Raw genomic sequence first — 57,671 nt, forward strand, 5'->3', positions numbered from 1 at the left:
GCGGTCGCTAAAACTCTGTTCGACGAAGCCCAGGTTATTCTTCGCAAAATGATTGATGAAAAGCGTGTAACTGCCTGTGGTATAGCCGGTTTTTGGCCGGCGAATCGTCGTGGCGACGACGTTGTTGTGTACACCGATGAAAGCCGCACTGAAGAGCTCGCCGTGCTGCACCACCTGCGTCAGCAAGATGAAAAAGCACCCGGAAAGCCGATGATGGCGCTGTCAGACTTCGTGGCTCCTAAAGGCTATGAACACCCTGATTACGTCGGTGGCTTCGCGGTCACCACCGGTATTGGCGCGGAAGAAATGTCTAATGAGTACAGAGACGCCAACGACGACTACAACGCCATTATGGTGAAAGCTCTGGCAGATCGTCTGGCCGAAGCCTTCGCTGAGCGTCTGCATGAGCGTGTGCGCAAAGAATTCTGGGGCTATGCTAATGACGAGAGCATGGACACCGCTGCGCTGATCAAGGAGCGCTACCAGGGCATTCGCCCTGCGCCTGGTTATCCTGCCTGCCCCGATCACATTGAAAAGGCCACGCTGTTTACCCTGCTGGACGCCACCGCCAAAACTGGCATCACCCTAACCGAGCACTTCGCCATGTTCCCGGCCGCTGCGGTCTCTGGTTGGTACTTTTCGCACCCGCAGTCCAAATACTTTGCCGTCGGCCGCATTGGCGTAGACCAAGTTGAAGACTATGCTGATCGTACCGGCCAAACCAAAGCCGAAGCCGAACGCTGGTTACAACCCAGCCTGGCGTACGACCCAGCGGAGTAACACTCTGCATAATGCGTGCTCCCGGTGCACGCCGGGCAGCGCAAACGCTTTGGTGTTGGCGATATTCTGATGTAAACGGTGGAGACCGGTTATGAGCGAAAAAAGCAACGATGAAATAGCTCAGTCTGATAACAAAACGCGGCCACGGATGGGCTTATTGAAAGTAATGCAGAGCATTTTTGCGGGCGCGCTGGGGGTTCAGTCTACTAAGCGCCACGAGGAAGATTTTGCCAACCCAAGCCCTTGGGCTTACATTATTGGCGGGCTTTTATTTACCACCTTTTTTATTGGCGGTTTAATACTTCTGGTAAATGTGGTGCTGGCTAGCGCCTGACCGCCCAAACCCAGCACCCGTTTTATTGGCCAGAAACCCAGATGACCGCTAAAGTGACCGCAAGTGCTATCAACACAACGGCCGCAACGGCGTCTACCAGACCATCACTACGTACAGATTTACTCATACCCGCTTCCTCGTGCTTAATTGAAAACAATTGCGCTTAGTTAAGCACGAATTGCGTAATCTGCCAATTTTCGGGTTAATTCAACCCGTGCTGCAGCACAATCTTACCGCTAGACTTAGCCGCCAAAAACGCTTCCAGTGCGCTGGCAAGATCATTGCGGCCAATTACCCTGGCCGATTTTTCCGTTTGCAGGCAGCGCCAGGGGCCGGCCAGTTTGTCCCAAATGGCTTGTTTGTCCGCCAGCGGAATTTCTACCGAGTCGACACCCAACAGGTTCACGCCGCGCAATATAAACGGCAGCACAGAGGTGGGCAATTCAATACCCGCCACCAGGCCGCAACAACTGACAGATCCTCCAGGTTTTACCTGCTTCAGCAATTCTGCCAACGGCGCGCCGCCTACGGTGTCCACCGCATTGGCAAACACCGGTTTTAACATGGGTTTCTTTTGCGCCTCCAGTGCCTCACGGCCCAAAATTTCAGACGCACCCAGGGTACGTAACGTGTCTTCCTTCTCGGTTTTTCCGCTGATGGCCACCACGTCAAAACCCAGAACCGATAGAATTTCCACCGCCACGCTGCCTACAGCACCGCTGGCGCCCGAAACAGCAACTTTGCCCTGCCCGGGTGAAGCACCCATGGTTAGCAGCTTGTGAACGCTCAGGCCGGCCGTAAGCCCTGCGGTGCCATAGGTCATGGCGGTTTTTGCCATCCAGCCCTCAGGCATGGCAATACACCACGCTGCTGGCACGCGAATGTATTCGCCAAATCCGCCAGAAGTGTTCATGCCCAAATCGTAACCGGTCACCAGCACCTGGCTGCCTACACCCAGTACACCCGCACTAGCGGCTAACTCAACCACTTCACCCGCGGCATCAATACCGGGTGTGTGAGGGAACTGTCGGGTAACGCCTTTATTGCCGGAGGCAGACAACGCGTCTTTGTAGTTAAGTGATGAGTGGCTGACCCGGATCAGCACTTCGCCAGCCGGCAAATCGGCTGTACTCAGCGTCGTTTCGCAGCCGCGATAACCGCCATCCTGCTCGCTGACCTGCCAGGCCTGATAAGTCTGTCCGTTCTGCTGCGGGTTGCTCTTAGATTCACTCATTGACGACTCCTGGTTTTGGGCACTGCAGGGCATTAACGACAGAGCCTTTTTAATGCAAGTTCTGATTGCGAAACACACTTAGCAAGCGCCAAACCGTATGCTCAACGGCGGCACTGGCTGCCAGCCCGAGTTTTTCCGGTAATGTGCGTTTGCGTTGATACGACACCGACACCACCTCTGCGCGTTCTGCCGATTCCAGCAAATACTCGTCTGAGGTTTGTATAACGTCAATCAGCTTTACATCTAACGCACGGCGACCAAACCAGATATCACCGTTGGCAACCGCCGCCATGTCTAACTGGGGCCGGCGCTCGCCAACGTAATCTTTGAACAGCTGATGGATGTCTTCAAGGTCTGCCAGAAATTTCTGACGGCCCTTATCGGTGTTTTCACCAAACATGGTCAATGTGCGTTTGTGCTCACCCGCAGTCAATACTTCAAAGTCTACGTTGTTCTTTTTCAGCAACCGGTGCACGTTGGGCAGTTGCGCCACCACGCCGATGGAACCCAGAATCGCAAACGGTGACGCCACAATGCGGTCAGCTACGCAGGCCATCATATAGCCACCGCTGGCGGCTACTTTGTCTACACACACGGTCAAATTCAGGCCTTTGGCGCGAATGCGGTCCAGCTGTGCCGCCGCCAGGCCGTAGGAATGCACCATGCCGCCGCCACTTTCCAGGCGCACCACCACTTCGTCGTGCTCCGGCTTAGCCACACTGAGTACGGCGGTAATGGCACGGCGCAGGCCCTCGGTGTCACTGGCTTTTATGTCACCATCGAAATCCAGCACAAACACGCGTGTCTTGACTGCGTCGTCCGCGGTCTCGGCGGTGTCGCTTTTTGCGCTTTTTGCGCTTTTAACTTTGGCTTTTACCTTTTCGGCTTTGCGCTCGGCTTTCTCTTCTTTTTTACGCAACTTGGCGAAGGCTTTGCGATCGAGGTCCGTCATCAAACGCGCTTCGATGCCCTCGCGCAATTTGCGGTAGTTGTCATTGAGTTTGCGGATGCGCAGTTCACCGTCTTCGTGTTCACTGCTTTTCTCTCGCTGGGCAGCGGAGATAATCAGGGTAATAATCACCACCAAAGCCAGCACCAAGGTAACGGCTTTAGCAAGGAAAAGACCATAGTCTGCAAGGAATTCCAAAGGGTTTCTCCCGTAGGTTAAAATAAGCAGGCAAGTGTACCCCAGAGCTCATCGGGTGATAACCCGGGCATAAATTAAAACAATCGTTTGAATGCACTTGACAGCTGTCGCCACCGGCCATAAAGTCAGGTACGGAGTCGGGCTGTGTCGCCGCCATCACAACCATTTAAAGGGTCAATTTATGTCCGTAGAACAAATCTTTGAAAAGCTGGAACAGAGTTTTAACGCCGAAGCCGCGCAAGGTCTGGACCTGGTTTTTCAGTTTGATATCGAAGACGACAAAACCTACCACCTGGTGATTAACGACGGCACCTGCAAGCTACACGAAGGTGCCCACGGCGACCCTTCCGTTACCTTGATCATGAACTCCGAAACCCTGGAAGACGTCGTTTCGGGTGAAACTGACGGCATGCAGGCATTCATGGCGGGACAACTGCGCGCCGAAGGCGACATGATGCTGGCCACCAAACTCGGCGACCTGTTTAACATGGGCTGAGTCTGTCCGCGTTTAAAGACGAACTTCGTCCAAAGACGTTTTCGCCAGGCGCAACAGGTCGGCGTTGCCTGGCTCGTGCTTGCCAATGCTACCAATGTAGTACTCGAGGGATGTCAAAGCATCCGCCATGGCTTCCAGCACCTGTTCAGATGGTGGCTCGCTGTTGTCCAAAAGCTGGTGCTGTATGGCACCACCAACACGCTGCAGCACTTCGGCGGCATCGGGGTCGTTAATCATCACCAGTCCACCCCAAATGGTGTGCAGGGTAGCGGGCACGTTAGCCAGGTGCAGTTTGTCGTAATCTGATTCAATGAACGCTGTGATCGCTCGTTTGGCCAGAGTCAGCGCGTTACGGGCTTCATCCGCCACCACCCATACGGCTTCGCGCAGGCACAATGATTCTTCGCGACTATCAAACGGGTTAACGCTTGCCAGATCTGCATCGTTGGTAATGCCATGAGTGGCAATCTGCAACACAACGTCTTCGATACCAAGCACAGAGTCCGCCAGACTGTGCAGTTCGGTTTCGTCTGGCAGACGCGATTCTTGCTCCAGCTGGCGCAGCTTAGTGGCTTCCTTATTAGCGATTGTAGCCAAACGCATCAAATCCAACATCACCAGCGTGTTAGCCAACTTTTCCAGAATTTTGGCAATCAACCCCAGTTCAGCCAAGTCCGGCTCGATACCACGCTCAATGATGTCCAGCTTGTCTTTTAGTTGGTTCAGTTCATCCTGCATTGCTTCTGACAGGGACTTGAGCACGTCACTGCCCGGGCCGTAAAGTTTGCGGGAATGGGCTTCCAGAATGGCGTCCGAAAATTCTGCAGGCGCCAGGCGAAAGGCCTGAAGCACCTGCGCAACTTCGGGATTGGCCGAGCCACTGCAATGCAGCAGGTACACCAGATCGGTAAGCAACTCTTCAGGTATTGGTTTATTCGCCGAATCAGCGCCCATGTAAACTATTTGTCGGGCGTATTTTTCAATCACCATGAACAGGCGTTTGCGAGCCTTGGAAAACATCATGGCCCGGTCAAGCATGGTGTCGGCCACAATTTCCACCAGGCACCACAGTTGCCCCTGGGGCTTGCCGTTGCACAGCCGTGCAAAACCACGAGCAGCGCGGCTGATGAGCTTCTTTGTTACCGCGTCGTTGCGTTCATGCAAAATGCCCAGCAGCGCCACTTGATAGGTCAAGCGCATGCGCCGGGCCATAATGTCGACATCGTTGGTGTCGCCGGCGACGGGCCGCAGCTTCATACCTCTGCAAAAATCCGGGCGTTGCGCAAGGTCAAGCTTGAAATGCCAGGATTCCGGGTATGCAGCTTCGTTGCGCGCTTCGCGCAGTTCGTTGATCACCGGTAACAGCAGATTGGGATGGTCCTGGCGCTGATGGTGGTGATATTCCACATATCGGCGCAGCACAAATAGAGCTTTATTGAGCGTGGTTAACAGAATATTCTTGTCGGTGGTTGCACCAACCGGAACATTATTGCAGGTACTTACCGCCTCCTCACACAGCAAGGTTCCGCCACGCAGTTCCACCAGCGTGAAGATGCCCCGCAGCTGGTTCAGACAGTCCAGGCAGTTTTGCAGATCTTCGTCACTCTCCCGGTTTTCCTGAAAGCGCGCAAGGCTGTGTTCAGCCTGCCGGATGGTTTGCTCGATTTCACCTTTAACGAGATCGAATGACTGCGATTTCGTTGCCAGAGACGATTGCACCATAACTTACGCTTCCCTGTTGACTCTGCGGTGGCACCGCACGCTGTTTCACCGGTTACATCAAAAAATGTCGTAACGCTAGTCAGTTATAACACAATTTTCACGCCACTCAACCAAGGCGTCAGGGTCAGTTAATTTCTTTCTATCCAGTTTGCTACGCAGTTCCTGACGCAGCTCCCGACCCAGTTCTCATTCTGAACCCAGAACCTGACTCCACACAGTCGAGCCGGCTTTCTTTTCCATCATTGCCATAAACTCGCGATGGGCCAGATCTTCATCGGCACTGGCACGAATCACCTGCAGTGCCTCGCGGGCGGCCTGTACCCGGCGGATACCATCGCCGTGGCCACCCTCACCCGAGCCGGCATCCAGCAACAGCGCGGTTTGGCCGCCCGTTAACAGCAAGTACACATCGGCTAGAATTTCCGCATCCAGCAGAGCGCCGTGTAATTCGCGATTGCTGTTGTCTACCCCGTAGCGTTTGCACAGGGCGTTCAGGTTGTTTTTTTGACCGGGGTGGCGCTTGCGGGCAATGGCCAGAGTGTCAACAATTCCGCAGTGTTCGGCGGTTTTCCGGCCGCCGTCAAGACGGCCAAATTCGGCGTCCATAAAGCCGACGTCAAATGCCGCGTTATGAATCACCAACTCCGCGCCACGGATAAACTCGAAAAATTCGTCAGCAACAACTGCAAACGGCGGTTTATCGGCCAGAAAGTCGTTGGTAATGCCGTGTATGGCAATGGCTTCGGCTTCTATTTCGCGGCCAGGATTTACGTATACATGATAGTTACGCCCGGTTAACGCTCGCTCAACCAGCTCTACGCAGCCAATTTCGATAATCCGGTGGCCTTCGTTGGGATCAATACCGGTGGTTTCGGTATCCAGAACAATTTGTCGCATGCAGTTACCCTTTACCCTTTTATGCTAACCGGTTAACCGGTCAGCTCTTCAACGCCTTGATTGGCCAGCTGGTCGGCCAGTTCGTTATCCGGCACGCCAGCGTGCCCTTTCACCCAGTGCCAGTTTACCCGGTGGCGCTCACTTTGTTCATCCAGGGCTTTCCACAGATCGTCATTTTTGACCGGCTTTTTAGCCGCGGTCTTCCAGCCGTTGCGTTTCCAGCCGGCCAGCCACTCGGTGATGCCTTTGCGCACGTACTGAGAGTCGGTATATAACTCTACGTTACAATCACGCTTTAGCGCTTTGAGCCCTTCAATCGCGGCCATCAATTCCATGCGGTTATTAGTGGTGTGCTGCTCGCCACCGTGCAAAGTTTTGCAAACCTCGCCCCAGCGCAGCACCACTCCCCAACCACCGCGCCCCGGGTTGCCCTTGCAGGCGCCGTCGGTGTACATAATCACGTTACCGCTCATTCACTCTCCTATGATTCTGATGGCTCGTATGCGCCACTCCCACCGGGCGGCTACCTGCCAGGCTTATAACCTTGCTTTTACTCCAGGCACGCCGGCCAGGCGTGCGGGCCAGCTCGCGTTTGCGCGCAAGGATACAGTAATAAGCGCCGCCCGGCATGAACCCGCTAGGCTGCCGCTTTACCGGATTGCGTGCACAGCGCTGTAACGGTAAACCGTAAAAGCGGGTCACCGAATGTTCTATTTGAAAGCCCAATAACCGCAACCAGTCTTCCATTCGCCCCGCAGGCATAAAACGCCCGCTCCAGGGGCCGCCCGACGGCCTGCCAAAGCGCCCGGATAAAAGTCGGCGCAGCCCCCAAACACTGAACGGATTAAAACCGGTGATAGCAATGCAGCCCTCCCCCCTTAACACCCTCGCCGACTCCCGCAGAACCTGATGGGGGTAACGGGAAAAATCCGCCGTGTGGGGCAAAATAACCAGATCCATCGAATCACCAGAAAATGGCAGCTCATCCGCGTCGCAAACCGCAACCCCGTCAGGAATATCAGAATGCCATTGAGGCACGGCAATAATTCGTTGCAAAAAGTCGGTGCCGGTTGCCAGTGGCAGACGATGGCTGACGCCGACCTGCAACTGACGGGCGCCGGTGTGGCTGGCCAATTTATGGTCAAGGTACTGGCGTTGGTCTGCCAGCAGAGCCCGGCCAAGCGGAGTCTGAAACCAGTGCTCGAAGCTGTCATGGCGTGCCTGGTAATCAATATCCTCTTCGAGTTTCACGATACTGCTGCTCCTGTTAGCCCTGCTTTTTAACCCCACTTTTTAACTCTAAAGCTAAGCCGACGCATGCCACCCGGGCCTGCAAGTTTTGGGGTAAATCGATGAATGCTTTATCATAGCAGCCACATTGGCTAAGCACATGGGTGAGTTATGTTGACGATTTCTTCAATACCGGCGTTCAATGACAACTATATATGGTGCATCGCTGACCCGCAGCGGCACAACGCCCTGATTATAGACCCGGGCCATGCGCAACCGGTTCTGGACCACTTGGCGCAACAGGGCCTGGCGCTCACCGCCATCTTGATCACCCATCACCACCCTGATCACGTTGGCGGCGTAAAGGCGCTGCGCGAAGCATATCCCGACTGCCGGGTCATTGGCCCAGCCGATAGCCCGTTCAAAGGCAACACAAACCCTATCCATCCTGGCGACACTGCGCTGTGGGAGGGCATTACGTTTACCAGCATGGCGGTCCCGGGCCACACGTTGGACCATATCGCCTTTTTTACCGACGACACAGCCATAACCGGGCGACCGCTGCTGTTCGCCGGCGATACTCTGTTTGTTTCGGGTTGTGGCCGGCTCTTTGAAGGAACACCGGCGCAGATGCGCAAATCCTTGGAAAGCCTGCGTCAGTTGCCTGACAACACGGCCGTCTATTGCGCTCACGAGTACACCCTGGCGAATCTCAGGTTTGCCCGTAGCTGGTTACCGCAATCAAGTGCCCTGGCCGAGTTTGAACAGCAATGCGAGCAGGCACGGGCAAATAACAAAGCAACAGTGCCGTCCACCCTGGCTGAGGAAAAACGTCTGAACCTGTTTCTGCGCTGGGACGATCCCGACGTGATTAATATCGCAAAAAGCTATGCTAGTGATCACAAACTACCGATAGACAGCCCAGACGACGTCTTCGCCGCGATTCGCCACAGTAAGGATCACTTTCGCGGCTAACAGATCAAGATAGGAACAGATTTTAAATCTGTTCCTGGTTCGTGGTTCTTGACTGGCAAGACTCGGGACAGATTTAAAATCTGTCCCTGATTTGTGCGATCCTCTCGCAGCGGTAACAATCAGTTTCTTGACCACTGGTAAACCACACCCATAAACTCCGCATACCTTTTTATTTACAGCCAAAGTCGCCGGGCACAATTTGCCACTGGTTTGGTCAACTATTATCCCGGAACGTGTGTTTATGTCGCCCAACCGATTATTAACTTGCCTGTTTAGCGCGGCTCTTATTGCCGGTTGCGCCAGTGAACGCTCCCTCAGCAGCGCTGATAACCCTCTCGATTCCACTCAGGTAGCCGTCGCCAGCGGTGATAACGACCTTAAAGAGGCGGTCATCAGAGAACAAGCCGATGCCAGCCAAGACGACCCGCTAGACGACGCCATTGCCCCAGAGCTAAAAGTCCAGGCCAGAACCGCCCGAGGCAGGCTAAACACCGCCAATATTGAACAGCCCGAAACGCTGGCCGATAACGCTCTTAAAAGCGGGATCGAAACCGAAAACGACGATTTGTGGCAACGCCTGCGGGATGGATTTGCGCTGGATCACGACGTAGACCAACCGCGCCTGGAACAGCAACTGGCCTGGTTTGCCAGTCACCCTCGCTACATTGAACGAGTGATGGAGCGCGGTAGCCGCTACTTTCACTACATCGTCAGCGAGACCGAACGCCGCGGCCTGCCCACAGAACTGGCCCTGCTGCCCATTGTAGAAAGTGCGTTTGACCCGTTTGCCTACTCCCACGGCCGCGCCGCCGGGCTCTGGCAGTTTGTACCGGCCACCGGAAAATACTTCGGCTTAACCCAAAGCTGGTGGCACGATGACCGCCGCGATATCATCGCTGCTACCGACGCTGCTTTGACCTACCTCGAACGTCTGAGTAAGCGCTTTGACGGCGACTACACCCTTGCGCTGGCTGCGTACAACAGCGGTGGAGGCACGGTTTCCAGCGCCATACGCCGAAATACAAACGCTAACAAACCAACGGATTTCTGGTCGCTGAAACTGCCGAAAGAAACTCGCCACTACGTACCAAAACTGCTGGCCCTGGCGAAAATCTTCGCCGATCCACAAGCTTATGGTATCGATTTGCCAGCATTGGCCAACGAGCCTTACTTCGCCGTGGTCGAAACCGGCTCGCAGTTAGACCTGGCCAAAGCCGCCGAACTGGCCGAGACCGATATAGACGAAATGTACCTGCTAAACCCGTCTTTTAACCGCTGGGCCACCAACCCCGATGGCCCGCACCGGCTGTTGGTGCCCGTGGCCAGCGCGGAACGCTTTCGCAAGGCACTGAAAACTTACCCGGTCAATCAACGTGTGTCCTGGCGCAACTACAGGGTGCGCTCCGGGGATAGCCTAAGCACCATAGCCCAGCGTTTTGAAACCACCACACCGGTCATCCGTAAGCTTAATAAACTCAACGGCGACACAATCCGTGTCGGCCAGCGCCTGATGATTCCATCCGCAACCGGCGACAGCGAAGCCTATGCACTAAGCGCCTCCCAGCGTCTGGAAAAGAAGCAGTCGCGGCCGCGTGATGGCGACAAAGTCACCTACCACGTTCGGCCCGGAGACACCTTCTGGGATATCGCCCAAGAACACCGGGTGAAAGTGCGTGAACTGACTGCTTGGAACAGCATGGCACCGGGCGACCCACTATTCCCGGGAAAGAAGCTCGTGATCTGGTCGCAGAACGCCGAAACCACGGTGGCCAGTTCCGATTCCAGTGCCAGCGCGCGGATCAAAGCCCTGGTGCGCAAAGTCGGCTACAGGGTGCGCAAAGGTGATTCACTGGCGGCCATTGCTGGGCGCTTTTCGGTGAATGTCACCGATATCGCTGGCTGGAATGACCTAAATACCGAGCATTATCTGCAACCTGGACAAAGTCTGGTACTCTACGTGGACATCCGTAATAGCCCGTAACCGGATCACTATGAAAGTGGTTAAAACAACAAAGGTACCCATGATAAAAAAACGCTCGTACACATCATTGGCCCGGCCTTTTAACCACTTACTTTACGTCGCTTCCATTGGTTTGGCCATGCTCGCAACGCCCCTGATGGCGCAAAACAGCGACGCGCCCCCGGCCGCAAACGCCATGCCTTTTAACACCCCCCAACATGGCATCGCCATGCACGGTAAACCAAAATACCCACCGAATTTTCCCCATTTCGACTACGTCAATCCCAGCGCACCGAAAGGCGACACTTTACGCCTTGCGGTAGTCGCCAACGGTTTTGACACCTTCAACCCGTTTCATTTGCGGGGAGTGGCGGCGGCCGGCATCAGTGGTTATCTTTACGACACCCTGATGGAGCCATCCGCCGACGAGCCGTTTTCGGCCTATGGCCTGATTGCCGAATCCATTGAAACACCCGCCGACCGCAGCTACGTGGTGTTCAACTTGCGCCCCGAAGCCCGCTTTCAAGACGGCGAACCAATTACCGCCGAAGACGTCGCATTTTCCTTTAACACGCTGGTTACCGAAGGCCATCCGTTTTTCCGCAACTACTACGCCGATGTCAGCAACGTAACCGTGGAGAGCCCTCGGCGTGTACGATTTGATTTCGACACCACCAAAAACCGCGAATTACCGATGATTCTGGGCCAGCTGCCCATATTGCCGGCACACTACTGGGCCGATCGCGAATTCGGCGACAGCGGCTTGACGCCTCCACTGGGAAGCGGCCCGTATCGGATTGCCGAATTCGATGCCGGGCGGTCAGTGACCTACGAACGAGTGAATGACTACTGGGCGAAAGATTTGGGCGTGCGCAAAGGCCGCTTCAACTTCAACCAGATCCGCTATGACTACTATAACGACGACACCGTCGCCCTGGAGGCATTCAAAGCCGGTAATTTTGATTTCCGCCTGGAGTCTTCAGCCAAAAACTGGGCTACCTCCTACACCGGGCAACACTTCGAAAGCGGTGAAATTATCACCGAAACCATTGGCCACCAGCGGCCAGCCGGCATGCAGGGCTTTGTGTTCAATACCCGCAAGGCCATTTTCAGTGATCCCCGAGTGCGCAAAGCGCTGACCTACGCATTCGATTTTGAATGGGCCAACCGAAACCTGTTTTATGACCAGTACACTCGTAGCAACAGTTATTTCGCCAACAGTGAGCTGGCGTCTTCCGGTTTGCCAGAGGGCCGCGAACTGGAAATTCTGGAACCCTACCGCGATTCATTACCGCCACGAGTGTTCAATCAAATTTATCAGCCTCCGGTGACCGACGGCCAACAAGGTTTGCGTGCCAATCTCAAGATTGCACTGGAGGAACTGCGTGCTGCCGGCTACAGCATCAAAAACGGCAAAATGGTACACAGCGAAACAGGTGAAACCCTGGCCTTTGAAGTGCTGCTGTTTCAGAAAACATTTGAGCGGGTAGTATTGCCGTTCAAAAACAACCTGGCACGCCTGGGAGTAGATGTCACCGTTCGCCTGGTAGACAGCAACCAGTACGTGCAACGGGTGCGTTCGTTTGATTACGACATGACCACCCAGGTATTTGGCCAGTCTGACTCCCCCGGCAACGAGCAGCGCGACTACTGGCATTCGAGCAACGTGGATGTAAATGGCTCACGCAATTACGTTGGCGTGAACAACCCGGTGGTCGATGAACTGGTCGCACAGGTGATTCAAGCGCCCGACCGCGAAGAGCTGGTGTATCGCACCCGCGCCTTAGACCGGGTTTTGTTAAACGAGTATTACGTGGTGCCACACTGGTATCTTGCCAGTGATCGTGTGGCTTACTGGTCATATCTGAAGCACCCCGGACACACTGCCAAGAACGGCATCGACATCAACGATTGGTGGGTCGAACGCTAAATGGGCGTTTACATTCTTCGTCGGCTGGCGCTAATTATTCCCACCTTGATCGGCATTATGCTGCTCAACTTCGCGATTGTTCAGGCGGCCCCGGGCGGTCCGATTGAACAAATGATTTCTCAGATGCAGGGCCACGGTGGCAACACTCTGGCCCGCGCCGGTGGCGGCGACAGCAGCGGCGAAGTGGTTACCAGCAACGATAGCCGCGGCAGTCGCGGTATTCCAGACGAATTACTAAAGGAAATCGAAGTGATGTACGGCTTCGACAAGCCCGCCCACGAGCGCTTTTTCAAAATGCTCAAGGATTACGCCACTCTCGATTTCGGCAACTCGTTTTTTCGTGACAAAAGCGTACTGGAACTGATGCTGGACAAAATGCCGGTGTCCATTTCCCTCGGGCTTTGGTCCACGTTGATTATCTATCTGATTTCTATTCCGCTGGGCATTCGCAAAGCGGTCAGTGACGGTTCACGCTTTGACGTATGGAGCAGTTCGGCGATTGTGATTGGCTATGCCATTCCCGGCTTCCTGTTTGCCATATTGCTGATCGTACTGTTTGCCGGCGGCAGCTACTATGACTGGTTTCCTCTGCGCGGGCTTACTTCCAACAATTTCGACGAAATGACCTGGTATCAGCAGGTGGGCGACTATTTTTGGCACCTGGCGCTGCCGGTGACGGCCAATGTGATTGGCGGTTTTGCCACGCTCACCTTGCTGACCAAAAACTCGTTTATGGATGAAATCGGCAAGCACTACGTGGTCACTGCCCGTGCAAAAGGCCTGGAAGAAAAGCAGGTGCTTTACGGCCACGTTTTCCGCAACGCCATGCTGATTGTGATCGCCAGTCTGCCCGCGGTTCTGGTGTCGTTGTTTTTCACCGGATCCTTGCTAATTGAGGTTATCTTCTCCCTCGACGGTCTTGGGCTACTGGGTTTTGAAGCGGCCCTGAACCGGGATTATCCGGTGATATTTGGTACCCTGTTCATATTCACTCTGATGGGCCTGTTGCTGAAGTTGATCAGCGACATCACCTACGTATTGGTAGACCCGCGGATCGATTTCGAAAGCCGGGAAGGTGCCTGACCCGTGTCAAACTGGACAGCAACCTTGACCGCATTCTTGACAACATTGCTCCCAAAACCAACCCCCATACAGAAGCGCAGGCTCGCTAACTTCCGCGCCAATGGTCGCGGTTTTTGGTCGCTGTGGCTGTTTTTGCTGCTGTTCGGACTGGCTCTGATGGCAGAGGTGATTGCCAACGATTCGCCGCTGCTGGTGTCGTATCAGGGCCAGTTGTACGTCCCGGTTGTTCAGGATGTTCCGGAGGAAACCTTTGGTGGCTTTCTACCTACCACCGCAGATTACCGCGACCCGTTTATCGCTGATGAAATCAACGCTAACGGCTGGATGCTGTGGCCACCCATCCGCTTCAGTTACAACACCATCAATTACAATCTGGACGTGCCTTCGCCGGCGCCGCCCAGCGCCGAAAACTGGCTAGGCACAGACGACCAAGGCCGCGATGTTGCCGCCAGGGTTATTTACGGCTTCCGCATTTCCGTGCTGTTCGGGCTAATTCTGACCCTGGCCAGCTGCGTAGTGGGCGTTACCGTTGGCGCACTGCAAGGTTTTTACGGCGGTAAAGTGGACCTGTTCGGCCAGCGTTTTATCGAAATCTGGTCCGGCCTGCCGGTGCTCTACTTGCTGATTATTCTGTCTGGCATTGTGCAGCCAAACTTCTGGTGGCTGCTGGGCATTATGCTGCTGTTCAGTTGGATGGGGTTGGTGGATGTGGTGCGTGCCGAATTTTTGCGCGCTCGTAATTTTGAATATGTGAAGGCGGCAAGAGCACTGGGGCTGGACAACCGGAAAATCATGTTTCGCCATATTCTGCCTAACGCCATGGTGGCCACCCTCACCTTTTTACCGTTTATATTAACCGGCGCCATTACCGGGTTGACCTCGCTGGATTTTCTGGGCTTTGGTCTGCCTTCTGGTTCGCCGTCACTGGGCGAACTGATTGCCCAAGGCAAAGCCAACCTTCATGCCCCCTGGCTGGGCATCTCGGCGTTTGTGTCCCTGTCGGTGATGCTGACGTTGCTGGTGTTTGTCGGCGAAGCGGTGCGCGATGCTTTTGACCCGAGGAAAAACTGATATGGCGGGTCAAAAAACACAGCCGTTATTATCCATTAATGACCTTGCCATCAGCTTTAACGGCCAGCCGCCGCTGGTGCGAGGCCTGGATATTCAGGTACACGCCGGAGAAACCCTGGCTTTGGTCGGTGAAAGCGGTTCTGGCAAATCCATTTCAGCGTTGTCTGTGCTGCGCCTGTTAGACGCCCGCCACGTTAGTTATCCCAGCGGCCAGATTCTGTTCCACGGTGAAGACCTGCTAAAAGCCCCGGAAAACCGCCTGCGCCAGGTGCGCGGGCGCCAGATCAGCATGATTTTCCAAGAGCCGATGACCTCGCTGAACCCGCTGCACACCGTGGAAAAACAAATTAGCGAAACACTGGCCTTACACAAAGGCCTGCGCGGTGACCAGGCTCGGGCCCGCTGCCTGGAGCTGCTGCAATTGGTCGGTATAGACAATCCGCAAAGCCGCCTGGCCAGCTACCCGCATCAGTTGTCGGGCGGGCAGAAACAGCGGGTAATGATCGCTATGGCGCTGGCCAACGAGCCGGAACTGCTGATCGCTGACGAGCCCACCACCGCGCTGGACGTAACCGTGCAAAAGCAGGTATTGGAGCTGTTGCAACAGTTGCAGAAGAAGCTGGGCATGGCCATTTTGCTAATCACCCACAATTTGACCATTGTGCGCCGCTGCGCCGACCGGGTGGCGGTGATGGAACAAGGCCAACTGGTGGAACAGGCTGAAGTTGAAGCCCTCTTTACCAAGCCACAGCATCCTTATACCAAACGTTTGCTAGACGCCGAACCACCCAAATCACCGCCCGCCAGACCAGACATTGGAAATGCAACGCCGCTGCTGCGGGTTCGTGATTTGAATGTGCGTTTTACCACGGCCAAAACCCTGCTAGGGCGCGTAAAGTCGAGCTTCCATGCGGTACAAGACGTTAATTTTGAGCTGGAACGGGGCCAGACTCTCGGCATTGTAGGCGAAAGCGGCAGCGGCAAAACCACCATCGGCCACGCCCTGCTGAAGCTGACGGCGGCCAGCGGTCACATTGATCTGGATGGCCAGCCCTTAGCGAACCTGAACCAGAAGCAGTTTCGCCCTTTTCGCAAACGCATTCAGATTGTGTTTCAGGATCCGTTCGGCAGCCTTAGCCCGCGTATGTCGATTGCCGAGATTATTCAGGAAGGCCTTGAAATTCATACGCCAGACACCCCTGAAGCCCAAGACGCGCTGGTGGTGCAGGCGCTGACGGACGTGGGTTTAAACCCGCAGGACCGCCACCGCTACCCGCATGAATTTTCCGGCGGTCAGCGCCAACGTGTGGCCATTGCCCGGGCTCTGGTATTGCAGCCGGATTTGATCATTCTGGACGAGCCAACCTCGGCTCTGGACCGAACCGTACAAAAGCAGGTGATTGAGCTGTTACAATCGCTGCAGCGAAAATATGCGCTAAGCTACATTTTTATCAGTCACGACCTGGCGGTGGTTCGGGCGCTAAGCCACAAACTGTTGGTGTTGCAGCATGGCCGAATTGTGGAATATGGCAAAGCCACCGAGATATTTGCCGCACCTGAACAGCCGTACACACGAGAGCTGCTGAATGCAGCCTTCTTTTACCAGAAAACTTTAGACGACTAAAATAAGCCTTACGCCCGGCCATTAAATCGGGATAATGCCCCAAATCTTGAACACAGCGTCATTCATCAATAAAGCGTAACGCATTACTATAAGGAGAACACCCATGGGAATTCTCAGTGGCAAAAGAGCCCTGATCGTTGGCGTTGCCAGCAAATTGTCGATTGCCTACGGCATCGCTGAAGCCTTCGCCCGCGAAGGCGCCGAACTGGCCTTTACCTACCAGAACGAAAAGCTGCAGCCGCGGGTCGAGAAGTTCGCCGCACAATGGGGCAGCACGCTGACCTTTCCTTGCGATGTCGCCAGTGATGACGAAATCAACAACGTGTTCACCGAACTTGGCAAGCACTGGGACAACATCGACATTATCGTTCACGCCGTGGGCTTCGCCCCGGGCCATGAGCTTGACGGCAACTACGTCGACGTGACTACCCGTGAAGGCTTCCGCATTGCCCACGACATCAGCTCCTACAGCTTTGTGGCTCTGGCCAAAGGCGCTCGCGGCATGATGCACGAAGGCAGTTCGCTGCTGACTCTAAGCTACCTGGGCGCAGAGAAAGTGCTACAGAACTACAACGTCATGGGACTGGCAAAGGCCTCGCTGGAAGCCAACGTGCGCTACATGGCCGCCAGTCTGGGCCGCGACGGTATCCGCGTGAACGGTATTTCTGCCGGGCCGATCAGAACTCTGGCTGCGTCTGGCATCAAGAGCTTCCGCAAAATGTTGGCCGAAAACGCAAGACGCGCTCCGCTGCGCCGCAACGTAACCACCGATGAAGTCGGCAACGCCGCCGCTTTCTTGGGGTCCGACATGTCCAGTGGTATCACTGGCGAAATCATGTATGTCGATGCCGGCTTCAACATCACCGGTATGGGTGAACTGGAAGACGCAGAGATTTAGAAAATTGATCGATTGGGATCAGTGATGCAAAACGCCGGCTTATGCCGGCGTTTTGCATCACTTCGTTCCTGACGAGTCTGATAACCTGACGAGCCTAATAGAGAGTGACTAAGGGTTGATGCAGGCTAATAAAGTGCGTTCAGGCTTTCAGCATGGCCATAGCAATCGCCTCCAGCCATTCCACCGCCTCTGTGCCGCCCGATTCAAGCACACGGCAGCCGGCCAGGTAACCGGTGGGCGGCACTGAAGCATCTGCCAAGTCCGCCTGTTCAGGCTTGCACCAGACAATTTCCAACATTAGATGGTAATCTGGCTGGCCTTCCACCAAGTGAATCACAGCCGGTAAAAAAGCCCCCACAGGCAACGAACAAGCGCTCCATAACCGCAGCCCGGATGCGGAAAGGTCCCGCACCGGGCAGGCCCGAACCTGTTGCCGGTCGATGTATTGCACAGACTCTCCGGTTTCAAGATGAATCACCGCTTTGGCCCGGGCGCTAAGGCGATAATCAAAACGATTATCCGGAGCCCGAGCGTTAATCGCCAGGCCGAAGGTATAATCCTTGTCAGCCACTGTAGTGCCCTCCCCGTATGCGACCAACAACGTCGCTCAGCGTGTCGTCAAAATTCACACCGCTGTCCAGCACGCGAATCTGTTCGGCCGCAATGCGCTCAACCAGTTCCTGCTCCTGAAACTCACGCTGATTCAGCCCCAAACGGTCTACAAACACCATCTTGTGGCGGGTACTCAGGCGCATGGCCAGTTTCATGCGTTCAACGCCGGCGTCGCGAATAGCAGAGTCCAGAATCACAATCCAGTGCCCGGGTTTCAGCCCGAAAACTTGTTTTTCAGCCGTCCGCAGCCGTTGCTGCCAAGCCATTTCTTCTTGCGCCTTCGCCTTGGCAAGCCGTTGATTTTCTGCCTGAAGCTGCAAGCGCTCCACTTCTACTTTGCGCACTTCCAATTGTTGCCGATGCTGCTCTTCGCGCTGCTGTCGCTCGCGGCGCAACGCCTCTGCCCGAGCGTTCGCTGCAGCTGCCGCGGTCGCCCGATCGCGTTTCTGTTGCGCTGCTGCCGCCGCCAGAACCGCGATTATCTGCTTTAGTACACAGCTGAACGCCACACTGTCTTGCAAGGGTTTAATCAGGCCGCACTCCCGCTGAGTACAAAACTCGCTGAAATCCTGAAAACCCAACTTCACACCGGTACCGTTGGTCCACAGAATTTCGGCGGTGTCGGGCAGCAAAGCAAAAAAGTAGCGACGTTGCTCGGCGTTGTCTTGATGTATTTCGTACCAGCGCCCGGAGGTTGCGTTTATTTCGGTGGCTGACGGGACTTTCAAGCTTAACCAGCGCAGGTCAGCCGCTATGGCACTAATACATGCATCCGTAGAGTGTAGCTCGCAGTTGCTGTTGTCACGCATACGTTCCATCATCGCCAACTGAATACCGTAAAGGGTGTTGGCTGACAGCGCTAAGTCCATTATTCGCTGCCACACCTCCAACAACCGGTCTGTCATCTGTTCGCCCACCTGGTACAGGCGGTCGCGCTGACCATCAGACAGCGCCGGATCACCAAGCCACACCAGCCATTCCAACAGCTTGCGGCCGTGGCGAAAATCGCTGCCGTCAATACCGCCATCGCGCAGTGCGCGGGTTAACAGCGGCAACCAGTGCTTTTCAATAAAGTCATTGAACGCGGCTGGCAAGCGTCGGCCTTGCAACGCCCGGCTAACCAGCGCCCGTGCGGTCTGGTCGGCATAGCGCTGGCGGGCCGCACCCTGTTCCGTGGTCAGCAGTCGATCATGAAAATGGTTGGTTTGAGCTTTCTGACGCTGGGTCAGTTCGTTCCAGCGCTGAAAAAAATCATCCGCATTGGCACTCTTTTGCTGCGCAAACGCCTCTGTTATGGCGACTGTCATGTCGTCCAGCTGGTCGGCCAGCATTCGCGCCGAGCGCCCGGCGCCGGGACTCCACCCACGCCAATATTGCAAGCCGTCAAACGCAGCCAGTAAGCTGTCACTGAAGGCCGCCGAACCCTTTTCATCCAGCTGCCAGGCTAAATAAAAACGCGTGCGAGCCAGGCGTCGGGCCAGTTCCAGATGAAAACCACTGCTGGTCAGAAAGACATCCATCAACCGATCAGCCAGGTAGGCTGCATTAACCTGCCGTACGCTGAAAACGCCGCTTTCCGCACCGATCAGGTCGTTCACCCTGGCATCGCTTTGCTGCTGCCAGAACTGTGCCATCAACGCGCGCCACACATCGGCCTGAGTGTCGCAGTCGCCACTTACCGGATACGGCAAATCCGGCACTCGAATACTGCTTAGCACCTGTTCCGTTTCACCGTAATCTATAGCCTTGGCCTGACTGGCCGGTGGCTGTGGCGGCTTTAAAGACATGAATCTCCCGCTTGCAAGAGCGTTGAAAAGAACGGGTAAATAACGCAGTATAACGGACTAGGCGAGGCTTTACCGAAAACCTCCGGTGCTCTTTATCAGGGAACAATCATAACTATGTCAGGCACGAAATTAGAGAACCTGAACGTGGCGAGCCAGGAAACACTGATGCCGCCTGAAACACTTAAGCATGATCTGCCGCTTACAGACAAAGCAGCCGCCACCGTGGCGAAAGGTCGCCAGGATATATACAACATTATCGACGGCACTGACCACCGGCTGTTTCTGGTGTTAGGCCCCTGCTCCATTCACGATGTTGATGCCGCCCTGGATTATGCCCGGCGCTTGAAAAAGCTGGCTGACGACGTAAGCGATACACTGTTGATTGTGATGCGGGTCTATTTTGAAAAACCGCGCACCACCGTGGGCTGGAAAGGCCTGATTAACGATCCCCGGCTGGACGACACCTTTGATATTCAGCAGGGCCTTCACATCGGCCGAAAGCTGCTTATTGATATCAGTGAACTGGGCCTGCCCACGGCCACCGAGGCGTTAGACCCTATTTCCCCACAGTATCTGCAAGATGCGATTTCCTGGTCGGCCATTGGCGCTCGCACCACCGAATCGCAAACTCACCGGGAAATGAGCAGTGGCTTGTCCATGGCCATTGGCTTTAAAAACGGCACCGATGGCAATCTCGACGTTGCCGTAAACGCCATGAAATCCGTGTCTCACTCCCACAGTTTTCTGGGTATAAACCAGCAAGGCCAGGTTGCCATTATTCGTACCAAAGGTAACAACTACGGCCACGTGGTTCTGCGCGGCGGTGGTGGCAAACCTAATTATGATTCGGTCAACGTTGCCCTGTGCGAACAGGCTCTAGAGAAGTCTGGCCTGCGAAAATCCATCATGGTGGACTGCAGCCACGCCAACTCCAGCAAAGACCCGGCTATTCAGCCTCTGGTGATGAATGACGTGTGTAACCAGATTCTGGACGGCAACACCTCCATCCAGAGCTTGATGATTGAAAGCAACATCAACTGGGGCAACCAGTCGATTCCGCAGAATTTGGCAGACCTGAAGTACGGCGTATCGGTGACCGATGCCTGTATGGACTGGGAAACCACCGAAAAAGCAGTTCACGACATGCGTAACAAGCTCAAAGATGTGCTGCAGAAACGCGCCAAGGCTTAAAGGTAAGAAGCAAGATAGGGACAGATTTCAAATCTGTCCCTGCTGTGTCCCCGCTTTCGGTTTGAGTCAGCCGATCTTGTCCAAGCCACGCATATACGGCTTCAGAACATCCGGCACTGTAATGCTGCCGTCTTCGCGCTGGTAGTTTTCCATCACCGCAATCAAAGCACGGCCAACGGCCAGGCCTGAGCCGTTGAGGGTGTGCACCGGCTCGGGTTTGCCGGTTTCCGGGTTGCGCCAGCGCGCCTGCATGCGGCGGGCTTGAAAGTCCCGGGTGTTGGAACAGGAAGAAATCTCACGGAACTTTTGCTGCCCCGGAAGCCATACCTCCAGATCGTAAGTGCGAGCAGCGGAAAAGCCCATATCGCCGCCGCACAAAGCCATGGTGCGGTACGGCAGTTCCAGCAGCTGCAATACTTTTTCAGCGTGGCCGGTCAATGCGTCCAGCGCCGCGTCGGAATCTTCAGGCCGCACGACCTGAACCAGCTCTACCTTGTCGAACTGGTGCTGGCGAATCATGCCGCGGGTATCACGGCCGTAAGAGCCCGCTTCGCTGCGAAAGCACGGCGTATGGCACACCATTTTCAACGGCAATTCGGTCGCATCCAGAATGCTGTCGGCGATCAGGTTGGTCACCGGCACTTCCGCGGTGGGAATAAGGTAAAGCGGCTTTTCACTCTCTACACGAAACAGGTCTGCTTCAAATTTTGGCAACTGGCCAGTGCCAAACAGCGCGTCGGCGTTCACCAGATAAGGCACGTAGGCTTCGGTGTAGCCGTGCTCTTCGGTGTGCAAATCCAGCATAAACTGAGCCAGTGCCCGATGCAGGCGAGCTACCTGGCCGCGCATCACCACAAAGCGCGAGTGCGCCAGATTCGTCGCGGTTTCAAAGTCCATACCGTGAAGGGCTTCGCCCAGAGCAACGTGGTCTTGCGGCTCAAACGAAAACTCGCGGGGCGTGCCCCAGGTGCGAAGCTCAACGTTGTCATCGTCGTCTTTACCCACGGGTACGCCTTCATCCGGCACGTTCGGGATAGCGGCAAGAAAGTGATTCAGCTCTTCCTGCAATTCGCGCAACTGGTCTTCAGCTTCCGATTTGCGCGCTTTCAGGTCGTCTACTTCATCCAGCAACGGCTGTATGTCTTCACCCGACGCTTTGGCTTTACCGATGGACTTGGATTTTTTATTCTGTTCGCTTTGCAGGGTTTCGGTCCGCACCTGAAGTCCACGACGACGCTCTTCCAGCTGCTCGAAAGTAGCGGTATCAAAGGTAAAGTTTTTGATGGCCAAACGGCGGGCAATGTCTTCGGTTTGGCTGCGGACGCGTTTTGGGTCGAGCATAATTATCCTGACTGGTCGGTTTAACAATGATTTTATGAATGGCCGCCATTATAGCGTCACTGCGGCGCGTGGCCAGTGCTTCAGCTACAGGCCACTCTTTTAGAAAGCCCAGTGCTTCAGCTGTAGCGTTTGCGTGGGCTGGCGGCGTTCAGTTGGTCCAGGCGCTGGCGTTTTTCAGCGAGTTTGATTTCCAGGCCGCGGGCCACCGGCTGATAATACCGGCGCGCGCTGATGGCTTCAGGCAAGTAAGCTTCACCGGCCGCAAAAGCGTCGGGCTCGTCATGAGCGTAACGATAGGATTCGCCGTGACCCATGGATTTCATCAATTGGGTCGGTGCGTTGCGCAGATGTACCGGTACTTCGAAATCTTTATCGTGGCGAATGTCAGCCATACACTGGTTGAACGCCTTATAGACAGCGTTGCTTTTTGGCGCCATGGCCAGGTATATCACCGCTTGCGCCAGCGCCAGTTCACCTTCGGGCGAACCCAGACGCTCCTGGGTATCCCAGGCTTCCAATGTCAGCTGCAGCGCCCTTGGGTCGGCGTTGCCTATGTCTTCACTGGCGATGCGCACCAGCCGGCGGGCCACGTACAGTGGGTCGCAGCCGCCGTCAAGCATACGGCACATCCAATAAAGCGAGCCGTCCGGATCAGACCCCCTCACCGACTTGTGCAACGCCGAAATCTGGTCATAGAACACATCGCCGCCTTTATCGAAACGGCGCAGACTGGTTTGCATCACCAGCTCAAGCTGGCCTTCGCTGACGCTATCGATACCATCAGCGTCTGGCTCCGCCAGGTCGGCGGCCACTTCCAGAATATTAAGTGCCCTGCGGGCATCGCCGCTGGCGGCGCTGGCAATCATCGCCAGTACGTCCTCGGCTACCCGCAGGCGCCCACCAAAGCCTTCTTCGGCGCTTAGCGCGCGAATAAGCAGGCGCTGAATATCGTCGTCTTCCAGGTTCCTCAGTACGTAAACGCGGGTGCGAGACAGCAGCGCGCTGTTTAACTCGAAAGAGGGGTTTTCGGTGGTGGCACCCACAAAAATAAAGGTGCCGTCTTCAATGTGCGGTAAAAAGGCATCTTGCTGGCTTTTGTTAAAGCGGTGAACTTCATCCACAAACAACAAGGTGTCCTGGCCGCTGCCCTGCTTGCGTGCCCGCGCACGCTCAACGGCCGCGCGTATGTCCTTTACCCCGCTGAGTACCGCAGATACGCTCTCGAAGGCCAGGTCACTCACGTTAGCCAGTAATTGAGCGAAGGTGGTTTTGCCTACCCCGGGCGGACCCCACAAGATCATTGAGTGCAGTTGGCCCTGCTCTACCGCCCGCCGCAGCGGTTTGCCGGGCCCAACCAGGTGGGGCTGACCCACATAGTCTGCCAGCTGGGCTGGCCGCATGCGTGCGGCCAGCGGGCGAAATCCGCCGCTGCTGGCGAACAGGCTATCTTGCATCAGCTACCGTCACGGATAATATCCACACCGGCCGGGTAGTCCGGCTTGAATACCGACGCGGCTATATCCGCGTTCAGCACGATGTCATCAAAGCTCAGAATACTGATTTGTGACAGGGAATCTTCCATTCGCATTTCCTGCAACTGCCCGTCAAAAAACGACATTCGCAACGCAACAAACAGTGAATCCGGGCTTTTCGGCGTTAGCGTAAATTCGCGGATGTTGTCGCCCACCCTGCGGGTAGAGACGTCATAGGTTTGCGCCAGGTTGTCCACCTCACCGCTCAGCAGCAAAGCCGGCGTAGCCTGCACATTACTGTCTAATTTGTGCACGGTAACCTGCTCCAGGTCTGGATCGTACACCGACACTTCATCGCCGTTACTGACGATGTGCTGGGCCATAGGCGCTTTGCTTTCCCAGTAAAACAATCCCGGACGCTTGGCTTTCATAGAGCCGCGGCTTTCCTGAATGCGTTCACCGCCGTTGCCCACCACAATCTGGATGAAGTCAGCCTGGTATGTTTGGTAACCCCTCAACAACGCAGCCAGTTGAGTCGCCGCGTCTTTCTGAAGGGTCGCTTCACTGACAGCCGCCGTTGCCGCGCTGGTCAAAATCATTGCAAACAGCGCTGCAGCCAGCTGTTTCAAAACACCCGTTGTGCTTTTATTCGCCATACTACCTGCTCCTGGACACTAGTTCCGTGGAGGCGGCGGAGCCAATACTTCCCGCGCGCCGTTGTGGCCTGCCGAACTGACAACCCCCGAAGCTTCCATTGCCTCGACCAGGTTGGCGGCACGGTTATAGCCAATCTTTAATTTACGTTGAACCGACGATATCGACACACGGCGGCCTTCTGTCACGAACGCCACGGCTTCATCAAACAAGGTATCCATTTCGCTGTCATCATCGTTCAAGCTGGGTACGCCGGGCAGATTTTCGCCTTCGGCGCCATTAAGAACGTCGTCTATGTATACCGGCACGCCTCGGGCTTTCCACGCACTGACCACCCGGTGCACTTCATCGTCGTCGACAAAGGCGCCGTGTACCCGCACAGGCAAGCCAGATCCCGGTGGCAGATACAGCATATCGCCGTGGCCCAGCAGCTGCTCCGCACCGCCTTGGTCGAGCACGGTACGGGAGTCAATTTTTGACGACACCTGAAACGATATGCGAGTGGGAATATTGGCCTTTATCAAACCGGTGATGACATCCACCGACGGCCGCTGGGTGGCCAGAATCAGATGAATACCGGCGGCGCGAGCTTTCTGGGCAATTCGCGCGATCAGCTCTTCCACTTTTTTGCCAACAATCATGATCATGTCGGCAAATTCGTCAATCACCACCACAATAGAGGGCAATGGTTCCAGTTCCGGCCGTTGCTGCTCGTCGTTGTCCAGATGGTCGTCGGGCTTCCAGAACGGATCCCGCAAAGGCTCGCCGGCGGCTGCAGCTTCTTTTACCTTACGGTTGTAACCGGCCAGGTTACGCACGCCCAAGGTGGCCAGCAGGCGATAACGCCGTTCCATTTCAGCCACACACCAACGCAGCGCATTGGCGGCTTCTTTCATGTCTGTGACCACGGGTGCCAGCAGGTGCGGAATACCGTCGTATATGCTCAGTTCCAGCATCTTCGGGTCTACCATAATAAAACGCACTTCTTCCGGCCCGGCTTTTAGCAGCATACTCAGCAACATGGCATTCACCCCGACCGATTTACCGGAACCGGTGGTACCTGCCACCAGCAGGTGGGGCATTTTCGCAAGGTTGGCCACTATGGGGTTGCCGCCTATGTCGTTGCCCAGCGCCATGGTCAGCGCGGAGGTAGATTCAGCAAACACCCGCGAACTCAATACTTCACTCAACCGCACCATCTGGCGGTATTCGTTGGGAATTTCGATACCCACTACGGATTTCCCGGGAATCACCTCAACTACCCGCACACTCAACACCGCCAGTGAGCGCGCCAGATCTTTCGCCAGGTTGGATATTTTGCTGACCTTAACGCCCGCGGCCGGCTTGATCTCGAAACGGGTTATCACCGGGCCGGGATTCACCTCAACCACCTCGACGGTGACCCCAAAGTCGGCCAGCTTTTCTTCCAGCAACCGCGACATATGTTGCAGAGATTCTTCGGTGTAACCTTTCTCCTGCTGCTGCTCGGGCGGGTCTAACAGCGTGATCGGTGGAATCGGGCTTTCAATATCTTCCAGCAGCGAGGATTGTTTGCCAGCCCCATTGCTGTCGCCGGATTTGCCCTGATCGTCTTTTTTGAACGGGGCGATCTTGAATGAACGGCCGGTGTCTTGAGAATTGCCTTTTGCCGCGCTATCGGCGGAAGTCGATGATGAAGGCGTAGCTTTGCGCGCTGGTGGCCGCGACGCAGGTGCGGGCCTACTGCTTTTGGAATCGCTGTAGTCGCTGCGAGCGCTCTCGTCATGGGCGCTAAAGCTTTCAATGCGCGCCGGCTCATCGTCTGAATCGGCGCTCAGATCAAAGTAGTCGCTTGCGTCATCGCTGTATTCCGTTTCAGATTGGCCACGACGGCCAAACCCCGGAATACGGTGCCACCAGCGCACTCCTTCAAGCGCTCTGTCCGCGCGAATTTCGTCATCAAACTGGCCTAAAGACTTGCCTTCAACCCTATGATTCAAAAGCGGTGGCTGATAGTTTCCAGTGGTTTCTTCGTCGGTTTTTTCAACATAGCCCTTTGCGGAACGGCTGCCTCTTAACCCATTTTGTATCCGTGTGCCAACCGTCAGCGCCAGGCCACCCAACTGGTCCATCAGCCAGAACCAGGAAAGCCCGGTGGTAACCGTTAACGCAAACAACAATATGGCAATCAATACCAAGGTCGTGGCCGGCAGGTTAAAAAACCGCACCATAGCATCGGCCACAGTTACGCCCATCACGCCGCCGGAAGATTCACCCAAACCAAAAAGAGAGTAAAGCGACAACAGACTGGTGGCCGACAGCAGAATCAGCACAAACCCGCCAAAACGCACCATTAACAGGGGCCAGTGGACGTCTTGGGAACGATTGCGAAGGCGAATCAGCAGCAGCGCGTAACCTGCCACCATGGTTGGAAACAACCAGGCCACGTAACCGAAGAAATTGCGTAGCAGGCTGGCCAGCCAGGCACCGCTGCGGCCGGCGTAATTGAGCACTTGGGCGTCATGGCCCACACTGGCCCAGCCGGGGTCATTGGCGTGAAAGCTGAACAGCGCCATGCATAAATAAATCGCCAGCGCAATGAGCGCAATAACGGCACCCTCGCGGGCACCTTGGGCCAGCAGCTTGCGAAAACGCAGCTGTTTATCAGTCAGCGGCTGGGCCGACGTGTCTTTTGCCTTTGCGCTTGCTGCCATGAATGCTCAGATGTTGCCATGACCGGGGTTCTGAAGGGCCTGAAAACCCCGGTCAAGATCGGTTTTCAGGTCGTCAATGGCTTCAATGCCTACCGACAGGCGAATCAGGTTTTCACTGATTCCGGCCTGCTCTTTGTCTTCGGGCGACAATCGCCCGTGAGTCGTTGTTGCAGGGTGGGTGATGGTGGTCTTCACATCACCGAGGTTGGCGGTGATAGACACCATCCGAGTAGCGTCAATAAAGCGCCAGGCCTCTTCCCTGCCCCCTTTTACCCGAAACGACAAAACGCCGCCAAAGGCCTTTTGCTGGCGTTTGGCCAGTTCATAATGCGGATGCTGCGGCAGGCCGGTATAAAAAACCGTTTCCACCGCGCTCTGCTGCTGCAGCCATTGTGCCAACTCTAACGCATTGTCACAGTGGGCTCGCATACGAATTGGTAAGGTTTCCAGGCCCTTCATGAACACCCAGGCGTTGAACGGGCTCATGGTAGGGCCTGTTGCCCGCAAAAACACGAATATTTCTTCCAGCAGCGCGTGGGGGCCTACAACAACGCCACCTATGCAACGGCCCTGGCCGTCCAGATACTTGGTCGCGGAATGGGTGACCAGGTCTGCGCCTAACGCCAGCGGTTGTTGCAGCACCGGGGTGCAAAAACAGTTGTCAACGACCAACAGCGCACCGTGGGCGTGGGCCAGATCTGCCATCTTTCGAATGTCGGCAATTTCGCACAACGGATTAGACGGCGTTTCCAGAAACAACAGGCGGGTATTGGGCCGAATAGCCGCTGCCCAGCCGGCTTCGTCTGTCAATTTTACAAAGGTGGTTTCAACGCCAAATTTGCTCAGATATTTCTGAAACAGCGAATTCACCGTGCCGAATACGTCCCGTGAACACACCACATGGTCACCAGCCTTCAGCAACGCCATACAGGTACTGGTAATGGCCGCCATACCCGAAGCCATTGCCACTGCCCGCTCGCCGCCTTCCATCGCCGCAATGCGATTTTCGAAGGCGGTCACCGTGGGGTTGGTAAATCGCGAATAAATATTACCGGGCTCTTCACCGGCAAAACGCGCGGCCGCTTGCGCCGCGCTGGCGTAAACAAAGCTGGACGTCGGAAATATAGCGTCGCTGTGCTCTAGCTGGCCGGTACGAATCTGCCCCGCGCGCACCGCCAGGGTATCGTCAGACATGCCGTCCAGATCTGATTCTGGTATCAAAACCGATTCTTCGCGGCAAAATGTCATCGTTTTCTCCTGGTCATCGTTTTCTGCTGGTAATGATATTCTGCTGGCAATAGAACTCTTGTGAGACCCAAAGCATCAGTCTTCATCGTTATGCATGTCTATACTGCCGTTTTCGGTATCGTTCTTCACGATGCCGGAGCGGGTTGCATCGTTACGCTGGCCATCCAGGCGATCCAGATAGGCACGATCAATATCGCCAGTTACGTATTCACCGGTAAACACCGAACATTCCCAGCCATCAATGTCACTATTAACATCGCTAACAGAAGTGATCAGGTCTTCCAGGTTCTGATACAGCAACCAGTCGGCGCCGATCAATTCCCGGATTTCTTCCACCGTGCGATCGTGAGCAATCAGTTCTTTAGCAGACGGCATATCAATGCCGTACACGTTGGGATAACGCACCGGGGGCGCGGCCGAGGCGAAATACACTTTGCGGGCGCCGGCATCGCGAGCCATCTGCACAATTTCCTTGCAGGTGGTACCACGCACAATGGAATCGTCAACCAGCATCACGTTCTTGCCGCGGAACTCCAGATCAATGGGGTTTAGCTTCTGGCGTACCGATTTCTTGCGCATGGTCTGGCCGGGCATGATAAAGGTACGGCCGATGTAGCGATTTTTGATAAAGCCTTCGCGGAATTTCACGCCCAGACGGTGAGCCATCTGCATAGCCGAGGTGCGACTGGTGTCTGGTATCGGCATAACCACGTCAATATCGTGATCAGCAAAATCCTTCAGCACTTTATCCGCCAGAGTTTCACCCATGCGCAATCGCGCTTTGTAAACCGAGACTTTGTCCATGATGGAGTCCGGGCGGGCGAAGTACACATGCTCGAAAATACACGGATAGAGCTTTGGCTTTTTGGCGCACTGCTCACTGTGAAAGGTGCCATCGGTTTCAATGTACACCGCTTCACCCGGCGCAATGTCACGCACCAGGGTGAAACCGGAGGCGGCCAGGGCCACGCTTTCAGACGCAATCATATATTCTTTGCGGCCGTCACGGGCTACGCGCACGCCGTAACAGATCGGGCGAATGCCATTGGGGTCGCGAAAACCGACAATGCCATAGCCCGTAACCATCGCGATAACCGCGTAGGCACCGCGGCAGCGTTCGTGTACAGAACGCACAGCGGCAAAAATATCGTCTTTGGTCGGGTCCAGCTTGCCAAGTTTCTGAAGCTCGTGAGCGAACACGTTCAACAGCACTTCCGAATCGGAGTTGGTGTTGATGTGACGCAGATCGGTACGAAACAAGTCGGTGCTGAGCTCGTCAGAATTTGTCAGATTGCCATTGTGGGCCAATGTGATGCCGTAGGGGCTGTTGACGTAAAACGGCTGAGCCTCGGCTGAGCTCGCGCTGCCGGCGGTAGGGTAGCGAACGTGACCAATACCGACGTTGCCCACTAACCGGTGCATGTGGCGGGTATGGAATACATCGCGCACCAGACCGTTGTCTTTACGCAGGTAAAAACGGTCGTCTTCGAAGGTAACAATACCTGCTGCGTCCTGGCCCCGATGCTGAAGAACGGTCAGCGCATCATAAAGTAGCTGGTTCACGTGGGAAGTGCTGACGATACCGACGATGCCACACATGGAATAGAGATTCTCCGAGTGTTAAAACTGAATGAAAGCCACGCCAGGCAGATTGCCTGATATAGCGCCTGGCGTTTGAATAACCAAGTTTACTAGATGCCTTGCCCCTCGCTTTGGGGAGTAAGGAATCCGGAAAGCTCATCACCAAAGGTACGACGGGACCAGTCCTCTAACACCGACAACCGGTCAATCATTAGCGATTCTTGCCACCAGGTATCTTGAGACACCGGTGTGTAACGCAACAAAGCAATGCCCACCACCACCACCACCACCCCTCGCAACAGGCCAAAGCCCATACCCAGCACCCTGTCGGTGCCGGATAAGCCTGTGGCCCGCACCAGCTGTCCGATAATGCCGTTAATGATGGCGCCCACAATAAGCGTACCAATAAACAGAATCGCGAACGCCGCAACCGACCTCACCATGGGCGTTTCCACGGTGCTGGCCAGTAGCGACTGCATCTGGGGGTGAAATGTGCGAGCAACAATGAAGGCCATTACCCACGTAACCAACGACAGGGCTTCGCGAACAAAGCCGCGCCTCAGGCTGATCAGCGTTGATATGGTAATAACCGCAATAATGACCCAGTCAATCCAGATCAACGCATTCATGAACCACCCGGGCGACGCAATTAGAGAGGGCGGATTCTATCAGGAAACCGCCCTCTGCCAAACCACCGTTGCGATAAAACCTGGCTGGGCGGCTTATTAATCAGGGCTGGTGACCAAACTGTTGAGACTGAAAGCCTTGTCAAGGGCCGCTTTGGCCGCTTCGGCTTCGGATTTGCTGGCGAAAGGCCCACTGAACACCCGGGTCAGCCGGGTGTCGCCACGGCTGAGCTCTTGAAGGTGTGAACTGTAGCCCTTTTCGCGTGCGTTATCACGCAAACGCCGAGCATTATCGGCATCGCCAAAGCTGCCCAACTGCACAACCCAAGCGCCTTTCAGCGAGCGGCTGAACTCTTCCTCGGTTTGCCGACTGGGCTCCGGCTGAGCCGATACTGCTGCCGGCTCAACCTCTGCCGGCTGAGAGTCTGCCGTCGGTGGCGGCGTAACAGCGCTGCTCGCTGCAGTCGGCTTTGTCGGCTCAGACGCCTCAGGCGTCACTTCTTCTAATAGCTGAAAGTCCCCAGACCCGCTGGCACGGTCTGCTGCTGCAGTTTCTGGCCCAGAGGCGCTCTGATATTCTGGCATGGCGGTCTGTGGTGGTGGCTCGATGCTCACTTCCGGAAATGGCGGTTCCTCGGGAATGTTTATCGAGGTGGAGTCACGCCCAGAATGGGGCTCGTCAAAGATCATCGGCACAAAAATAACCGCCAGTGAAATCAGCACCAAGGCACCGATGATCCTCTGCTTTAATCCGTCCACAATTATGCTCCCGGGTTGGTAACGGCGGCGTTTGGATACAAAAGGTTGCGGGCTGCCGCCACAGTAAAGAACGAACCAAATACAATCACAATGTCATTAGCACGGGCTTGGCCGCGGGCTTCAGCCAGGGCCTCCGGCACCGAGTGCCAATAACCAGCAGGCTCAATGCCGCACTGCTCAAACTGCGCATTCAGAGCCTCGGCGCTGTAGCCGCGGGGAGCTTCCTTCAGCAGGCCAGCCAGATACCAGCTGTGAACCACGCTGGCCATCGCTTTGGCAACGCCTTGCACGTCTTTGTCCGCAAGCGCACCGTAGACCGCGTGAATGCGGGTTTCCGGGTGCTGTAGCAGGCGCAACCGGCTCGCCAGCCAGCAGGCAGCGTGGGGGTTATGCCCCACATCCAGAATCACCAGCGGCGAAGTGGCTACCTGTTCAAAACGCCCAGGCACCGACACTTCTGCCACGGCCCGTTCGATTTGCTGAACACCCAGATTGGGCGCCAAAATGCGAGAAGCAACGACCGCTGCCGCCAGGCTTTTCACTGGCAAAGCAAAATCTGGCAGGCGAAATTCTTCTTCTCCCAACTCCAGATTCACCATCGACGGTTGGCTTGAACACTGCACCAACTGATAATCACGGCCCAGCAACGCCAAATCGACTTCTTGCGATAAAGCTTGCTGCAATACCGAGCGCGGGGGATCAAAATCGGCGTAAACCGCAGGAATACCGGGGCGCAAAACGCCGGCTTTCTCGAAGCCAATAGACTCTCGATCGTCACCCAAAAAGCTCGTATGATCGATATCGATCGACGTAAGGATCACAAAATCCGCGTCCAGTACGTTCACAGCATCCAGACGACCACCCAGACCAACTTCCAGAATCCAGTCGTCTACATCGGCTTCAGACATGGCAACAAACGCCGCCAGAGTGCCAAATTCGAAATAGCTTAACGACACTTCTGCCCTGGCCTCCTGAACCTGCTCAAAAGCGTGGATCATTTGCGCGTCCGAAATCTGCTCGCCCAGCAGGCGTATCCGCTCGTTATACACCTGAAGATGAGGCGACGTGTAGGCCGCCGTGCGGCGCCCCGCTTCCTGCAACAGCGCTTCCAGAGCTGCAACTGTGCTGCCTTTGCCGTTGGTGCCTGCCACGGTAATAATGCGAGCCTTGGGCTTACCCGGTAACAGTCTCTGCAAAACCACCATTACCCGGTCCAGTCCCAGCTCGATTTCAACCGGGTGAATGGCCTCAAGGTAGCTCAGCCATTGGCCCAGGCTGGCATCGGCGCCGGGGGCCGTTATTTTCGGCGCTTGCTGATCCGGCTTATGCGACTGAGGCATTTTCATCCGGCTTTTCAGTCACTTCAATTTCAATGGGCGCTTCGGTGTCAGGTTTTTCCAAATTGCCGAATTTTGCCAGCAGGTGTGCAATGCGTTCGCGCATCTGGTGACGGTGCAGGATCATATCAATAGCACCATGCTCCAACAAAAACTCGCTGCGCTGAAAACCTTCAGGCAATTTTTCACGGACGGTCTGTTCAATCACCCGCGGCCCGGCAAAGCCGATCAGTGCGTTAGGTTCGGCGACATTCAGGTCACCCAACATGGCCAGGCTGGCCGACACCCCGCCAAATACCGGGTCGGTCATTACCGAAACATACGGCACGCCTTGCTGCCTCATACGCTCAAGAACAGCGGCGGTTTTGGACATCTGCATCAACGAAAGAATGGCCTCCTGCATACGCGCGCCGCCGCTGGCAGAGAAGCACACCAGAGGAATACGTTCTTCCAGCGCCACATTGGCCGCCCGTACAAATTTTTCGCCAACCGTCTGGCCCATCGAGCCACCCAGAAAATTGAACTCGAAGGCGCAAGCCACCAGCGGAAGCCCCAAGGTGGTACCCTTCATGGCCAACAAGGCGTCTTTTTCGCCAGTCGCTTTCTGGGCCTGGGCCAGGCGGTCTTTATAACGTTTGGTGTCTTTGAACTTAAGGCGGTCCCAAGGTTCCAGGTCTGCGCCAATTTCTTCGCGGCCGTCTGGATCCAGAAAAATATCAAGGCGGCGGCGGGAAGCCACTCGCAAGTGGTGATTACACTTCAGGCACACGTCTAGATTTTTTTCCAGCTCCGGCTTGTACAAAAAAGCGCCACATTTCGGGCACTTTTTCCACAAGCCTTCCGGAACACCGGTCCTCGTCTTGGATTCCGAGCGGATCTTGCTCGGCATTATTTTATCTAGCCAACTACTCATGATTTAATCCCGTCTGTAGAACCTGTTTCGATCGTTCTATTGTAAACACCCGCTACCGGCCAACAATAACGCCGTCGGATAGCGTGTTTAATCACCCTATTCTGGCAGCATGCCATGCTGTGTAAACGTCTCATTCAATGAAACATAGTACATATAACGCCGCGCTGGCCCAATTTTTCCAATCGCTTACCCTACCCCGCGCTCTATTTAACGGATCCGTAAGTCTACCAAGATCCAGCGCTTCTGGTCGCGGCCACGAAGTCTGCCATCTTTTTGGCACATTTGATGCCTTTGCTGATTTCAACACCACCACTGACGTCCACCGCCCAGGGGCGTACCTGCTGCACGGCCGCGGCAACGTTATCGGGTTGCAAGCCACCGGCCAGTATCAGTGGCAACGGCCGTTGTTCAGGAATCAGTGACCAGTTAAATCCGTGGCCGGTGCCCCCGTATTGCTCAGGGTGCCAGGCATCGACCAGCAAACCGGCGGAATTCCGGTACTCCTCAAAGGCCTGTTTAATCTGCCCTTGTTGCCGCACCCGTATAGCCTTAATCCAGCGGCGCTGGAACTGCTCACAGAAAGCAGCGGTTTCGTCACCGTGGAATTGCAGCAGGTCCAGAGCCACCTGCTGCAACACCTGCCTTACAAAATCCGCCTGCGGATTCACAAACAATCCCGTTACGCTAACAAACGCCGGTATCCGCGCGGCCAGCTGCCGCGCCAGATCAATACTGACGGCCCGCGGGCTTGGGTCATAAAAAACCAGGCCAATTGCGTCAGCGCCAGCAGCCACTGCGGCGTCAATATCCTCTAGGCGGGTCAGGCCACAGATCTTTACACGGCTAGTCACAGTTGGGCGGCCTTTGTTTACGGTGGATATGGGTGGCCGCAACCGGCCGATTCTGCTCCGCGCTAAACCATGGCTCAGCAAATGCCGGGCCACAGCTGGGCTGGGGTATTCCGAATTCGGCGGGGTAACCCACGTCTACCAGGTACAAACCATCAGGCGGCGCCGTCACGCCAGCTTGCCTGCGATCCTTGGTCGCCAGAATCTGGCCAATCCAATCCGGCGCCTGCTCCTGGCAACCTACGGCCATCAAGGCCCCTGCAATATTGCGCACCATATGGTGCAAAAAAGCATTGGCCTGAACGTCAATCACCAGATAATCGCCTCTACGCGTTACGCTGATGCTCTGCAAAAATCGAATCGGGCTACGAGACTGACAGCCAGCGGCACGAAAAGCACTAAAATCGTGTTCGCCAACCAGCGCCTGGGCTGCCTGATGCATGTTTTCGGCATTCAGAGGCCGAAAGTTCCAACTAACTTGGCCGCGTTGAATACCTGGGCGCACCGGGTTGCTATAGATAATGTAGCGATAGCGACGGTAAACCGCGGAAAACCGGGCGTGAAAGTCACCCTGGCACTGGCCAGCCCAGCGTACGGAAATATCGAAAGGCAAGGCGGTATTGATGCCCATCACCCAAGAACGCATTGTGCGCAGTGACGGCGTATCAAAATGAACCAGCTGATAACTGGCGTGAACGCCGGCATCGGTGCGGCCCGCACACACCAGCTCTACATCGTGATCGGCGACTTTGCTGGCGGCTTTTGCCAACTGTTGCTGCACAGCGCGAATACCGGATTTTTGTTGCTGCCAGCCGTGGAATTCACGGCCATCGTATTCGAAGACCAATGCCACACGGCCGTTGCCAATGGGTGTATCCGTTGTAAGCGCCTGGGGTTCAAGAAACAAAAGTCAGCTCGATGTGTTGTCTGGGTGTTAAAAAACAAAGCCGGCGGTCAGAAGGCTCTGAGCGCCGGCTTTGATTAAAGGATTATAACCAATCAGGACAGATTTTTAAGCAGTTCCTTCGCTTCTGCCTTTTGTTCAGCGGTGCCTTCGAGTTCCACTTCCATCAAAATGTCGCGAGCGCCATCAATATCACCCATCTCAACGTAGGCCTGCGCCAAATCCAGCTTGGTTGCTGCCTCGTCGGTGTCGGACAGGAAGTCGAAATCATCGTCGTCACCCAGATCGCTCTCGTCGATTGATCGAGGCGCGCCAGGAGCCACAATGGGCAGGTCTTCTTCTAAAGGATCCTCTTCCAACAAGTCGAATTCTGGAAGGTCGTCTTCTGACAAGTCGTCCTCAGGAAGGTCATACGCCGGAAGGTCTTCCTCGGGCAACTCCAGCGTCTCCAGATCGTCCAGGCTGATGTCGTCTTCGTCATCTTCGTCGTCTTGGTTCTCGGCCAACTTAACGCCCAATTCTTCCTCGGCTTGCGGATCATCACCCAACTCCAAAGCCAACAGCTCTGCGTCGGTCATTTCCGGCAGCTCTTCGACTTCGGCTTCGGTTTCATCACCATTGGCGTGATTGGTGCTATCTGCGCTATCAGCAAATTCGCCCATTAGCGCCAGGTCGTCGTCCGAAATATCCAGGTTCAATTTCTCCAGATCAGGCTCCAGCTTGCCTAAGTCCGATTCTTCCATGTCAAAAGGCTTGAGTTCGGCCTTGGGATCGTCTTTATCAAGTTCGGCGTCTAACTCGTCCAGGAAGGCCTCATCCAGGCTTAGATCGTCATCGTCAGACGTCTTTCTGGCCGTGTTGACGGGTTCGTCAGCTTTGGCCAAGGGCGCGGCATCTTCATCGGCAAATTCCCGGGCGAAGTCGTCAGACAACACAAAGTCCTCAAAACCCTCAAAATCTTCCGGAGCTTCAGACTCTGGAGGCTCTTCCTTGTCGCCCAGGCCTTCAATAGTGGTCAGATCGTATTCTATAGGATCGTCTGACGTTGGCTTGGTGCTGTCTTTGGCATCTTCTGATTCCTCATCGAAGCTCCCGAAAGAGCCGGAAAAGGAACCGGAGCGCAATTCGGATTCAAGATCATCGATGCTGGGTGCCGCTTCCGCCTGTTCAAGGTCTGTCAGCAAACGATCGGCCTCTGCCATGGCCTCGTCATCATCCAAAGCACTGAGCTCGCCATACTGACGTTCAAAAGCCACTCTATTCTGAACATCCGCGTAGATCGCCAGCAACTTCAGGCGCAGTTCGGTGCGGCTAGGCTCGCGGGAAATCGCAGATTCCAGAGTATTTACCGCCTGCTCGTGCTGACCGTACGCCAAGTAGGAGTCAACCTCTGCCAGAACGTCTGGCCCAGCTTCAGGCGCTGACGGTTCGTGATCGTCCAGGTCCAGATCCAGATCAAACGAGTCGGATCTTGGTGCGGGTTCAACCAGGGGCGTTTGTTCAACGTCGGTATCGTTCTCGGCGACATCCTGATTTTTAGATTTGCGGCGAGACACCAGAAGCAACACAAGTAACAGCAAAAGCAAGCCGCCGCCCAGAACCACCTGATACAGAGGGTTACTCATAATGCTGTTGACCAAACCGTTCAGGGTAAGGCTTTCTTCGACCGGATCAGGCTGTGCCGCCTGTGGTTGTGCATCCTGTTGACGCTGCGCCGCAACCGCAGCAGCCGGTTCGGCTTCGGCCTGGGTTTCGGCGTCACTCTCTGCGGCAACGGCAGGGGCGTCGGTAGAATTCGCTGTATCGGCCGCCTTGGCATCAGCTGCTGGCTCTGACGACACGTTGGCACTAGCGCCATCATCAGCGGCCGCAGGGTCATCGGCTGTCTTTTGGTCCATGCTGGCAACCGCATTCTCACCGTTGATGCCAGCCTGCTGCATGTCGGCCAACTGGCTGTTTTTCAGCTCCATCAAACGCTGCAGGGTTTCTACCTGCTCCTGAAGTGAATCAATACGGCTATTCAACTCGCTGTTTTCACGGCGGGCACTGTCAAGCTCTTCGAGCGCTACCGTGGTGCCGGCATCTGCGCCGTCGGCCTGGTTGCCGTCAGTACCGGCAGATCCGCTCTGCTCAGTGTTATCAGCGGCTTGCGGCGCCTCGGTCTCGGCCACAATCAGTTTCAGTTCCGCATCGCCGCCGTCTATCGCCGCGGGCGCAGAAGGTGCAGCCGCTGCGCTGGCATCAATAGTTGCCCGGGCTGCGATGACGTCCTGATTTTGCGCTCGCACAGCCTGGGTGGCCTGGCCCCGGCCAAGTCGCTCAATCTGCGCCAGCGTAGGTGCGCGCAGAACTTCACCGCGTTTCAGCCGGTTGATATTGCCGCCTATGAAGGCATCAGGATTAAGGTCTTGAATCGCCAGCATAACCTGCTGCACAGATACGCTGTTGTTCGGGCGCATCCTGGTGGCAATACTCCACAGGGTGTCAGACGACGTTGTAGGGCCGTAAACACTGCCTGACGCAAGAGACTGTGCAGAACCAGAACCAGCGCCAGAGCCGGCTGACGCAGAGCGACTTACCGCGCCGCTATTTGCACTGGGCGACGAGTTGCTGCGGCCAGCAGACGATGCCGCTACAAGCGGTTCCCGGGTGCCGGTTTCTGCCGCATACACGGGTGGGTCTACCAACACCGCGTATTCACGCAGCAAGCGGCCGCTAGGCCAGGTTAGTTCCAGCAGAAAATTAAGGTACGGCTCCCGTAACGGTTCACGGGAAGACACACTTATCGCCAGGCTGCCATCGCTGCGGGTAACTACCTGAAATTTCAGCTTACTGGCAAACTGGCCGCGATTAAGACCCACCCGCTGATAAGCGGATTCCGAAGCCACATTGACAAAAACATCACCAGGGCTGACGCCGCGACTCTGGCGCAGCACAATTTGTGCATCCAGAGGCTCATTCAAGTAGGACTGAAGCTCCACCTCCCCCAATCCAAGGGCTTGTGCAACGCCAGAGCCAAGACCTCCAGCCAGTGCCAGAGCAACCGCAAGCTTGCGTACCTTCATGCTTTTTCCTTTCCAGTCTCCGTTATTCGTAACTGCTTCGACGCACGGCGGCGTTAAAGCAGTTTCGGACGAGGTTGGATGACTTCCGTCTGGGTGTTGTATAAGTGTGGCGGAACTTTAATCCTCAACTCGGCAAGTATTGTTGATAAGCATCATTTTATCAATGAATCAACGTTCTTCAGTGCACTGCTGCGCTACTTTGCCAACTTTTCATCGTAGACACACAGCCACTAAAAATACGAAGTCATTGCGGGCGTTGAGGAGGCACCGGCTTTTATGGTGCTAAAAATAACAGGGGCGAAGGCTGAAAGCAGCCTTCGCCCCTTACCGGTTGGTTGAAACCGGACGCAGTTGGCATTAAATCAACGACTCTGAAGAATTCGCAGCATGCGCCTCAGCGGTTCTGCCGCGCCCCACAGCAGTTGGTCACCCACAGTAAACGCAGAAATGTACTCCGGCCCCATGGTCAATTTGCGTATACGGCCCACTGGAATACTCAGGGTGCCGGTTACTTTCGCCGGTGTCAGCTCACGTATGCTGGCCTCGCGCTCGTTGGGAATAACTTTCACCCAATCGTTACCGGCGGCCAAAATCTTCTCGATTTCGGCAACAGGAAGGTCTTTGCGCAGCTTTATGGTCAGCGCCTGGCTGTGTGAGCGCATGGCACCGATTCGAACGCACAAACCGTCAATCGGAATCGGATTGTCGCTGCGACCCAGAATCTTGTTGGTTTCAACACCGGCTTTCCACTCTTCCTTGCTCATACCATTTTCGAGTTGCTTGTCGATAAACGGAATCAAGCTGCCTGCCAGAGGCGCGCCAAAGTGCTCGGTGGGAAAATCGTCACTACGCATGGTGTCGGTCACCCTTCGGTCAATCTCTAGAATCGCCGATGACGGACTGTCCAACTCGGCTTTAACGCTGCCGTTCAGCTCGCCCATTTGGTTCAGCAGCTCGCGCATGTTCTGCGCGCCGGAACCAGAAGCGGCCTGATAGGTCATGGGCGATACCCATTCAATCAAGTCCTGCTCCAGCAAACCGCCCAAGGCCAACATCATCAGGCTTACGGTGCAGTTGCCGCCGATGTAGTCTTTCACGCCTTTGTCGAGCGCAGCGTCAATCACGTTGCGGTTAACCGGGTCTAGCACAATCACAGAATGGTCAACCATGCGCAGGGTTGACGCAGCGTCTATCCAGTAGCCGTTCCAGCCGGCGTCGCGCAGCTTCTGATACACCGCTGAGGTGTAGTCACCGCCCTGGCAGGTCAGAATCACGTCCAGGGTTTTCAGAGTGTCGATATCGAAGGCGTCCTGCAGCGGCAGAATGCCATCACGGCCCACATCCGGCGCCGGTTGCCCGGTTTGCGACGTGGAAAAGAATACCGGTTCGATATCCGCGAAATCGTTTTCTTCACGCATGCGCTGCATGAGGACAGAACCCACCATGCCACGCCAACCTACAAGCCCAACTCGCTTCATGCGGCTTTTGAACCTCTTTTATAGCGGCCTGCCGCCGATGTCTCTGGCACAGACAAAATGAATGTTTCCGCAGCAACAACGTCGCATTACTGCGAATTAGAAGGCTGCCGGACTGGAATGCTGTCGATTTAAAATACGATCGACTTCAGAGCGCTGTCCGATTATAGCTGCGCCAGCACCGCTTCACCCATTTCACGGGTAGAAACCTGATTGCAGCCTTCCGACATTATATCCGCTGTGCGCAAGCCCTGGTCCAGCACCTTGCCAACCGCGTCTTCAATGGCTGCTGCGGCGGCACCTTCATCCAGGCTATAGCGTAACATCATCGCAACGCTAAGAATGGTCGCCAGCGGGTTTGCAATGCCTTTGCCGGCAATATCAGGCGCCGAACCATGACAAGGCTCGTACATGCCCTGCTTCGCCGAGTTCATCGAAGCCGATGGCAGCATGCCGATGGAGCCTGTCAGCATAGCGGCTTCGTCAGAAAGAATGTCACCAAACATATTGCCGGTTACAATCACGTCAAACTGTTTGGGTGCGCGCACCAGCTGCATCGCGGCGTTATCCACGTACATGTGAGACAGCTCTACGTCCGGATACTCGAGTTTTAACTCGTTCATGATCTCACGCCACAGCACGGTCACTTCTAACACGTTGGCCTTGTCGACCGAGCACAGTTTTTTGCCGCGCCGCTGGGCCGTTTCAAATGCGACCCGGCCAATACGGCGAATTTCAGTCTCTGTGTAAGCGTACGTGTTATAACCCTGGCGCTCACCGCTTTCCAATTGCCGCACACCGCGAGGCTGGCCGAAGTAAATACCGCCGGTCAGTTCACGGATAATCATGATATCCAGCCCAGACACCACTTCCGGCTTCAGCGAAGAAGCAGACGCCAGCTGCGGATAAAGAATAGCAGGGCGAAAATTGGCAAACAGCTCAAGGTTGGAACGCAGGCCCAGCAAACCTTTTTCCGGGCGTTTGGCCATCGGCAGGCCGTCCCACTTCGGGCCGCCAACGGCGCCCAGCAGAATCGCGTCGGCCTTGGTGGCCAACTCCAGGGTTTTATCCGGCAGCGGGGTGTCGGAATCGTCCAGCGCAGCGCCGCCAACCAGGCCGTGCTGAAAGATCAAATCAAGCTTGAACGACTCATTCACCCGGCGCAGTATTTTTTCGGCCTCGCCCATGATTTCAGGGCCAATGCCGTCGCCCGGCAGTAGTAATATGGTTCGTGACATATCAGGTTCCTTGATATTGGTTTCGACATTGGTTTAAAAGCCAAATTACTGGCCGGCACCAAACAGCCATGGCGCGGTTTTGCGGCGCGCATCTTCGTAATGCTGAATAACATCGGCGTCTTCCAAAGTCACACCAATATCGTCCAGGCCATTCAGCAGGCAATGGCGACGGAAGCCGTCTACGTCGAAGCTGAAAGATTCGCCAGACGGCGTGATAACGGTGTTGGCTGCAAGATCCACCGTCAGTTCATAGCCTTCGCTGGCCTCAGCTTCAATAAACAGCTGATCAACTATTTTTTCATCAAGAACAATAGGCAACAGCCCATTCTTAAAGCAGTTATTATAAAAAATATCAGCAAAACTGGGGGCAATAATCACCCGAAAGCCGAAATCTTCAAGCGCCCAAGGTGCGTGTTCACGGCTGGAACCGCAACCAAAATTGGTGCGGGCCAGCAGCACGCTGGCGCCGCTGTAGCGTTTTTGGTTCAGCACAAAATCCGTGTTTAACGGGCGTTGAGAATTGTCCTGACCAGGCTGGCCCTCGTCCAGATAACGTAATGGATCAAACAGGTTGGGGCCGAAGCCGGTGCGTTTGATGGACTTCAAAAATTGCTTGGGAATGATCAGGTCCGTGTCCACATTGGAACGGTCCATGGGGGCTACCAGGCCCTGGTGTTGGGTAAATGCGCGCATGGTCAATATCTCCTGTGGCTCAGTTCAGCATTTCACGAACGTCAACAAAATGGCCGGCAATCGCTGCCGCCGCTGCCATGGCCGGGCTAACCAGGTGGGTACGCCCACCAAAACCCTGACGCCCCTCGAAGTTACGGTTAGAGGTAGACGCACAATGCTCGCCCTGCCCCAATTTATCGGCGTTCATGGCCAGGCACATAGAGCAACCGGGATCACGCCATTCCAGGCCCGCTTCCAGGAAAATCTTGTCTAGCCCTTCGGCTTCGGCCTGCAACTTAACCAAACCCGAGCCCGGCACTACCATGGCCTGCTTCAAACTACCCGCCACCTTGTGGCCTTTAACCACCAGCGCCGCCTCGCGCAAGTCTTCAATCCGGCTGTTGGTACAGGAACCAATAAATATCCGGTCCAGCTTGATGTCGGTGATCAACTGATTGGGCAGCAGGCCCATGTATTTCAGCGCACGTTCAAGCCCTTCCCGTTTTATCAAGTCGGTTTCTTTCGCCGGGTCTGGCACCTGGCCGGCCACGTTCGCCACCATTTCCGGGGACGTGCCCCAGCTCACCTGAGGCTGAATATCCGCGCCCTCAAGCTCAACCACTTTGTCGAATACGGCGTTCGGGTCACTGTGCAAGGTGCTCCAATGAGCAACGGCTGCGTTCCAGGCTTCACCCTTGGGTGAAAACGGCCGACCCTTGACGTAATCAATAGTGGTGCCGTCTACCGCCACCATGCCAACGCGGGCGCCGGCTTCAATCGCCATATTGCACACCGTCATCCGGCCTTCCATGCTCAGGCTTTGTATGGCTTCGCCACCAAACTCGATAGCATGGCCGGAGCCGCCAGCGGTACCAATTTTGCCAATAATCGCCAGCACTGCGTCTTTGGCGGTTACGCCTTTACCCAACTGGCCATTCACTTTTACCAGCATGTTTTTTATTTTCTGCTGCACCAGGCACTGGGTAGCCAGCACGTGTTCCACTTCCGAGGTGCCAATACCGTGGGCCAGGCAGCCAAAAGCGCCGTGGGTCGAGGTATGGGAATCACCGCAGACAATGGTCATACCGGGCAAGGTTGCACCCTGCTCGGGCCCGATGACGTGCACTATGCCCTGGCGCTGGTCTTTAATCTTAAATTCAAGAATGCCGAACTCGTCGCAGTTGCTGTCCAGGGTTTCCACCTGAATGCGCGATATCGGGTCTACAATGCCGTCGATGCCCGTGGCGCGGTCAGTGGTCGGCACGTTATGGTCGGGCGTTGCCAGATTGGCATCAATCCGCCAGGGCTTTCGGTTGGCCAGGCGCAGACCTTCAAACGCCTGCGGCGACGTCACTTCGTGCAGCAGGTGGCGGTCAATGTAAATAAGCGCAGAGCCATCATCACGCTGTTTTACCAGATGATCGTCCCACAGTTTGTCGTATAAGGTTTTACCCGCCATGATCGCTCTCTCATCGTTTTGGGGTTTTTAAAAAAGCTCATCACCGTTGATACGGCTGCGCCCTTTGGAGTTCTGATTGTGTGAACAGTTTAAAGTGCCTGGCCAATAACCTCAATTCATGTTTTTTATGCATAGCATTCCTGTCTGGAATACTATCGAATAGAATGAAACGCTTCAGGGTGCTGGAAAAAGCACTTTTATTCGACTTCGGACATGGTAACTATGGATTCCAACACGTTGCGCGCTTTTCTGGCCATTGTTGACCAGGGCTCGTTCTCTGAAGCCGCCGAGCAACTGCACATTACCCAGCCGGCCATCAGCAAGCGGCTGGCCGCTCTGGAAGCCCAGCTCGGCGCCGAGCTGGTTGATCGCAGCCAACGCCAGCTCAAACTGACCGACGCCGGCGCACGGCTGCTGCCCCACGCCAGGCGAATTCTGGATGAAATCCACAACGCCCGCATTGCCCTGTCGCCAAGTACCCGCGAAGTTGCTGGTGAACTACAGATTATTGCCAGCCATCACATTGGCCTGCACCACCTGCCAAGCTGGCTGCGGCGTTTCAAACGCGACCATCCGCAAGTCACCCTTGATCTTCAATTTATGGAATCAGACGCCGCCTACGCCCAGATGCGCAAACGCGGCGCCGAACTTGCCTTTGTTACCCTGAGCGATGGTATCGACCCAAACTTTAAGGTGTACGCCCAATGGCCAGACCCCATGGCGTTTGTGGTCGGGCCGGAGCATCCGCTGGCAGCGCTAGAACAGCCTACTCTGGCGGACTTGTCTGGCCACGCTGCGCTATTGCCAGACACCAGTACGGGAACATATCGGTTGGTCAGCCGGCTATTTATGGAGGCCAACCTGCCGTTAAGCTCGCAGATGCCCACAAACTACCTCGAAACCCTGAAAATGATGACCAGTGTGGGCCTTGGCTGGAGCGTACTGCCGGTGCGCATGCTGGACAGTAGCCTACGGGTTCTGCCCGTAGCACATTCAGTGGCGCGGTTGATGGGGGCTATTGGCCTGTCAGGCAGAGACTTGAGCGGTGCCGCCCAGGCTCTGCTGGCGATTGTGGAGCAACAGGAACCCGAGGCAAAACCGGGACGGATTTGAAATCTGTCCCTATGTGTCTGGTTGCGGCGGTGGTTGCAGGCCGCGCCAGGCGGTGGCAAACGCCAGAGCGGTCACAACTGCGCTGCCCAAAAAAGCTGCAGAGGTGTCAATACCGTCTACCAGGAACCCCGCACCCCAGGCACCCAAAGCCCCACCGGCACCAAACGTTAACCCGCTATAAAGCGCCTGCCCCTGGCCGTGATGATCGCGGCCAAAAAAGCCTTGAATGTACTGCACAGATACAGCGTGTAACGCGCCATAAGATGCCGCGTGTAACAACTGGGCAAATATCAGTACCGGCAACACCGACGCCATTTCCGCAATCAACAACCAGCGCAGCAGGCTCAACAGCAGCGCCCCCAGCACAATGTGGCGCACACTGAAACGCGCGCCCAGGCGATGCATTACCATAAACAGAACAATTTCGGCGATAACCCCCAGTGACCACAACAAACCTATGGCCAGCTTGCCGTAATCGTGCAGCTGGAGGTGAATACTGAAAAACGTGTAGTAAGAGCCGTGGGCCACTTGCAGCAAAAAGTTCATCACAAAGAACGCAATCACCGCCGGATGGGTCAGAATGGCGTTTAGACTGCCCCGCGGAGACTTCTGCCTGCGAACGATTTTTTCGACTGGCAGCAACCAGGCCGACACCGCAATACCGACAAACAAAGGACCCAGCAGCATTGGTAAATAGCGGATATCTACCCATTCCAACAGCACGCCAATCAACGCCACCGCCGCAACAAAGCCCACCGAACCCCACACGCGTATTTTGCCGTATTGGCTCCGCTGCGACCCCAAAACCTGCAGAGTGATGACTTCGTAAAGGGGCAGCACCGCGTTCCAGAAAAAAGTGAACGCCAACATCACCAGTAGCAGGCCGGTAAAGCCCGGCTCTAGAAACACGCCAGCAAAACACAGGGAACCGGTGATCGTTCCGAAGCGGACCAGCCGCACCCTTTGCCCGGTGCGGTCGCCCAAATGGCCCCACACGCTGGGGGCCACAATCTTGGTAAGCTGGATGGTCGCCATCAAACTAGCGATTTGCAGATAGGAAAAACCGCGGCCTTCAAGGTAAAGCGACCAGTAAGGCAGCATTCCGCCCAACAGGGCGAAGAACCAAAAATACAAATTCGACAGACGCCAGTGCGTCACTGCTACCCCTTACCTTTAAATTGCGCCGCTACTTTTCAGTGCCATCTTTAAGCCAGTGGGGACGGATTTGAAATCCGTCCCCGGTGTTTCGCAGCGAGTAGGGACAGATTTGAAATCCGTCCCTGGTCTGTCAAAGCTGAGGCAGCACCGGCGTGGTTACCCGCACATCGGCGTTCTGGCCTCGATGGCGCAAATAGTGGTCCATAAGTACGATGGCCATCATCGCCTCGGCGATGGGCGTCGCGCGAATGCCCACGCAGGGGTCGTGGCGGCCGGTGGTAATAATCTCGACCGGGTTGCCGTCGACATCAATACTCCGGCCCGGCAAGCGCAGGCTAGAGGTGGGCTTGAGTGCGATACTGGCCAGAATGGGCTGACCGGAGGAAATACCCCCCAGAATGCCACCGGCTTGATTCGACAAAAAACCTTCCGGCGTCATTTCATCCCGGTGCCCGGTGCCTTTTTGCTCGATACAGCCAAAACCGGCGCCAATTTCAACGCCTTTCACGGCGTTAATGCTCATTAAAGCATGAGCAAGTTCTGCGTCTAATCGGTCAAACACCGGCTCGCCCAGCCCCGGTGGTACGCCTTCGGCCACCACGTTAATACGAGCGCCAATCGAGTTGCCTTCTTTCACCAACGCTTCCATGTAGGCTTTCATTTCCGGCACTTTGCTAGCGTCCGGGCAGAAAAACGGATTCTGGTGTACCTGCTCCCAATCCAGGGTTTCGGCTTTTATCGGGCCTAATTGGCTAAGGTAGCCACGCACGGTAATGCCCAGGCGCTGCAGCAGGAATTTGCGCGCAACGGCGCCGGCGGCCACCCGCATGGCGGTCTCCCGAGCCGACGAGCGTCCGCCACCGCGATAATCCCGCTCGCCGAATTTGTGGTGGTAGGTGTAATCGGCGTGGGCCGGGCGAAACTGGGTGGCGATTTTTGAATAGTCTTTAGAGCGCTGATCGGTATTTTCAATCAGCAAACCAATAGAAGTGCCGGTGGTGCGACCTTCGAATACGCCGGAAAGAATACGCACTTCATCGGCTTCGCGGCGCTGGGTGGTGTAGCGCGACGTGCCCGGTTTGCGGCGATCAAGGTCGTACTGCATGTCCTCTTCAGACAGCTCAAGCCCCGGCGGACAGCCATCAATCACACACCCCAGAGCGGCCCCGTGGCTTTCACCAAACGTGGTCACCGTGAACAGTTTGCCAAATGTGTTTCCAGACATAATTCAGTATCTTATCCAGTTGTTATAAAAAGGGTATAAAGACCTTATCAGCTATTCGCCAGGTATTTACGCAAGTCTTTAGCCGCAATGGCAAGCACCCCGTCGCCGCCGTTTTCAAACTCCAGCCAGGTCAGAGGCAGCTGAGGATAAGCCGAATCCAGCTCTGGCCAGCTGTTGCCGACTTCCACAATCAGCAGACCGTTGTCGGTCAGCCGATCGGCGGCTCCGGCCAATATGCGATGGGCAATCTCCAGGCCGTCTTCACCGGCCGCCAGGCCCAATACCGGCTCATGACCGAACTCCGCAGGCATGCTGGCCAAGTCCCGTGCATTCACATAGGGCGGATTGCTCAGAATCACATCGTAACGTTCATTCAGATTGCTGAACACATCCGATTGCACGGTGCGCACCCGCTCGCCCAGTTGATGCAAAGCAATATTGGAATCGGCCACCGCCAGCGCGTCGGTGGAAATATCCGCCAGGTCAACCTCGGCGCTTCCAAACACCGTAGCAGCCGCTATACCAATGCAGCCGCTGCCGGTGCACAAATCCAGAATACGCTCCACATACACATCGCCCAGCCAGGGCTGCAAGCCATTTTCCAGCAGTTCTGCCAGCGGTGAACGCGGCACCAGCACCCGTGGGTCTACGTTAAATGGCAGCCCCATAAACCAGGCCTCGCCCAACAGATAGGCCAGCGGAACCTGCTCCTCTACCCGGCGCTCTATGCGCTCAATAATCAGCTCGCGCTCTTCGCGCACCAGGCGCGCATCCAAAAACAGGTTATTGTTTTCCAGCGGCAAATGCAGGCTGCGCATAACCAGCTGTACCGCCTCGTCCCAAACGTTGTCGGTGCCATGGCCAAAGTACAACGGCGACTTGGCAAAACGGGAACAGGCGTAGCGCAAAAAGTCGCGTACGGTGGCCAAATCATCAACGGGGCTGGTCACGGCAAAAGAATCCTGTCTGAACGGAAAATGGGCTAACACTATACGTGTTTTGGCTGTCTTGCGCGCGGCCTAAACCGGCCTAAACCGCCAGCGGGCCTGAGCTGCTGTGGTCTTGCTCGTAGCGGTCCAAAGCGGCTGACATGCGCTCACGCCCCAGCTGAATCAGTTCTGGCGCTTTGTGAAAATCGTAACTGCGGCATACGTTTTTCGGAATATTCACCAACAGGTCAGGCGGGTAGCCGGCAATTTTGTACTGCACCAGCACGCTCTGCATGGTTTCAATGGCCAGGTTCATCACCTCGAACTTGCCAATACCCAGCTTTTCCCAGTTAATGGTCTGACCTTCGTCCTGAGCTTTGCTGGTACTTGTCGGCCCGGGTGATTTCGGGCTTTGTACCGCTTCTTCTCCGGCCTGCTTGCGCTGTTTTTTGGCATTCTGCTTTTGCACTTCGCGGCTGATTTTATCTTCCGCAGGCTCACCGTCGACTTTGCCGCCAGCTAACCCTTTCAACGTGTCCCAGTCAAACCAGCGCGACGCTTTTTCGCGCATGGCGCCCATCCACTCTTCACTGTCGTCATCGTCGTCGAGGCTGGTAAACGCCGCATCCAACAGGCGCTGGCTGCGGTCTTCTTCACCCGCCAGGTTCACCGCAACAATCAGGTCGGCGTGGGCCGAAATGGTCGGAATGATCGGCAGCGGGTTCAGGGTAGCGCCGTCAACCAGCACCCGGCCATTCAGCACCAGCGGCGTCACTACACCGGGAATGGCCACCGACGCGCGTATGGCCTGGTCCAACGGGCCTTCCTGAAACCAGATTTCTTTGTGGCCCAGAAGGTCTGTGGCTACCGACGTAAACGCAATAGGCAGGTCTTCTATGCGCGTATCGCCTAGGATGTCGCTTACGATAGAGAAGATTTTCTCACCGCGAATAGCGCCCACCGCGCTAAAAGTTACGTCAAGCAGCCTGAGCACATCAAACTGCCCTAATCCCGTTACCCAGTCTTTGTATTGCTGCAGCTTTCCCGCGGCGTACATGCCGCCCACCAAGGCTCCCATAGAGCAACCGGATATCGCAATAATTTCATAGCCGCGCTCGTTAAGCACTTCAATGGCGCCAATATGGGCATAACCGCGGGCACCGCCGCTGCCCAGGGCGAGCGCTACGGTAGCGCGCTTTTGCCGAGACGCCGGCTTTTTGTCTTTGCCGGTTTCCGGCGCACCGGCAGAAGCCAGGCCGCCGCTTTCAACCACCATGGAACTGCTGCTCACAGCGGTTTTGGCGGGACCTGCCGCCAGGCTTTTGACAGCAGCCCTTTCATCGACTTTAGATGTCATGACATCACCTTGAAATCACAACAATTTCCACACGATTGCCTTTGCGCTTCGGATCAGACTGCACAATGCTGGGGCCGACCACCAATAATTGCTGGCGCTCCAAAGGAACGCCGGTCTGCGCCAGTATCTGTGACATGGATTCACCCGCCGTGCGTGCACGCGCCATGGAATCTTCCAACGGCTCACTGCCTTCCAGTTCCGAATAAACAATCAGCATGACCGTTGCGCCGTCGGCATTGGCCCAGTCCCGTAACATGCGGCGGTCCCGTGACTGCCAGTCAAAACCGACAGTAAAGCCACTCTGCCAGGCCACGGTTAAAGGCCCGCGAATGCGATTTTCCAGAGACCCCAGGCCCGGCACAACGGCGCCCTGGCCCACTTCAAAATGCTCTACCCATACGTATTCGCTCAAATTACCGCGGGTAACCGTGTACACCAGAGTCAGCCAACGCTGGCCGTCTTCACTGATAGTGCCCGCCACCAGGTAATCCTGTGCAGTGTCGCGGCCAAGCAGCATGGATTTGTTAAAAATCTGATTGGCCCACACGTTGCTTCGACCGCAACGCACACCCGAGCATTCGAACAATATGTTAGCGCCAGAATCCAGCAGCGCCTGGCGATAGTGATTCAGCGCACCCACCCGACTGGCGTCGGTGTTAATGCGATACAGCAGGCTGTTGCCGGATACCGGCAGCCGCGCCATCACATCGGAACGAATTTCACTGTTGATCTCCCGCACCGGGCTGAACAAAACAAGATGCCCGCCCGACTCCAACGGCCGGGTTTCTTCCAGCTCTGACAAGGGAAACGGCTCTGGAGCTGTCTCCGGAAATGCCGCCAGTGCCTGTTTGCTGGCAACAGCTAGCATCGCTCCCAGTGTTAACGCAGCTCCAATAACAAAATTTTTCGCACATCGACCATGCAACACAGCATCACCTATTGATTCAAAAATCGTTTAACAGCCTCGGTCACCGGACGGGTATCGCCATCCAGATGACAGTGGTGGCCGCCGGGAACATTAACCTGCTGAAAATCTTTAATCACTTGGGCGCGGACGTCGGTTGTGTCGGCGTTGTCTGCCAACAACCCGGATTGCGCCCGTACAAATAACGTTGGCGTGCTCAGCGCCGCCAAAGACGCCAGCACCTGTTGTTCTGACAGCGTCAGCGCCGAGGGGTGCCGCAACCGCGCATCGGTGCGCCACAACCAGCCGCTTTCCACTTTTTGCATATTACGAGGTATAAGGGCCAGAGCAGCTTCCGGGCTCAAAGGACTCAGGCCGCCAGCCCGTACCTTCGCCGCTGTTGCCAGGTCCGGATACAACGCCGGCTTGCCAGAGCCCGCAAGGCGTTTGCTAATGGAACGGCGCAACTGGGGAATCACTTCGTGTTCGTGGCGGCTGAGCGCGCCCAGGCTGTCAATCAGCACCAGTTTGCGCACCCGCTCGGGGAATGCCGCAGTGTAAAGCGCCGCAACAATGCCTCCAAGGGAGTGCCCAACCAGGTCCAACGGAGTCTTGTCAGCATCAAAGTGAAGCTCGATCAGTTCGGCAAGATCCGCTACGTAATCCATCAACACATAATGTTGCCCCGGCGGGCGATGGCCGGAATGGCCGTGGCCTGCAAAATCAAACGCGTACACGTCGCCAAGACGGGTCAGCTCCGGTGCCAGATGGGTAAATGTATCGCTGTTATCAAGCCAGCCGTGCAGCAACAACATTGGCCGCAGGTTCGCGGCTTCGGGCTGCGCAGACCAGCTCAAACCCGCCAGCGTGATGTGTTCCAGTGGCCAGAGAGCTTCCCGCCCGGCGGCAAATTCTGTGCCTGTATCCGCCAATGCGGCAGCAACTTCGGTCATCGGATACCTCAGAGTGTATGGGTGGGGCGGTCAGAACTCAGCGAACCCGCCAAATACGACTCGATTTTGGTTCTCGCCAATTCAGCGTCGTCATTAAACTGTACGCCAATACCGGCCGCGCGGTTCCCTTGTGCGCCTTTTGGTGTAATCCAGATAACCTTGCCAGACACCGGCAACTTCTCCGGTTCGTCCATCAGGTTGAGCAGCAAAAACACCTCGTCACCAAGCTGGTACTGCTTTTGGGTGGGAATAAACAGGCCACCCTGGCGGATATAAGGCATATACGCAGCGTAGAGCACTGCTTTGTCTTTAATGGTCAGGGTTAATATGCCACTGCGATTTCCGACTCCGGACCCCATAACAAATACCTTATCTGTGGTGTGTCAATAAATGCATCAATAAACGTTTCGGCAAACGCATCAATAAATATCGGTTAATCATAACAGTAGCGAGACCGATGCGGGTATTTGCCGGCTCTTCAATCAACATTGGCCGGCGCGGCTATCTCAGCCGGCACGCTGGCGTTTTGGCATCAGTTGCTGCCACGCCAGCAGCAGCCGGCTGGCTTCCAGCTCCGGGCTGGCATTGTATACAACGGCTTCACGCCCTTCACGCACCGCGTCCAGCAATTCATGGGCGCGCCAGGGCGGATTGCAGCCGGCCAAGAAGCGCAGCATATCCGCCGCTTCATGGTGCGCCGGCTCACCTCCGGCGCTCAGGCGGGCCAGGTCTGCCGCCCAGCCTTCAAACAGCCACAGGGTTTCATCCAGCCCCAGGGCTTTGAAGGCTTTGGCCGCATCGGCCAGGGTCGTCTGGTTTTTCATAAAGTCGCGAAAACCGCAAAAGGCCGCGTCGTGCAACGCTATAAAGCCGCTGTTCAGATAATCCAAAGCCAGCCTCGGGGCATTGCCAGCCAACATTAACGCTTTCGCCACGGAAGTGCTGTCCGGCTGCTTTTCAGGTGGTAGCAGGGCCAGTTGGCCCACCAGCCAGCGTTCGGCGTCAGCTGCCACGGGTACTGGCAACGTATGAGTCTGGCAGCGCGAGCGAATTGTTGGCAGCAGGGGCCGACCGCTTTCCTGCAACAGCAGCAGCACGGTATCGCCGCTGGGTTCTTCCAGGGTTTTGAGCAAGGCGTTGGCGGCGTTGATATTAAGCTGGTCGGCGCGATCAATAATCGCGATTTTACGATGACCGACCTGAGGTGACGCAGAGGCAAAGTTAATCAATTCCCTGATTTGAACAATGCGCACCACGCGCGATTTTTCAGGGGCGTATATCCGCACATCGGGATGACTGCCGGCACGTTTCAACTCGCACTGTTTGCAGTGGCCACAGGCTTGTGGCATTCCCTGTGGGCCGGTTTGCAGCTGATCACACAGCAACAAACCGGCAACCGCATCGGCCCACGCACGCTTACCAACACCGCGCTCGCCATTAATAATCAGTGCGTGGGGCAGCCGCGACTCCGTCAGCTGTTTCTGCACGCTGTGCCAGGCTTTTGCCAGCCAGGGCATATCGGTCGCAATATCGGTGCCTTGGTGTATCAATCCTTTGCCTCGCTGCTCGCTTAGAATGATTCGCTCGATTGAGCGGGAGACCTGCCTGAACCCGCGCCCGCCTGCCGGCGCTGCCGTTTCATACGGGCCAGCAAGCGCCGCAGAAGGCGGATATCCGACACCGGCTGCGCAACTGCATCAACCGTTTGGCGACTGTATTGGCGACTATAGTAATGAGTATTGACCACACCGGCAAAAACTCTGGCAGAATCCGCCAGCGCCGGTTCCGCCCGTGCCAGCCGTTCAGCCAGTCCCAGGGGCGTTTCACCCCGGCGTACGGGTACACCAACACCCTCGCAAAACCTTTGCCAACGCTGAAGTTGACGCGCCACACCGGTATGGCGACCGCCCTGCCGGCCGCGCCAGGCACTGATCAACCCGGCGAACAGCAGTGCGGCCGCCACAGTGCCGGCGCTAATATAGCCCAGGTCGCGCATGGTAAGGCCACCGGGCAAGCGCGACAGCAGGTCCATCTGGCTCTGGCCCTGATACCCCACCACCCAGCGCTGCCATTGATAATTGACGCGGTCCAGCTGCAGGCTGGCCCAAGTCAACAGTGGCAAGTTGCCGTATTTTTGCGGCGACAACCAGCTGTTTTCCAGAAATGAACCTTCCTCGGCCATCGCCTCACGCAGGCCAGATTCGATGCGCGACGGCGCAATCGCTGCGGTCGGGTCAAGCCGAATCCAACCCGCACCCTCAAACCAGCCCTCTACCCAGGCGTGGGCGTCGTACTGGCGCACAATCAGGTATTCGTCTCCTGCTCCGGATTCGCCGCCCTGATACCCGACAACTATTCGCGCCGGAATACCCGCCGAACGCAGCACAAAGGCCATAGCGCCGGCGTAGTGGGCACAAAACCCCCGCTTCACATCGAACAATAAGGCATCAATGCCGTCATCGGGCATGGCCGGCGGCCGCAGGGTATAAAAATAGGGCTGCTCGCGGAAACGCTGTAGCAGCGCAGCAGCTACCCCACGGTCGTCATAACGGCTGCGCAGTTCGTCCGCTAAAGCCCGGGCCCGAGGGTTGCCGCTGGCAGGTAGCTGCAACAGGTTTCGGCGCTGCGCCGGTGACAGTTGAGCGTCAGAATCAGCAGGAGGCGTTTGCAAGGCCAAGCGATAACGCACGCTTGTGTCCGCGGGGCGGCGGAAGCGGAACAGATCCTCGTCTGTTTCTTCAATATTGGGCGATGCCGCCACCGAATCCTCCAGCGCGAACGCCCAACTCTGATCGGTGGGTTCCAGCAATATTTCGTATTGGTTTGCATCCAAAGGTCCGGAAACGCCTTCGATTTCAACCCGCCCCAAGCGCTGAAAGGCTGGCTGTGCAGACTGTTTCCAGGTTGCGCCGTCGAGATAATCCAGCGTCAGGCCGCGCCAATAGCGTTGCGCCTGAGGTGGTGTCTGCCCGCCGAAGCTCACACGAAACGCACGCTCGCTGCTCTGGGCCAGGCTGGAAATGTCCCCCGGGGTCATCTGATCGCTGATGCCGCTGCGGGCCTGGCCCGACACCAACGGTACGCTCCACAGCGGCGCCATGCGCGGAAAAAACACAAACAGCACAATCACCACCGGCAGCATTTTCAGCAGCAAGCCACCCAGGCGGCGACCACCAGAGCGCACACCCGCGGGCAACTCAGGAGCGTTCAGCACCTGCAAACCCAGCAGCAATAACACCACCGCGGTAAAATTAAACAGGGTCCAGTGTATGGCCTGATGAAACAGAAAATTCACCGCGGCCATGTACAACAAAATGAAAAACAGCACGTAAAAATCACGGGCGCTGCGGGTTTCAAGCCACTTAAGCGCCACGCACAGCACAAAAAACGACGCGGCAGTGTCTACCGTGAACTGGCTTTTTACGGTCGCCACGTAAAATCCGCCAAACACCAACACCAGCCCCGTTCGCCACCATCGGCCAGGTAAGCGTACACGGCCCAGGCGCGCCAGCCAGCGCCAGCCCATCAGCGCAACACACACCACCAAAAGCCAGGTCGGCAGTCGGTCCCATTGCGGCACCAGCAACAGTGTAAAAGCTGCCACCAGCCACAACAGCGCCTTGCCAGGCAGTTGCACGGTTGGCACTTGAACGCCTGAACCGAGGGTTGGCGACAGTTGCTTGTTACGTCGGCGGAGGGTCATTGCGGGCTCCCGTTGCTGGCGACATCCAGCGACTCCGGGTCGGCGCTAGTGGGTTTCAAACGACTGCCAAAGCGGCGGGGCTGGGGGTCGCGGGGCTTCTCTAGCCCCCACACCGCCAGCGCGCGCTGGCAGCGCAATGCGTGGGCAGCGCCGCTGTCTGGTTCGATCAACTGCCCTGGCAAACTCAGCCCGTAGCGCACATCCAAACGTTGGCGGTCATCCACCAGAAACGCTAAATAACTTAAACGCATTTCACTGTTTGCGCCTATAAACGATTGAAAATCCAACCATTGTGGATTTCCAGCCTGCCCTTGCCAGTCTGCCACCACCAGCTTTCCGGTACGGGCAAAGCGTTTCCACAACACGCGCTGGCTGGAATCGCCCTCGCGCCAGGACCGTAAATCGGCGCTGTCTGAACCGGCCTGAACACTGGCCACCGCCTCGCTTTCGCCGTTCTCGGCTGTGGCGCGCAGTTCGGGCGCCGTGATGGGTTTTGCGAAAGCCAGGCCGGCTGACACCGGCCGCAACCAGGACCAGGCTTTCAACAGCCCAAAGGGGTAACGGGTTTCTATTCGAATTCGGTCCGGGCGCACATAACCACGGCGCGGCGCCCAAACCAGCACAGACACATCACGGCTTTGCCCGGCTGGCACACTCACCCACACAGGCAACGAATCTCCACTGCTAACCTGCACCGCAATGGCGTCATCTTTACCCGCGGTCAGGCGCAAGGTAAATGGCATTGTGTCACCGGCAACGGACTCTCCCGCCCGGCTCAGGGCCAGAGTCAAACCGGCCAGGTTACGGTGGGTCTGGTGCATGGCGCCCACAAACACTCCGCCAAGGACAAAGGTCAGCATATAAATCAGGCTATTTTGATAGTTGATGCCGGTTATCAGCATGATCAATAGCAGCGCACCGAACATCACGCCGGCACCGGTAGGCAGAATAAACAGATTTTTCTGGCTGAACGTCTGGCGGTCAGATCTGGGCAGGCGGCGATTCACCCAGCGCTGCCAAAAACCATCGGTTGTCGGTTTCATAGTCGTCATTAATCCAGTATATGTAACAGCCTTTCACGAATCGCCAGCGTATAGACAAATCGCCGAATAAATTTCCCTTAAAAAGAATACGAGAGGTTTTCCCCTTGATAGCGGCTACCCCCATCAGCGCTGATCAATTTGCCAGGCTTCAGGCCCATGCCAGCCAGTGCAGCGACTTTATTTTCCTGGGTGCTCCCGGAACGGAAGCCGGCCGCGGTGAGCGTTTTGGTTTCACCGCACTGGCAACCACGACCGTAGCGCTCGCAGGCAGCGATGTATACGCCGATAAAGCTGCGCTGGCCCGCACCGCGCACTTTATGGAAAACCAGCTAGCGCAGATGAAAAGTCAGCATTCGCAAGTTGACGAGCCGGCGTCGCAAACAACACCCTGGCTGAGCGGCGGCTGGCTGGGTTTCGCCAGTTACGAGTTGGGGTATCGGCATTTGAAAGCTCCGGCGAATATGGCAACAACTACTTCATTCAGTACCGACCGCAATCCATTGCCCGCCATGCAAGCCGGTTTATACCTGTGGATGGCGAGCTGCGATCGGCAAAGTGGACAATATTACCTGTGGATTCATCCGCAGTGCGCCACTGCCACTCGGGCGCAACTGGCGGACTGGCAACAAGAAGATGCAGCTTCGCCCCTGCCCGAACAACACTGGCGCATGACCCAAGCCTTTACGCCACGGCAATCAGCAGCAGATTTCATGGCCGGCGTTGAACGGGTGAAAGAGTATATTCTGGCGGGCGATTGCTATCAGGCCAATTTGTCCCAGCAGTTCAGCGGGCAGTACCGGGGCGATCCCTGGCGCGCCTATCAGGCGCTTGCCAGCGCACACCCTACGCCCTACGGCGCCTTTTTACGGCTCGGCGACCAGGCCATTGTATCGGCCTCGCCGGAGCGTTTTCTTCAGATCAGCGGCGACACCGTGCGCACCAGCCCTATCAAAGGCACACGGCCGCGGGGCGACGATGCCGAGCAGGATCGGGCCCTGGCGCAGGAACTGATGGATTCAGAAAAAGACCGGGCTGAAAATCTGATGATTGTGGATCTGTTGCGTAACGATCTGGGCCTGAACGCGGCCACAGGTTCTGTGCGTGTGGACAAGCTGTTTGCGCTGGAGTCTTATCGCAACGTGCACCATTTGGTCAGCCACATTCGTGCAACGCTGGCGCCCGGCGTATCGCCGCTGCAGGCGTTTTTCGACGCTTTTCCGGGCGGTTCGATTACCGGCGCGCCAAAAATCCGCGCCATGGAAATTATCCAGGAGCTGGAGCCGCACTGGCGTGGACCTTATTGCGGATCAGTATTCCACCGCAACTTTGACGGCCAGCTAGACAGCAGCATTGCCATCCGCACTCTGGTGTGCGACAACGCCGGCGCCATCCATTGCTGGGGCGGCGGCGGCATAGTCACGGATTCAGAGGCCGAAAGCGAATACCAGGAAACCCTGACCAAGGTAAAACCGCTGATGGACTGCCTGGAACGAGAAGGCGGACTATCGATTTGACCTATATAGATTAGAGATATATAGGCCCGCCCTCTTACAACACACGTTCCGGTTCCAGATTTAAACAGCAATTAGGCGCTGTGCACCAAGCTGGCCTTCAGGAATTCCTGTTTTAAATCGTCAAACGTCTGCACCGCCGGGAACTGTGGAAATTCGCTGATCACGTTTTGCGGCGCGTGGAACAAAATACCGGCCTCAGCCTGCGCCAGCATGGTGGTGTCGTTGTAAGAATCGCCGGCGGCAATCACCCGGTAATTCAGCAGCTGAAAAGCACGAACCGACTGGCGCTTGGGGTCACGCTGGCGCAGCAGGTAATCGGTAATTTGACCGTTGTCCGCTACTTCCAGTTTGTGGCACAGCAACGCAGGATGGCCCAACTTGGCCATCAGCGGCATGGCAAACTCGTAGAACGTGTCTGACAGAATCACCACCTGAAAGCGCTCGCGCAGCCAATCCAGAAAATCTGTGGCACCGGGCAGCGGGTCCAGCCCACCAATGACTTCCTGAATTTGCGGC

General features: G+C 56.0%; 49 protein-coding genes (2 of these 49 only partly in view). 13 read left to right on the forward strand and 36 right to left on the reverse strand.

What is annotated here, in order from left to right; all coding sequences use genetic code 11:
• Positions 1 to 780 carry the final stretch of a methionine synthase gene (gene metH, locus MIH19_RS11435; protein WP_249005006.1) on the forward strand. Its footprint begins 2,919 nt before the window's first position, so the window shows 780 of its 3,699 coding nt (coding positions 2,920-3,699); the start codon falls outside the window, past its left edge; its stop codon occupies positions 778 to 780.
• A gap of 91 nt (positions 781 to 871) precedes the next feature.
• Positions 872 to 1,114: a DUF2970 domain-containing protein gene (locus MIH19_RS11440; RefSeq protein WP_249005007.1), complete on the forward strand. Its 243-nt coding sequence runs from the start codon at positions 872 to 874 to the stop codon at positions 1,112 to 1,114.
• Between the two features lie 202 nt (positions 1,115 to 1,316).
• Here the strand turns inward: MIH19_RS11440 and MIH19_RS11445 are convergent, their stop codons facing one another.
• Positions 1,317 to 2,348, reverse strand: a complete 1,032-nt coding sequence (locus MIH19_RS11445) for a YhdH/YhfP family quinone oxidoreductase (protein ID WP_249005008.1) — start codon at positions 2,346 to 2,348, stop codon at positions 1,317 to 1,319.
• 49 nt (positions 2,349 to 2,397) lie between these two features.
• On the reverse strand, positions 2,398 to 3,495 hold the full coding sequence (gene sohB / locus MIH19_RS11450) for a protease SohB (RefSeq protein WP_249005009.1): 1,098 nt from the start codon (positions 3,493 to 3,495) through the stop codon (positions 2,398 to 2,400).
• Between the two features lie 181 nt (positions 3,496 to 3,676).
• Here sohB and MIH19_RS11455 point away from each other — a divergent pair, with 181 nt between their 5' ends.
• Positions 3,677 to 3,991 carry an SCP2 sterol-binding domain-containing protein gene (locus MIH19_RS11455; RefSeq protein ID WP_249005010.1) on the forward strand — a complete coding sequence of 105 codons (315 nt, stop codon included), beginning with the start codon at positions 3,677 to 3,679 and terminating at the stop codon, positions 3,989 to 3,991.
• A 12-nt stretch (positions 3,992 to 4,003) separates the two neighbouring features.
• Here the strand turns inward: MIH19_RS11455 and MIH19_RS11460 are convergent, their stop codons facing one another.
• The 4 genes from MIH19_RS11460 to MIH19_RS11475 form a co-directional block, all read right to left on the reverse strand.
• On the reverse strand, positions 4,004 to 5,713 hold the full coding sequence (locus tag MIH19_RS11460; protein WP_249005011.1) for a chemotaxis protein: 1,710 nt from the start codon (positions 5,711 to 5,713) through the stop codon (positions 4,004 to 4,006).
• 186 nt (positions 5,714 to 5,899) lie between these two features.
• Positions 5,900 to 6,610 (reverse strand): DNA polymerase III subunit epsilon, encoded by a 711-nt coding sequence (gene dnaQ, locus MIH19_RS11465; protein ID WP_249005012.1) that lies wholly within the window; start codon positions 6,608 to 6,610, stop codon positions 5,900 to 5,902.
• A gap of 32 nt (positions 6,611 to 6,642) precedes the next feature.
• The gene (gene rnhA / locus MIH19_RS11470; RefSeq protein ID WP_249005013.1) at positions 6,643 to 7,083 is read right to left on the reverse strand and encodes a ribonuclease HI; all 441 of its coding nucleotides are present in this window, start codon (positions 7,081 to 7,083) and stop codon (positions 6,643 to 6,645) included.
• Positions 7,073 to 7,861 (reverse strand): methyltransferase domain-containing protein, encoded by a 789-nt coding sequence (locus tag MIH19_RS11475; RefSeq protein WP_249005014.1) that lies wholly within the window; start codon positions 7,859 to 7,861, stop codon positions 7,073 to 7,075. The genes rnhA and MIH19_RS11475 overlap by 11 nt, the downstream gene beginning before the upstream one ends.
• Positions 7,862 to 8,011: 150 nt before the next feature.
• On the opposite strand from MIH19_RS11475, the gene gloB reads away from it, so the two are divergent.
• The 7 genes from gloB to MIH19_RS11510 all read left to right on the forward strand — a co-directional run bounded on the left by gloB (position 8,012) and on the right by MIH19_RS11510 (position 17,381).
• Complete coding sequence (gene gloB / locus MIH19_RS11480; protein WP_249005015.1) at positions 8,012 to 8,815, forward strand: hydroxyacylglutathione hydrolase; 804 nt, start codon at positions 8,012 to 8,014, stop codon at positions 8,813 to 8,815.
• A 241-nt stretch (positions 8,816 to 9,056) separates the two neighbouring features.
• A complete protein-coding gene (locus MIH19_RS11485) occupies positions 9,057 to 10,796 on the forward strand; it encodes a LysM peptidoglycan-binding domain-containing protein (protein ID WP_249005016.1) in 1,740 nt (579 codons plus the stop codon).
• A gap of 40 nt (positions 10,797 to 10,836) precedes the next feature.
• A complete protein-coding gene (locus tag MIH19_RS11490; RefSeq protein WP_249005017.1) occupies positions 10,837 to 12,705 on the forward strand; it encodes an extracellular solute-binding protein in 1,869 nt (622 codons plus the stop codon).
• Entirely contained in the window at positions 12,706 to 13,788 is a 1,083-nt protein-coding gene (locus MIH19_RS11495; protein WP_249005018.1) for a microcin C ABC transporter permease YejB, read from the forward strand.
• Positions 13,789 to 13,812: 24 nt separating this feature from the next.
• A complete protein-coding gene (locus tag MIH19_RS11500) occupies positions 13,813 to 14,859 on the forward strand; it encodes an ABC transporter permease (protein WP_249018596.1) in 1,047 nt (348 codons plus the stop codon).
• Between the two features lies 1 nt (position 14,860).
• Complete coding sequence (locus tag MIH19_RS11505) at positions 14,861 to 16,483, forward strand: ABC transporter ATP-binding protein (protein ID WP_249005019.1); 1,623 nt, start codon at positions 14,861 to 14,863, stop codon at positions 16,481 to 16,483.
• A 103-nt stretch (positions 16,484 to 16,586) separates the two neighbouring features.
• Entirely contained in the window at positions 16,587 to 17,381 is a 795-nt protein-coding gene (locus MIH19_RS11510) for an enoyl-ACP reductase (RefSeq protein WP_098418684.1), read from the forward strand.
• Positions 17,382 to 17,520: 139 nt separating this feature from the next.
• Here the strand turns inward: MIH19_RS11510 and MIH19_RS11515 are convergent, their stop codons facing one another.
• Both MIH19_RS11515 and MIH19_RS11520 read right to left on the reverse strand, forming a co-directional pair.
• Positions 17,521 to 17,952 carry a PilZ domain-containing protein gene (locus MIH19_RS11515; protein ID WP_249005020.1) on the reverse strand — a complete coding sequence of 144 codons (432 nt, stop codon included), beginning with the start codon at positions 17,950 to 17,952 and terminating at the stop codon, positions 17,521 to 17,523.
• Entirely contained in the window at positions 17,945 to 19,780 is a 1,836-nt protein-coding gene (locus tag MIH19_RS11520) for a DUF1631 family protein (protein ID WP_249005021.1), read from the reverse strand. Before MIH19_RS11520 ends, MIH19_RS11515 begins: the two co-directional genes overlap by 8 nt.
• A 114-nt stretch (positions 19,781 to 19,894) precedes the next feature.
• Between MIH19_RS11520 and MIH19_RS11525 the strand changes: the two genes are divergently transcribed.
• On the forward strand, positions 19,895 to 20,971 hold the full coding sequence (locus tag MIH19_RS11525) for a 3-deoxy-7-phosphoheptulonate synthase (RefSeq protein WP_249005022.1): 1,077 nt from the start codon (positions 19,895 to 19,897) through the stop codon (positions 20,969 to 20,971).
• A 66-nt stretch (positions 20,972 to 21,037) separates the two neighbouring features.
• On the opposite strand, the gene serS is transcribed toward MIH19_RS11525, so the two are convergent.
• The 17 genes from serS to leuC form a co-directional block, all read right to left on the reverse strand.
• On the reverse strand, positions 21,038 to 22,312 hold the full coding sequence (serS, locus tag MIH19_RS11530) for a serine--tRNA ligase (RefSeq protein ID WP_249005023.1): 1,275 nt from the start codon (positions 22,310 to 22,312) through the stop codon (positions 21,038 to 21,040).
• A 116-nt stretch (positions 22,313 to 22,428) separates the two neighbouring features.
• Complete coding sequence (locus MIH19_RS11535; protein WP_249005024.1) at positions 22,429 to 23,766, reverse strand: replication-associated recombination protein A; 1,338 nt, start codon at positions 23,764 to 23,766, stop codon at positions 22,429 to 22,431.
• Positions 23,766 to 24,440, reverse strand: coding sequence for an outer membrane lipoprotein chaperone LolA (lolA, locus tag MIH19_RS11540; RefSeq protein ID WP_249005025.1), 675 nt, complete (start codon positions 24,438 to 24,440; stop codon positions 23,766 to 23,768). The genes MIH19_RS11535 and lolA overlap by 1 nt, the downstream gene beginning before the upstream one ends.
• An 18-nt stretch (positions 24,441 to 24,458) precedes the next feature.
• Complete coding sequence (locus tag MIH19_RS11545; protein ID WP_249005026.1) at positions 24,459 to 27,131, reverse strand: DNA translocase FtsK; 2,673 nt, start codon at positions 27,129 to 27,131, stop codon at positions 24,459 to 24,461.
• A 6-nt stretch (positions 27,132 to 27,137) separates the two neighbouring features.
• Positions 27,138 to 28,379 carry an O-succinylhomoserine sulfhydrylase gene (locus MIH19_RS11550; RefSeq protein ID WP_249005027.1) on the reverse strand — a complete coding sequence of 414 codons (1,242 nt, stop codon included), beginning with the start codon at positions 28,377 to 28,379 and terminating at the stop codon, positions 27,138 to 27,140.
• 75 nt (positions 28,380 to 28,454) lie between these two features.
• The gene (gene purF, locus MIH19_RS11555; protein WP_249005028.1) at positions 28,455 to 29,978 is read right to left on the reverse strand and encodes an amidophosphoribosyltransferase; all 1,524 of its coding nucleotides are present in this window, start codon (positions 29,976 to 29,978) and stop codon (positions 28,455 to 28,457) included.
• A 92-nt stretch (positions 29,979 to 30,070) separates the two neighbouring features.
• Positions 30,071 to 30,589 (reverse strand): CvpA family protein, encoded by a 519-nt coding sequence (locus tag MIH19_RS11560; RefSeq protein ID WP_249005029.1) that lies wholly within the window; start codon positions 30,587 to 30,589, stop codon positions 30,071 to 30,073.
• Positions 30,590 to 30,685: 96 nt separating this feature from the next.
• On the reverse strand, positions 30,686 to 31,345 hold the full coding sequence (locus tag MIH19_RS11565) for an SPOR domain-containing protein (RefSeq protein WP_249005030.1): 660 nt from the start codon (positions 31,343 to 31,345) through the stop codon (positions 30,686 to 30,688).
• A 2-nt stretch (positions 31,346 to 31,347) separates the two neighbouring features.
• On the reverse strand, positions 31,348 to 32,685 hold the full coding sequence (gene folC / locus MIH19_RS11570) for a bifunctional tetrahydrofolate synthase/dihydrofolate synthase (RefSeq protein WP_249005031.1): 1,338 nt from the start codon (positions 32,683 to 32,685) through the stop codon (positions 31,348 to 31,350).
• Positions 32,669 to 33,595: an acetyl-CoA carboxylase, carboxyltransferase subunit beta gene (accD, locus tag MIH19_RS11575; RefSeq protein WP_249005032.1), complete on the reverse strand. Its 927-nt coding sequence runs from the start codon at positions 33,593 to 33,595 to the stop codon at positions 32,669 to 32,671. The genes folC and accD overlap by 17 nt, the downstream gene beginning before the upstream one ends.
• Before the next feature lie 224 nt (positions 33,596 to 33,819).
• Complete coding sequence (locus tag MIH19_RS11580) at positions 33,820 to 34,446, reverse strand: phosphoribosylanthranilate isomerase (RefSeq protein WP_249005033.1); 627 nt, start codon at positions 34,444 to 34,446, stop codon at positions 33,820 to 33,822.
• Complete coding sequence (gene truA / locus MIH19_RS11585) at positions 34,439 to 35,350, reverse strand: tRNA pseudouridine(38-40) synthase TruA (protein WP_249005034.1); 912 nt, start codon at positions 35,348 to 35,350, stop codon at positions 34,439 to 34,441. The genes MIH19_RS11580 and truA overlap by 8 nt, the downstream gene beginning before the upstream one ends.
• Before the next feature lie 92 nt (positions 35,351 to 35,442).
• Positions 35,443 to 38,412, reverse strand: a complete 2,970-nt coding sequence (locus tag MIH19_RS11590; RefSeq protein WP_249005035.1) for a FimV/HubP family polar landmark protein — start codon at positions 38,410 to 38,412, stop codon at positions 35,443 to 35,445.
• 362 nt (positions 38,413 to 38,774) lie between these two features.
• Positions 38,775 to 39,890 carry an aspartate-semialdehyde dehydrogenase gene (asd, locus tag MIH19_RS11595; protein ID WP_249005036.1) on the reverse strand — a complete coding sequence of 372 codons (1,116 nt, stop codon included), beginning with the start codon at positions 39,888 to 39,890 and terminating at the stop codon, positions 38,775 to 38,777.
• A gap of 161 nt (positions 39,891 to 40,051) precedes the next feature.
• The gene (leuB, locus tag MIH19_RS11600; protein ID WP_249005037.1) at positions 40,052 to 41,125 is read right to left on the reverse strand and encodes a 3-isopropylmalate dehydrogenase; all 1,074 of its coding nucleotides are present in this window, start codon (positions 41,123 to 41,125) and stop codon (positions 40,052 to 40,054) included.
• A gap of 45 nt (positions 41,126 to 41,170) precedes the next feature.
• The gene (gene leuD / locus MIH19_RS11605) at positions 41,171 to 41,818 is read right to left on the reverse strand and encodes a 3-isopropylmalate dehydratase small subunit (RefSeq protein ID WP_249005038.1); all 648 of its coding nucleotides are present in this window, start codon (positions 41,816 to 41,818) and stop codon (positions 41,171 to 41,173) included.
• A 19-nt stretch (positions 41,819 to 41,837) separates the two neighbouring features.
• The gene (gene leuC, locus MIH19_RS11610; protein ID WP_249005039.1) at positions 41,838 to 43,256 is read right to left on the reverse strand and encodes a 3-isopropylmalate dehydratase large subunit; all 1,419 of its coding nucleotides are present in this window, start codon (positions 43,254 to 43,256) and stop codon (positions 41,838 to 41,840) included.
• A gap of 222 nt (positions 43,257 to 43,478) precedes the next feature.
• On the opposite strand from leuC, the gene MIH19_RS11615 reads away from it, so the two are divergent.
• Positions 43,479 to 44,369: a LysR family transcriptional regulator gene (locus MIH19_RS11615; protein WP_249005040.1), complete on the forward strand. Its 891-nt coding sequence runs from the start codon at positions 43,479 to 43,481 to the stop codon at positions 44,367 to 44,369.
• Positions 44,370 to 44,378: 9 nt separating this feature from the next.
• Here MIH19_RS11615 and MIH19_RS11620 read toward each other — a convergent pair whose 3' ends face one another.
• The 10 genes from MIH19_RS11620 to MIH19_RS11665 all read right to left on the reverse strand — a co-directional run bounded on the left by MIH19_RS11620 (position 44,379) and on the right by MIH19_RS11665 (position 55,641).
• Complete coding sequence (locus tag MIH19_RS11620; RefSeq protein ID WP_249005041.1) at positions 44,379 to 45,527, reverse strand: MFS transporter; 1,149 nt, start codon at positions 45,525 to 45,527, stop codon at positions 44,379 to 44,381.
• Between the two features lie 130 nt (positions 45,528 to 45,657).
• Positions 45,658 to 46,752 (reverse strand): chorismate synthase, encoded by a 1,095-nt coding sequence (aroC, locus tag MIH19_RS11625; protein WP_249005042.1) that lies wholly within the window; start codon positions 46,750 to 46,752, stop codon positions 45,658 to 45,660.
• A 47-nt stretch (positions 46,753 to 46,799) separates the two neighbouring features.
• Positions 46,800 to 47,702, reverse strand: a complete 903-nt coding sequence (prmB, locus tag MIH19_RS11630; protein WP_249005043.1) for a 50S ribosomal protein L3 N(5)-glutamine methyltransferase — start codon at positions 47,700 to 47,702, stop codon at positions 46,800 to 46,802.
• Between the two features lie 79 nt (positions 47,703 to 47,781).
• Positions 47,782 to 49,038, reverse strand: a complete 1,257-nt coding sequence (locus MIH19_RS11635; protein WP_249005044.1) for a patatin-like phospholipase family protein — start codon at positions 49,036 to 49,038, stop codon at positions 47,782 to 47,784.
• A gap of 4 nt (positions 49,039 to 49,042) precedes the next feature.
• Positions 49,043 to 49,906, reverse strand: a complete 864-nt coding sequence (locus tag MIH19_RS11640; RefSeq protein WP_249005045.1) for a DUF4892 domain-containing protein — start codon at positions 49,904 to 49,906, stop codon at positions 49,043 to 49,045.
• A gap of 68 nt (positions 49,907 to 49,974) precedes the next feature.
• Positions 49,975 to 50,895 carry an alpha/beta hydrolase gene (locus tag MIH19_RS11645; RefSeq protein ID WP_249005046.1) on the reverse strand — a complete coding sequence of 307 codons (921 nt, stop codon included), beginning with the start codon at positions 50,893 to 50,895 and terminating at the stop codon, positions 49,975 to 49,977.
• Between the two features lie 8 nt (positions 50,896 to 50,903).
• The gene (locus MIH19_RS11650; RefSeq protein WP_249005047.1) at positions 50,904 to 51,254 is read right to left on the reverse strand and encodes a PilZ domain-containing protein; all 351 of its coding nucleotides are present in this window, start codon (positions 51,252 to 51,254) and stop codon (positions 50,904 to 50,906) included.
• A gap of 147 nt (positions 51,255 to 51,401) precedes the next feature.
• Positions 51,402 to 52,412 (reverse strand): DNA polymerase III subunit delta', encoded by a 1,011-nt coding sequence (locus MIH19_RS11655; RefSeq protein ID WP_249008992.1) that lies wholly within the window; start codon positions 52,410 to 52,412, stop codon positions 51,402 to 51,404.
• A gap of 53 nt (positions 52,413 to 52,465) precedes the next feature.
• A complete protein-coding gene (locus MIH19_RS11660) occupies positions 52,466 to 54,598 on the reverse strand; it encodes a DUF3488 and transglutaminase-like domain-containing protein (RefSeq protein WP_249005048.1) in 2,133 nt (710 codons plus the stop codon).
• On the reverse strand, positions 54,595 to 55,641 hold the full coding sequence (locus tag MIH19_RS11665) for a DUF58 domain-containing protein (RefSeq protein WP_249005049.1): 1,047 nt from the start codon (positions 55,639 to 55,641) through the stop codon (positions 54,595 to 54,597). Before MIH19_RS11665 ends, MIH19_RS11660 begins: the two co-directional genes overlap by 4 nt.
• 104 nt (positions 55,642 to 55,745) lie before the next feature.
• Between MIH19_RS11665 and pabB the strand changes: the two genes are divergently transcribed.
• Positions 55,746 to 57,155, forward strand: coding sequence for an aminodeoxychorismate synthase component I (pabB, locus tag MIH19_RS11670; RefSeq protein WP_249005050.1), 1,410 nt, complete (start codon positions 55,746 to 55,748; stop codon positions 57,153 to 57,155).
• A 71-nt stretch (positions 57,156 to 57,226) separates the two neighbouring features.
• Here pabB and thrH read toward each other — a convergent pair whose 3' ends face one another.
• Positions 57,227 to 57,671: the 3' portion of a bifunctional phosphoserine phosphatase/homoserine phosphotransferase ThrH gene (thrH, locus tag MIH19_RS11675; protein ID WP_249005051.1), read on the reverse strand. It continues 170 nt past the right edge of the window; the window shows 445 of its 615 coding nt (coding positions 171-615); its start codon lies off the right edge, out of view; its stop codon occupies positions 57,227 to 57,229.

It is taken from the genome of Marinobacter sp. M1C, assembly GCF_023314135.1.
Lineage (GTDB): Bacteria > Pseudomonadota > Gammaproteobacteria > Pseudomonadales > Oleiphilaceae > Marinobacter.

Coding starts and splice junctions, on each gene's coding strand:
- MIH19_RS11440 (WP_249005007.1), top strand. CDS start 872: ATGAGCGAAAAAAGCAACGATGAAATAGCTCAGTCTGATAACAAAACG.
- MIH19_RS11445 (WP_249005008.1), bottom strand. CDS start 2,348: ATGAGTGAATCTAAGAGCAACCCGCAGCAGAACGGACAGACTTATCAG.
- MIH19_RS11455 (WP_249005010.1), top strand. CDS start 3,677: ATGTCCGTAGAACAAATCTTTGAAAAGCTGGAACAGAGTTTTAACGCC.
- MIH19_RS11460 (WP_249005011.1), bottom strand. CDS start 5,713: ATGGTGCAATCGTCTCTGGCAACGAAATCGCAGTCATTCGATCTCGTT.
- dnaQ (WP_249005012.1), bottom strand. CDS start 6,610: ATGCGACAAATTGTTCTGGATACCGAAACCACCGGTATTGATCCCAAC.
- rnhA (WP_249005013.1), bottom strand. CDS start 7,083: ATGAGCGGTAACGTGATTATGTACACCGACGGCGCCTGCAAGGGCAAC.
- gloB (WP_249005015.1), top strand. CDS start 8,012: ATGTTGACGATTTCTTCAATACCGGCGTTCAATGACAACTATATATGG.
- MIH19_RS11485 (WP_249005016.1), top strand. CDS start 9,057: ATGTCGCCCAACCGATTATTAACTTGCCTGTTTAGCGCGGCTCTTATT.
- MIH19_RS11490 (WP_249005017.1), top strand. CDS start 10,837: ATGATAAAAAAACGCTCGTACACATCATTGGCCCGGCCTTTTAACCAC.
- MIH19_RS11495 (WP_249005018.1), top strand. CDS start 12,706: ATGGGCGTTTACATTCTTCGTCGGCTGGCGCTAATTATTCCCACCTTG.
- MIH19_RS11505 (WP_249005019.1), top strand. CDS start 14,861: ATGGCGGGTCAAAAAACACAGCCGTTATTATCCATTAATGACCTTGCC.
- MIH19_RS11510 (WP_098418684.1), top strand. CDS start 16,587: ATGGGAATTCTCAGTGGCAAAAGAGCCCTGATCGTTGGCGTTGCCAGC.
- MIH19_RS11520 (WP_249005021.1), bottom strand. CDS start 19,780: ATGTCTTTAAAGCCGCCACAGCCACCGGCCAGTCAGGCCAAGGCTATA.
- MIH19_RS11525 (WP_249005022.1), top strand. CDS start 19,895: ATGTCAGGCACGAAATTAGAGAACCTGAACGTGGCGAGCCAGGAAACA.
- serS (WP_249005023.1), bottom strand. CDS start 22,312: ATGCTCGACCCAAAACGCGTCCGCAGCCAAACCGAAGACATTGCCCGC.
- MIH19_RS11535 (WP_249005024.1), bottom strand. CDS start 23,766: ATGCAAGATAGCCTGTTCGCCAGCAGCGGCGGATTTCGCCCGCTGGCC.
- lolA (WP_249005025.1), bottom strand. CDS start 24,440: ATGGCGAATAAAAGCACAACGGGTGTTTTGAAACAGCTGGCTGCAGCG.
- MIH19_RS11545 (WP_249005026.1), bottom strand. CDS start 27,131: ATGGCAGCAAGCGCAAAGGCAAAAGACACGTCGGCCCAGCCGCTGACT.
- MIH19_RS11550 (WP_249005027.1), bottom strand. CDS start 28,379: ATGACATTTTGCCGCGAAGAATCGGTTTTGATACCAGAATCAGATCTG.
- purF (WP_249005028.1), bottom strand. CDS start 29,978: ATGTGTGGCATCGTCGGTATCGTCAGCACTTCCCACGTGAACCAGCTA.
- MIH19_RS11560 (WP_249005029.1), bottom strand. CDS start 30,589: ATGAATGCGTTGATCTGGATTGACTGGGTCATTATTGCGGTTATTACC.
- folC (WP_249005031.1), bottom strand. CDS start 32,685: ATGCCTCAGTCGCATAAGCCGGATCAGCAAGCGCCGAAAATAACGGCC.
- accD (WP_249005032.1), bottom strand. CDS start 33,595: ATGAGTAGTTGGCTAGATAAAATAATGCCGAGCAAGATCCGCTCGGAA.
- MIH19_RS11590 (WP_249005035.1), bottom strand. CDS start 38,412: ATGAAGGTACGCAAGCTTGCGGTTGCTCTGGCACTGGCTGGAGGTCTT.
- asd (WP_249005036.1), bottom strand. CDS start 39,890: ATGAAGCGAGTTGGGCTTGTAGGTTGGCGTGGCATGGTGGGTTCTGTC.
- leuB (WP_249005037.1), bottom strand. CDS start 41,125: ATGTCACGAACCATATTACTACTGCCGGGCGACGGCATTGGCCCTGAA.
- leuD (WP_249005038.1), bottom strand. CDS start 41,818: ATGCGCGCATTTACCCAACACCAGGGCCTGGTAGCCCCCATGGACCGT.
- leuC (WP_249005039.1), bottom strand. CDS start 43,256: ATGGCGGGTAAAACCTTATACGACAAACTGTGGGACGATCATCTGGTA.
- MIH19_RS11615 (WP_249005040.1), top strand. CDS start 43,479: ATGGATTCCAACACGTTGCGCGCTTTTCTGGCCATTGTTGACCAGGGC.
- aroC (WP_249005042.1), bottom strand. CDS start 46,752: ATGTCTGGAAACACATTTGGCAAACTGTTCACGGTGACCACGTTTGGT.
- MIH19_RS11635 (WP_249005044.1), bottom strand. CDS start 49,038: ATGACATCTAAAGTCGATGAAAGGGCTGCTGTCAAAAGCCTGGCGGCA.
- MIH19_RS11640 (WP_249005045.1), bottom strand. CDS start 49,906: ATGCTAGCTGTTGCCAGCAAACAGGCACTGGCGGCATTTCCGGAGACA.
- MIH19_RS11645 (WP_249005046.1), bottom strand. CDS start 50,895: ATGACCGAAGTTGCTGCCGCATTGGCGGATACAGGCACAGAATTTGCC.
- MIH19_RS11650 (WP_249005047.1), bottom strand. CDS start 51,254: ATGGGGTCCGGAGTCGGAAATCGCAGTGGCATATTAACCCTGACCATT.
- MIH19_RS11655 (WP_249008992.1), bottom strand. CDS start 52,412: ATGCCCTGGCTGGCAAAAGCCTGGCACAGCGTGCAGAAACAGCTGACG.
- MIH19_RS11660 (WP_249005048.1), bottom strand. CDS start 54,598: ATGACCCTCCGCCGACGTAACAAGCAACTGTCGCCAACCCTCGGTTCA.
- MIH19_RS11665 (WP_249005049.1), bottom strand. CDS start 55,641: ATGAAACCGACAACCGATGGTTTTTGGCAGCGCTGGGTGAATCGCCGC.